This window comes from Streptomyces platensis, from assembly GCF_008704855.1.
GTDB classification, from domain to species: Bacteria; Actinomycetota; Actinomycetes; order Streptomycetales; family Streptomycetaceae; genus Streptomyces; species Streptomyces platensis.
The window spans coordinates 4,064,345-4,119,308 of the sequence record NZ_CP023691.1 but is presented as its reverse complement, the minus strand read 5'-3'; the positions used below and the strand labels follow the sequence as shown (position 1 = coordinate 4,119,308).

The following is a 54,964-nucleotide window of genomic DNA, read 5'->3' as shown; positions in this document are numbered from 1 at the left end:
CGCCGCGTACTCCCGCGCGGCCCGCACCGCCGCCGGTGAGCTGCCCCGTACGCCGCGCCCGCTGCCGTACCGCACCCTCGCCTCGGTCGCGGACATCACGGCCGGCCACGACGAGCAGACGCTCCGGATCCTGAGCGAACTGGACCCGGCCAACCCCGTCACGTCCCTGGACGAGACCCGGCCGCGGCTGGCCAAGGCGGAGTACTGGATCGCCACCCAGGTCCCGGCCGAGCAGCGCACCATCGTCCGCGACGAGCCCGACGCGGAGCTGCTTAGCACCCTCGACGAGCAGTCCCGTGGCTCGCTGCGGCTGCTGCTCGACGGCCTCGACGAGCACTGGTCGCTGGACGGTCTGACCACGCTGGTCTACGGCGTGCCGAAGGTCCAGGCGGGCCTGGAGCCGGACGCCAAGCCGACCCCGGAGCTGAAGACCGCCCAGCGGGCGTTCTTCGCCCTGCTCTACAACCTGCTGGTCGGCCGGGACACCGGGCCGCGGCTGCCCACCCTGCTGCTGGCCGTCGGCGCCGACCGGGTGCGCAAGCTGCTCGGCGGATGACGGCCGTCGGAGCGCCGCTGCCGTGGAGTCGTAGACACCCCGGCGCGCTCTCCGACTGAGGGAGGAGACGGGTTCGGCCCCGGGGACGAGGATTCCCGGGGCCGAACGCTGCACGCTGGAGCCATGAGAGGGTTAATCGGCTTCATCGTCATGATCCAGGGCGCGATGGGATTCATCGGCCAGGTCTTCTTCGACGGCGCCTGGGGACTGCTGCCCCACTGGTTCAGCCTGCCGTCCCCCGCCTACGTCGGCCTCTTCGCGGCCGGTGCGGCGCTGGCCGTATGGGGCGACACCGCCAGGAAGCGCAAGCAGCAGCAGGAGCGGTCGGGGGCGGCGTAGGGGCGGGCCCTACGGGATGTACTCCCCCCAGATGCGCGTTACGCGATGTGTTCGTCCATCAGCTCCGCGTTGAGGCGGTCGCTGAACTGGTCCATGTAGCGGTTCAGGTCCCGTGCCTGGAGGCGCATCCCGTACTGCGCTTGCAAATTCGCCGCGAACGCGCCCGGTGTCGGCATGCCTTCGCCCTCTATCGAGTGCCGGAACACCTGGTACAGGTCCTCGTCGGTCGGGGCCGCGGCCGGTGCCTGGGCAGTCTGCGGGTCCGCCTCGGGGGTGCCCTTGCCGAGCGGACGCGTGCCACCTGCACCGGTCGGCACCGGGACCTGCGGCTCGGACTCCGGAGCGCGTGGCGCCGGTACGGGGACCTGCTCGTGCGCCGGCACCTGCTGCTGCGGGTCGTACGAGAGCTGAGGATCCTGCTCCGGGACGTACGTCGGGTCGTAGTCACCCTGATACGTCACCTGCTGCTGCGCCGCGAACCACTGGCTCGGCATCTCCTCGGCCGGCTCCTGGGCCGTCGGCTCCAGAGCGGGCGTCACCGACTGCCGCGGCGCCGGCATCAACTGCGGTTCGATGCCCGCCGCGGCAAGCCCAGCGGGAGCGGTCTCCGCCAGCGGTACCCCGTACCGGGCGAGCCGCAGCGGCATCAGGGACTCCACGGGAGCCTTACGACGCCAGGCCCGCCCGAAGCGCGAACGCAGGCGTGCCTGGTACACGAGCCGTTCCTGCTCCAGTTTGATCACCGCGTCGTAGGACCGCAGTTCCCACAGCTTCATTCGCCGCCACAACAGGAACGTCGGGACCGGCGACAGCAGCCAGCGCGTGAGACGCACACCCTCCATGTGCTTGTCCGCCGTGATGTCGGCGATCCGCCCGACGGCGTGCCGGGCGGCCTCGACGGTGACGACGAACAGCACCGGGATGACGGCATGCATGCCCATGCCCAGGGGGTCGGACGCCACGGCGGCATTGAACGCCACCGTCGCGACCGTCAGCAGCCACGCTGCCTGGCGCAGCAGCGGGAAGGGCATGTGGATCCACGTCAGCAGCAGATCCAGCGCGAGCAGGACACAGATGCCCGCGTCGATGCCGATGGGGAAGAAGTAGGCGAAGTCGCCGAAGCCCTTCTTGACGGCCAGTTCCCGCACGGCCGCGTAGGAGCCGGCGAAGCCGATGCCGGCGATGACGACCGCGCCGGTGATGACCACCCCGATGAGTATCCGGTGTGTGCGTGTCAGCTTCAGTGGCGCGGCCACCCGAGAACCCCTCTTAGTCGGTCTGTTGCGAGCGACAGCCTGGCACATGAGTACGGGCGGGCGGGTGCCGGTACGGAGGGGGCCGGGTCACGATTGGGCTCTGGCCGGGGCGGGCCGGGGGCCGGCCGGGGGCCGGCCGGAGGCGCTTCACCTCGATGGTGCGGCTATGGACGCGCCCGTGCCCCACCGGGAGTGCCCCCGGCCGCGGGGCCGGGGGCACGGGCGGTGTCGCTTCGATCAGCCGTTGGCCTTGGCGGCGGCGGTGACCGCTTCCTTGGCGGCGGCCTGGGCCTTCTTCAGCAGGTCGGCGCCCTTGGGGGCGTCCGCGCCCGCCAGGCCGGCGCCGTTGTAGTTGAGCGTGACGACGATGTTGGAGGTGCGGGCTATGACGGTGGTGTTCTTGAAGTCATTGCCCTCCTTCTTCACGTCGTAGGTGATCGCGGTCGCCTCGTCGCCGGTGCCGGACGTCTTCACGGACGTCAGCTTCTTGGCGTCCTTGGTGTCCTTCGCGTCGATGACCTGCTTGGTGTAGAAGTCCGTGGCGCGCTTCTCGCCGGAGCCGATGCCCGGGTCGGAGTCGTAGCGCTGGTAGCCGACGTCCAGCCAGCGGAACTGGGTGCCGTCGACGCCGTTCTCGTCGGAGCTGCTCCAGGAGCAGGTGCCGTGCGCGGCGTTGTCCCTGGAGTTGCCGCGCTCCCCGGAGGCGTCCTTCGCCTTGGGCAGCATCTTCTTGACGGTGTCCTTGGAGAACGCCTCGCACGGGTTCGGCAGCTTCTTGAACTTCGCCGGCGCGACGGTCGGCGAGGGCTTGGCCGCGCCGCTGGACTTGGCGGAGGCGGAGGCGTCACCGGAGCTGTCGCTGTCCGAGCCGGAGCAGCCGGCGACGAGCAGCACCGGTACTGCTGCGCAGGTGAGAAGGCTGGCGAGTCGCTTGGCTGAACGGTGCATGGTTCCTTCGCTGTTCGTCGTCATCCGGCCGGCATGGCGCGCGGCCGTGGCGGTGGCCCGCCTTTCCTCGCGTACGGGCTGGGGCGTGTCTGCCCTAGGGGCACGGTACGCGGCGCGGCGAGGTGGGTGACCGATTCCTGTCGATGAGCGCGACGCCCAAAGCGGGCGCAAATCCTCGTACTTGTCGATTCAGGCAATGCGCTCGATACGGACTATTCGCTGAGGCTCTCCGACAGCTCGCCGGCCAGCGAACGGGCCTTGTCCTGCAATTCCTGGCTCTCCGGCAACATCGTCTTGTCCGTCGACCACTGGTCGTAGGTGAGCGTCACGATGACGTTCGACGTGCGAAAGACCACAGTGACGTCGCGGTGCACACCCGAGTCCGCTGTGACCAATTTGTCATTGAGGAAGGCCGCGTCCCCGAGGTCGTCCAGGACGCGCGGGGCGGTGGAGTCGCTCAGGCCCGCGCTGGGGTCCGCGCTGGGGTCCGTGGCGGGGGCGGACGACCCCGAGGGGCTCCCGGAGGGCGCCTTCTCCTTCTTGCCCGTCGAGCTGTTCGTGGTGGTGCCGGTGCCCGCGCCCTTGCCCGCGCCCTTGTCCTTGCCCGTGTCCTTGGTGGCGGACGGGCTCGGGTCGACGGGGGAGGGCGAGCCGTTGCCACCGGACGGGATCTTGGCGTCCAGCGCCTTGGTGTCGTAGATCCCCTGCGCCTTGCTGTCATCGCTGACGGCGGCGTCGTACGACACCACGCGCTGGATGTCGAGGCTCAGGTGGCGGGTGCCCGCGGTGGTCTCGCGGGTCCAGCGGCAGCCGACACGGCGGTCGGTGTCGTAGGTGATGTCGGGCTGACCGTCGTAGATCTTCTTGGCCTCGTCGCGCGACAGCTGCTGGCCGTCGCCGGGCAGCATGCCGCGGAGGCTGCTGCGCGCGGGCAGCCCGCATGCCTCGGGGAGGGTCTGATAGCGGCCCGGTTCGGCGGCCTGGCTCGACGTGGAGGTGCCGCCGCTCTTGGCGTCACCTACCTCGCCGTCGGAGCCGGAGCCGCCGGTGCAGGCGGTGAGGCCGGCGGCCAGGGCCGCGGCCACCACCAGTGCGGCACCGGGTACGAACGGCTTGCGTGGCATCGTTCGCGGCTCCTTTCCCTGCGAAATGCGGTTGCCGCCGGTCAGCGGCCGATGGACACAATGTCTACCGCACGTCTTGCCGCGCACGCCGGTTCACCGTCCATGATCGGATAACTTGTCCGGCTTTTGCGTTTTTCATAAATTCGGGGGAATGAGGGAGTTATGTCGTACGTCGAGGTGCCGGGTGCCCAGGTACCGATACGGATGTGGACGGACCCGTCCACGGTCGAGGACGTCGCGATGCAGCAGCTGCGCAATGTCGCCACCCTGCCGTGGATCAAGGGCCTGGCCGTGATGCCGGATGTCCACTACGGGAAGGGCGCCACGGTCGGCTCGGTGATCGCCATGCGCGGCGCCGTCTGCCCGGCGGCGGTCGGCGTCGACATCGGCTGCGGGATGAGCGCGGTACGGACCTCGCTCACCGCCAATGACCTGCCCGGCGACCTGTCCCGGCTGCGCTCGAAGATCGAGCAGGCGATTCCGGTGGGCCGGGGGATGCATGACGACCCGGTCGACCCGGGCCGGCTCCACGGCTTCCCGACGGCCCGGTGGGACGACTTCTGGGCGCGGTTCGACGGGGTCGCCGAAGCGGTCAAGTTCCGTCAGGAGCGGGCCACGAAGCAGATGGGGTCGCTCGGCTCGGGCAACCACTTCATCGAGTTCTGCCTCGACGACGACGGTGTGGTGTGGCTGATGCTGCACTCCGGCTCCCGCAACATCGGCAAGGAGCTCGCCGAGTTCCACATGGGCCAGGCGCAGAAGCTGCCGCACAACCAGGGCCTGGTCGACCGTGACCTCGCCGTCTTCATCGCGGACACCCCGCCGATGGCGGCGTACCGCAACGACCTGTTCTGGGCGCAGGAGTACGCGCGGCACAACCGGGACGTGATGATGGCGCTCTTCCAGGACGTCGTCCGCAAGGAGTTCAAGAAGGCGAAGGTGACCTTCGACGACGTGATCTCCTGCCACCACAACTATGTGGCGGAGGAGCAGTACGACGGCATGGACCTGCTGGTGACCCGTAAGGGCGCGATCCGGGCGGGCAGCGGCGAGTACGGGATCATCCCGGGCTCGATGGGCACCGGCTCCTACATCGTCAAGGGTCTGGGGAACGCCGCGTCCTTCAACTCCGCCTCCCACGGCGCCGGCCGCAAGATGAGCCGGAACCAAGCGAAGAAGCGGTTCTCCACGCGGGATCTGGAGGAGCAGACCCGGGGCGTGGAGTGCCGTAAGGACTCGGGTGTCGTCGACGAGATCCCGGGCGCCTACAAGCCGATCGAGAAGGTCATCGACCAGCAGCGCGACCTGGTCGAGGTCGTCGCCAAGCTCAAGCAGGTCATCTGCGTGAAGGGCTGAGCGCGGCACTCCGCGTGATCGAGCGCCCCGGACCGCATGTGGTCCGGGGCTCCCGGTTTCTGACCGTCGGTCAACGCCTGGAGCGTCCGCCGCCGGCCGGCACGTGTCCTTGCGGGAGCTGTGGTGGCATCCGCTCCCGGCCGTGATTGGACAGAGCCGAGCCGAAACCAGAAGGATCGTCGGGCAGCAGTGCCGCAGGCATCGTCGGGGGCGGGCCGGTGAAACCTGTTTTACCTCCGAGTCACGCCGCGTCGTCCCTGACACCTCGGAGGAGAACCACAGATGAGCTTCGGCAACCCGGACAACCCCTACGGCCAGCAGCCGCCGCCGGCCCCGCACCGAGCTCCGCAGCAGCCGGCCCCGTACGGCTACCCGCAACAGGCCGCGCCGGGCTACGGCTACCCGCAGCAGCCCGCGCCCGGCCACGGCTTCCCGCAGCAGCCCGTCATGCCCGCCGGGCCCGGGGCGTACGCGAGCTGGGGCAGCCGGTTCGGTGCCTTCCTGATCGACTTCCTGGTCGCCGGTCTGGTGCCGGTCCTTGCGGTCATCGCCGCGCTCGTCATGGAGAAGACGTTGTATTCGGGCTGCCTCATGGAGCATGAGTGCTACGTGGCCAGGGAGAAGGTCAGAGTCCCGATCATCATCGGCCTGCTGGTGATCGCCCTCCTGTGGGCCGTCATCGCCAACATCGTCATCCTCGTCAAGGAGGGCAAGGGCGCGTCGCCGGGCAAGAAGGCCATGAAGATCCGGCTCATACGCGAGGAGAACGGTCAGCCGCTCGGCTTCGGCCGGGCCCTGCTGCGCCGTATCTGCCACGCGCTGGACAGCGCCCCGTGCAGCATCGGCTACCTGTGGCCGGCGTGGGACGCGAAGGGCCAGACCTTCGCGGACAAGGTCATGCGCACGGTGGTCGTCAGCACCGAGTGAGCCCGGCGCCCTGACGGGTCAGCTGCGTCAAGGGGTGACCCAGCCCGCGGAGCGGCCGCCGGCCCGGGCGACCCGGCCGGCCATCGCTCCGCCGCCGGTGGCGACGCCGCCGCGGGGAATGGGGGCGGCGAAGGGCGGTATGTCCTGGCGGCATACCGCGCCGGGGGGCGGGAGGGTGCCGTCGATGAGGTAGCGGCTCTCGTAGGCGTGGACGCAGGTGCTGGGGTTGGTCAGTTCGGTGTGGCCGTAGCCATGGTGGGTGAGCAGGCGGCCATGGGCCAGTTCCTTGGCCAGGGCCTGCGCGCCCGAGTAGGGAGTGGCGGGATCGTAGGTGGTGCCGATCACCAGGACGGGGTGCGCCGTCGGCTTGTTCCACGGGCCGCGGTAGCCGTTGGCGGCGACCGCCGGCCAGGTGGCACACGGCTCCCCCGCCCAGGCCCAGAAGCGTCCGGCGTCGCCCGCGCGGCGGGCGGAGGCCTCCGCCAGTGCGTGATAGGCCCCGGGATCACGCGGATTGGGGCTTTCGCCGCAGAACACCGCGGCGGCCTGTTCCTCGCCGGTGTACGGATTCGGGTTCGGGACCGGCGGCGCGGGGGGTGGCGGGGTCGGGTCCGGGGCGCGGCCCTGCCAGAGGATCTGGAGCCGGGCGGCGAGGTAGCTCCATCCGGGGGCGGCGTTGTAGAGGCTGTTCACCACGTCACCGACCGTCCGGCCGTAGGTCCACGCGCCCACCGGATGCTCCCGGAGCCGCCGCATCAGCCGGTCGAACTTGTCCCGGGTCGCCTTCGGGCTGCCCGCGGAGAAGGCGCAGCGGGCCGTGGTGGTGGCGCCGCAGTGGCTGAGGAACTGGTCCAGGGTCGCGGCCGCGCCGAGGTCCGAGCCCATCCGCAGGAACGTCGGGAGCCGGGGGGCCTCGTGTGAGCCGTGGTTCGTCCAGGCCTGGGGGTTGATGGTGCTGTCGAGGACCATGGCGCGGACCCTGCCGGGGAAGAGGTTGGCGTAGGTGGCGCCCAGGAACGTGCCGTAGGAGACCCCCAGGTAGCTGAGCTGCGGTTCGCCCACCGCCTGGCGGAGCCCGTCGAGGTCGCGCGCGGTGTCGGCGGTCGACACATGGCGCAGGAGCTGGGGGTCGCGCTGCTGACAGCGCCGGCCCAGCTCCCGGTAAGCGGCGATCCAGGCCGCCCGCTGCGCCGCGCCCACCGGGAAGCCGGCCGGTCTGCTCGCATTCCACGCGCGGGCCTCCGCGGGGCTCGCGAAGCAGTTCACCGCGGTGCTGCTGCCGATCCCGCGGGGATCCCAGCTGACGATGTCGAACCGCTCCCGCACCTCGCGCGGGAAGAACGGGTAGGTCTGCGGCATCTGGATGGTGCCCGGCCCGCCGGGGCCGCCGGGGTTGAAGAACAGGGTGCCGAGTCGGCGCCGGGGGTCGGTCGCCGTCCGCTTGACGACGGCCAGTTCGATGGTGCGGCCGCCGGGGTTGCGGTAGTCCAGGGGCACCTTCGCGGTCGCGCAGTCGAACTGGCCGCCCTGGACGCAGGGGTGCCACGCCAGCCGCGGGACAGGCCCCGTGGGCGACGGCGGACCGCCGGCCGCGGCGAGGCCCGGCCCGGCCAGGACCGTCGAGCAGGTCATGGCCGCGGTGACGACCGCGGCGTACCACCTACGGCCCGCCCGGGCCCCGGCTATGTGCATGCCTTGTCCTTCCACGGCTGAGCGCCCGACGCCTCCCATACGCGGATGCCGGCACGCTTCCGTGTCCACGACACCGTGGTCCGGCACGGTGCGCGAGCCCATCGCGGCCGAATGGCCGAGCTCCGGATCCACGGCTCGACGAGCGTGCTCCACCTGGCGGTGCGCCGGGGACCGGAGCGTAAGAAGGGCGCGTTCGGCCTGGGGTGCTTCGAGCCGGCGGTCGCGATCTGTGCGCTGGTGTGGACGCTCGTCGCGCGGGCCTGCGCGACGCCTCTGGCAGAGCCGGGTGCCGGCCCAGCGGGCCAGCCTGTTCGTGCTGGTGGCGTCCCGGGAGGCGCTGGTCTCCGTGGTGCTCGTGGTCGGCCTGTCTCCGTGGTGCTCGTGGTCGGCCTGCTGCTCGTGGGCGGGGTGTGCTTCCTCCTCATGCTGACGTTCGTCCGCAAGGCGCTGGAGACCGGGCCGGGGGGCGCGTGGGCGCCTTCAAGCACTGACGTCAGGGGTGACCGGGGCGGGGGCGGAAGGCGGGGTCCGGCGCGGGGGTGCCGTGCGCGTCGCCCGTCGGCGGGCGGCCTGTCCGGCACGGCGCCCCAGCACGTATTCGGCCGCGATCAGCTGGAGGACCAGGGCCGTCCAGGCCGTGGCGCCGGCGATGTCGTGTCCGGCGGCCAGGGCGTCGCCGGCGTAGGAGACGGGGTCGGTGAGCTGGGCGGCCACGAGGTGCTCGAACAGCGGCTGGATCAGGCGGGAGGTGATGGCGACGAGGGTGAGGGCGTAGTTGCGGATCATCCACACCCGGTGGTCGGCGTAGCGGCGCTGCCGGGCGGCGCGGTAGCCGGCGATGCCGGTGAACAGCCAGAGGGCGTCGAGCACCGCCAGGGCCGCCTGGTTGCTGAGGCCCAGAGGGGTGAGGCCGATGACGGGGATGCCTACCAGGGCCGAGGGGAAGACCCCGGCGAAGAAGTAGGCGCGGCCCGTCCAGCGGTGTGCGGCCGGACTCCGGCGGCGCAGCCAGGGCCAGGACTGGGCGAGGCCGGTGAGCACGGCGACGGTGGCGGTGGCGATGTGCGCCACCAGCAGGGCGTAGTGGAGCTCGCCGCGGAGCGGGACCCGGCTGGTGTGCAGGTCGGGCGGGACGTAGGCGGTCAGCGCCCGCGCGGTGACGAGGACGGTCACGACGGCGAGCGGGAGCAGCCAGGCGGCGGTCCCGAGGCGGCCGCGAAGGCGTCGCCGGGCGGCGGAGGGGGGTCTGGTGGCGGGGCGGGCGTCGGCTTCCGTAGTGGTGGGCCGGTCCCCGTCGGCGGTGGCTCGGGCGGGGGGTTCTCCGTGTCCGGTGGCGGTCATGGGTCCACTGTCGCGAGCGGAACGCCCCGGGACACGGGGCCCGGACACCCGGTGGGGGTGTACCCAGACCCCGTATTCGGGGCGATCGTACGGCGGGCGGACCTTCCCGCCGGGTGGCTCAACCGGTGCGGTGGACCTTGGAGTTGGAGGCCTGGGCGCGGGGGCGGACCACCAGGAGGTCGACGTTGACGTGGGAGGGGCGGGTGATCGCCCAGGCGATGGTGTCGGCGACGTCCTCCGCGCTGAGCGGCTGGTCGACGCCCGCGTAGACCTTGGCGGCCTTGTCGGTGTCGCCACGGAAGCGGGTGGTGGCGAACTCGTCGGTCTTGACCATGCCCGGGGCCACCTCGATGACGCGCACGGGCTCGCCGCACAGCTCCAGGCGGAGGGTCTCGGCGATGACATGCGCGCCGTGCTTGGCGGCGACATAGCCGCCGCCGCCCTCATACGTGCCGTGGCCCGCGGTGGAGGAGAGCACGACGACGGTGCCGTCGCCGGAGGCGGTGAGCGCGGGCAGCAGCGCCTGGGTCATATGGAGCACGCCCAGCACATTGACCTCGTACATGGTCCGCCAGTCGGCGGGGTCACCGGTGGCCACCGGCTCCGCGCCGAGGGCACCGCCGGCGTTGTTGACCAGGACGTCGACGGAGGGGTGGCGGCCGAGGTCGGCGGCGAAGGCGTCGACGGCGGCGCGGTCGGTGACATCGAGGGCATAGGCCTCGGCGTTCGGCAGCTCGGCGGCGAGCGCTTCGATGCGGTCCTTGCGGCGGGCGGTGAGCACCACGTGGTAGCCGGCCGCGGCCAGCGCTCGCGCGGTGGCGGCGCCGATGCCGCTGCTCGCTCCGGTGACGACGGCGGTACGGGCCTCGGCGGTCATGCACTCTCCTCGGGCGATGGGGCCCCTGCTCCTCATGAGCCGGGTGAGATGGTCCGCGGCCAGCATATGCAGGCTGGTCAACGGCCCCTGGGGGCGTACATGATCACTGCCATACCGGCCAGACAGACCAGCGCGCCGATCACGTCCCAGCGGTCGGGGCGGTAGCCGTCGGCGACCATGCCCCAGGCCAGCGATCCGGCGACGAAGAGACCGCCGTACGCGGCCAGGATCCGGCCGAATTCGGCGTCCGGCTGGAGCGTGGCGACAAAGCCGTACACCCCGAGCGCGAGCACTCCGGCGCCGATCCAGGCCCAGCCCCGGTGCTCCCGGACGCCCTGCCAGACCAGCCAGGCGCCGCCGATCTCGAAAAGGGCGGCGACGACGAACAGGGCGGCGGAGCGGGCGATGAGCATGGGGAAAGCGTACGGAGGGGAAGCCCGGCTCCGGTGGGGAGGAGGTGGCGCGGGGCGCGGGGGGACTGTCAGTGGGGTGTGGCAGCTTCGGAGGCATGCTGATCGAACGGGCTTACGTGGACGTGCCGGAGGGGACGGGGACGGCGGAGGACGGCTGGCCCTGGACGGTGCCATGTGTGCGCCAGCTGGCCGAAGAGGGGCTGGCCTTCCGCGCCCCGGTCACCTTCCTGGTGGGGGAGAACGGTTCGGGCAAATCCACCCTGGCCGAGGCGCTGGCGGAGGGTTTCGGGCTGGATTCCTACGGAGGTTCGGCCGGATACAAGTACGCCAGCTCTCGGGAGGCATCGCTGCTCGGCGGACTGATGCGGTTCGATCCGACGCGTGAGGGGCGGGGGATGGTCCGCGGGCCGCGGGTCCGCCGGCGGGGGTTCTTCCTCCGGGCCGAGACAGCGATGGAGGCGCTGAACCGGGAGCGGGATGCGCTGAAGCTGTCGCGGTCCCCGGACGACATGAGCCATGGGGAGGGCTTTCTGATGGCCTTCCGGGAACGGTTCGCGCAGCGCGGCCTGTATGTGATGGACGAGCCGGAGGCGGCCCTGTCCTTCTCCTCCTGCCTTGAACTGGTGGGGCTGATGGACGAGTTGGGGAGCGGCGGTGCACAGATCATCTGCGCCACCCACTCCCCGCTGCTGACCGCGCTGCCCGGCGCCGAGATCGTGGAGGTCGGCGAGCACGGGATGCGTCGCGTGGAGTGGGCGGAGCTGGGGCTGGTCGACCACTGGCGGCGCTATCTCACCGACCCGCGGGCGTATCTGCGGCATGTGCTGGAGCGGTGAGGGCCCTGGCTATGGAGGCGCCGTCCTCGGTGCCGGTCCAGTGAGCGACGGCGCCCCGTAGGGCCGCGGTGCGTGCGGCGGGGGCGGTGGCGTCGGTGGCCCAGGCGATATAGCCGTCGGGGCGTACGAGCAGGGCCGTGCGGCGCTCGCTCCGCCAGGAGGCGGTCACCACACGGTCATCGGCGGGCCGGGGCGAGTCCCCGCCGCTCGCCGGGGCCTGGGGCACGCCGGGCTCACCGGTGGGGGTCACGCCGGGCTCACCGGCAGGGGCGATGAGGACGAACCGGCCCTGGCGGAGGAGCTCATAGAGGCGGCTGCCGCCCGCCAGCCGGAAGTCGGGGGCGCGGTGGCCCGCGAGAGGGTGGGCGCCGGGCCCGGCCGGATAGGCGATGCCGAGGCCGGAGATGGTGCGCACCGCCCGGCGGGACAGCGGCCGCACCCGGTTGACGAGCTGGGCGGCGAGCGCGCGGACGGCGCGCCCGGGGCCGGTGGGCAGCAGGGCGATCCGGATGAGGGCGCCGCTGCTGCGCAGCGCTTGCTTGCCCACCGGATGGCGCTCGGTCTGATAGCTGTCCAGCAGGCCGTCGGGGGCCCGGCCCCGCAGCACCGCGGCCAGCTTCCAGCTGAGGTTGGCGGCGTCCTGGAGGCCGGTGTTCATCCCCAGGGCGCCGGCGGGGGAGTGCACATGCGCGGCGTCGCCGGCGAGGAAGACACGGCCGACGCGGTAGGAGGGGACCTGGCGCTCGTCGCTGTGGAAGCGGGAGACCCAGCGGGCGTCATGCATGCCGTAATCGCTGCCGAGGGCGAGCCGGGTCAGCTCGCGGACCTCGTCGAGATCGGCGGGCGCGTCATCGGCGGCCTGGCGGCGGCGGTTCCAGCCGATGACGCGGTACCACCCGCCGCCGAACGAGGCGATCAGCGCGAACGCCTCGCCGGTGGCATTGAAGGTGAGGGGGGAGTCGGGCTCCTGGGCCAGCCGGACATCGGCGAGCACCAGCGAGCGGATCACGGACTTGCCGGGGAAGGGCAGGCCGACGGCCTCCCGGATGGTGCTGCGGACGCCGTCGGTGCCGACCACATAGGCGGCGCGCACGGAGCCGAGGCCCTCGGCGGTCCGGAAGCGCACCGTCACACCCTCGGTGTCCTGGTCGAGGCCGAGCACCTCGGAGTCATGGCGGAAGGTGACACCGGCCCGGCGGGCCCGGCGCTCCAGGACCCGCTCGACCTCGAACTGCGGCGTGACCAGCACGAAGGGGAAGCGGGAGCGGAGCTGGGTCGGGTCGATGGTGGCCCGGCCGAAGAGGCGGAGGCCGGTGAGCGGATGGCCGCCGGCGATCAGCTCGTCGGCGAGGCCGCGGGCATCGAGCTGCTCCAGGGTGCGGGCGTGCACGACGAGGGCGCGGGTGAGGTTGCTGATCTCGGCGGTGCGGCGCTCCAGGAGCGTGACCCCCTGCCCCGCCTCGGCGAGGTCTCCGGCGAGCAGCAGGCCGGTCGGCCCGGCGCCCACGACGATGACGTCCGTGTCGCGCGCCCCGCGGGGGTCGGCCCCCGTGCCGTCGCTCCGGTCGGTCCTGCGGTTCATGGCGTGCATGGCTTCCGCCTCCCGTGGCTGTGCCAACGCATGTTGGTCAACGCTTGTTGGCAAGCGTAGGACTCCCGGACCTGGCGTGTCAACAGGTGTTGGCCTACTGTTGTTGGCATGGCCGAACACGCCCCCTCCATGGACGCCGCGCCGGGTGCCGCCCCCACCACGGCACCCGTCGCGCCGTCCGACGCCCCCGCGGACACCGCCGAGCCCGCCACCGCCCCCGCCACCGACGGCCTCGCGCCGGACGAAGCCGCCGACGCCGCCCGCCCCCGCCGCTCCGACGCCACCCGGGCCGCGATCCTCGCCGCCGCCCGGGACCGCTTCGCCGCGGACGGCTACGAGCGCGCCACCATCCGCGCCATCGCCAGGGACGCGGCGATCGACCCGTCGATGGTGATGCGCTATTACGGCAACAAGGCCGGCCTCTTCGCAGCCGCCTCCGAGATCGAGGTGCACGCCCCGGACCTCTCCCACCACTCGCGCGACGAGGCCGGCGCCCGGCTCGTGCGCCATTTCGTGGAGCGCTGGGAGTGCGACGAGACGCTGACGGCGATGATGCGGGTCGGCGTCACCAACGAGGCGGGCGCGGAGCGGATGCGGGGCGTGTTCGCCGAGCAGATCAAGCCGGTCCTCGCCGCGGTCTGCCCGGTGCCCGAGGAGGCGCCCACCCGCGCCGCGCTGATCGCCTCCCAGATACTCGGCATGGCGCTGTGCCGCTATGTGCTGCATATTCCGCCGGCCGTCGACCTCGGCCGCGACGAGCTCATCGCCTGGCTGGCGCCCACCGTCCAGCGCTATCTGACGGCCGAACACCCCTGAGCTCCACCCGCACCGGGCCGCCTCCGGGGGCCGCTCACCGCACGTAGGCGGTCGGCGGGACCCCGACGGTGGCGGTGACATCGCGGACCAGATGTGCCTGGTCGCTGTAGCCCAGCTCGGCGGCGAGCGCGGCCCAGTCCACCGCCGCCTCGGAGGCGGCGCGCTCCAGGGCCTCGTGCACCCGGTAGCGCAGCAGCACCCACTTGGGGCTGACCCCCACATACCCGGCGAACAGCCGTTGGAGAGCCCGTACGGACAGGCCCTCGGCCCGCGCGAAGTCCGCGACCCGGCGGATCGTACGGTCCGTGCGGATCCGGTCGGCCAGCCCCATGGCGAGCTCGGCCTGCGCGAGAACCCGCGGCCCGGCCCGCAGCAGCGGGGTAAGAAAGGCGTCGAGCGCGGCGACCCGGGCGTCCTCATCGGCCGGCTCCAGTACGGCGGCCGCGGCATCGGTGGGCCCGAAGGCGGCGGCCAGCGGAAGCCGGCGGTCCGTCCAGTCCGTGGCCGGCCGTTCCGGAGTGAACGGACGGAACCCGCCGGGCCGGAACTGTACCCCGCACACCCGCCCGCGCCCCGCCAGCTTCTGCGCGAACAGCTCCAGCCCGACGCCCGCGACCTCGCCGAACCCGGGGCGGTCGGCGTACCGCTGGAAGACCAGGTTCACGCACGGATGCGGGACGACATGCGTGGCGTACGGCTCGGACAGGTCCCAGTCGATCAGCCAGTAGTGCTCGACATACGGGCGCAGCGGTTCGGCGGGGGCGCGGCGGCGGAAGCGCACCCGCGTGAAGAGCCCGGGTGCGTCCACGATGCCCCGGGTATCGCGCCGTGGAGCGGCCATGCCTCGGATCCTAGGACGGACGCGGCCCTCGTGAGCCGGCCTGTCGCGTTTTTTCAAGCCGCCGTCGGCAGCGGCCCGTAGCGTCCTCGGCATGAACGACACACACGACATTCCGGATGAAACGCACCACGGCGCACCGGCACACACGGACCGAACGGCCGACGCGCCCCACCCGGCCCAGGCACCCCACCCGGCCGACGCACCCCCACCCATCAGCGCTCTCCTCGACGCCGCGGCCCAGGCGGCGCTCCCGGTACTCCGCGCGGTACGCGACGACCAGCTGAGGCGGCCCACACCCTGCTCCGAGTACGACGTACGCGCACTGCTCAACCACCTCTTCCAGGTCGTCGTCGCCTTTCAGACACTGGCCGCCAAGAAGGACGTGGACTTCAGCCACACCCCTGACCGGCTCGGTGAATACGGGGCGCAGTGGCCCGACCGGTTCGCGGACGAGACCGTGCGGCTGGTCGAGGCGTGGGCGGCGCCGGGCGCGGAGGACGGGCTGACCGGCGGGATGCAGCTGCCCGCCCGGACCGTCGGCGCCATGGTGCTGCTGGACCTGACCGTGCACGCCTGGGACGTGGCCCGGGCGATCGGTCGGCCGTACGCGCCCGCCGCGGGCTGTGTGACCGAGCTGCGGGCGCTGGCCGCCCGGATGGCTCCGACGGCCCGCACGATGAACGTCTTCGCCGACCCGGTCCCCGTACCTCCCGGCGCCTGCGACCTGGACGTGCTGCTGGCAGAAACGGGCCGCGACCCGCACTGGACGGCCGGCTGACGGGGCGTCGGCCGGGGGCGCCGGACATGGCCCGATTGCGCCTGCGCCCAGCGGACTTCGTGCCTAGGGTGGAGCGACCGGCAGTCGCGGACGAGGCGGAGGCAGCCCGCAGATGGATGAGCACCGCACCCCCCGCGACCCCCTTCCCCAGGCACTGATCGACTTCTACGGGCTGACGCCGCTGCCCCGTGAAGGCGGGCGCTACCGGAGTACGTGGGCGGGCCCCGAGCGCCCCGACGGACGGCCCGAGGGAACCGCGATCGTGATGCTGCTGACCGCCGAGCCGGGCGACTTCTCCGCCCTGCACCGGCTGCCGTCCGACGAGATCTGGCACTTCTACCGGGGCGACCCGCTCACCCTGTTCCTCCTCCAGGAGGACCACGGCGGGGGCACGGCCCGTACGGTCGCGCTCGGGCCGGACGTCCTGGGCGGGCAGCACGTCCAGTTCACGGTGCCCGCCGGCACGTGGATGGCTGCCGAGGTCGCCGACGGCGGCGCCTGGACGCTCTTCGGCTGCACGATGGCGCCCGGTTTCACCTTCGAGGACTACGAGCACGGGGACGCCGCCGTACTGGCCGCGCGCTTCCCCGGGGAGGCGGCGCGGATCACCGCGCTGAGCCGGCCATGACCGCCACCCCGTCCGACCCCACCCGTCGCCCCGCTCCCACCGGTCTCCCCGACCTCCGGGGCCAGGTCGCCCTCGTCACCGGCGCCGCCGGCGTCCTCGGCCGCGGCATCGCGCTGCGGTTCGCCGCCGCCGGAGCCGCCGTTGTGGCGCACTACCGTACGGGCGCCGAGGCGGCGCGGGAGCTGGTCGCGGAGATCGCGGCGGACGGCGGGAGCGCGCTGGCCCTGCGCGCCGATCTGTCCGTCGAGGAGGAGTGCCACCGACTGGTGGCGGAGGCGGCCGGCTGGCGCGGCCGGCTGACCGCGCTGGTCAACAACGCGGGGGTGCAGCCGACCCAGGAGCTGGCGGCGATGTCGCTCGCCGACTGGCGGGCGGTGACCGACCCGAATGTGCACAGCGTCTTCGCCTGCACCCAGGCCGCGGCGGCCGTCATGCGCGCGGCCGGCGGCGGCTCGGTGACCCATATCGCCTCGATCGAGGCGGACCGCCCGGCGCCGCGGCATGCCCACTACTGCGCGTCGAAGGCGGCGGTGGTGATGCACGCCCGCGCGGCGGCGCTCGAATACGGGCCGGACGGCATCCGCGTCAACAGCGTCTCGCCGGGCCTGATCGGCCGGCCCGGCCTGGCCGAGGACTGGCCGGAGGGGGTGCGCCGCTGGCAAGCGGCGGCCCCCGCCGGGAGGTTGGGCACCCCGCAGGACGTGGGCGACGCCTGTGTCTTCCTCGCCTCGCCGATGGCGTCCTGGATCACCGGTCACGACCTGGTCGTGGACGGCGGTGTCTCGGCCCGCCCGACGTGGTGACCGCCGGGGCCCGGCGCCGCCCGCGCTGAACCGTTACGGCCAGACCAGGCAGTACGCCTGGTGCCCCGCCTCGTGCAGCCGGTGGCTGAAGTCCTGCCACTCGTGCAGGAGCTGGTAGACGGTGAAGGCGTCCCGCGGGCCGCCCCGGTCGGGGACGGTGGACCAGATGAAGGCCGCCGCGCCGACCGACTCCTCGCCGACCCCGCGCAGCGGGTCGACCACGGTCATCGGCAGCTTGACGACGGCGTAGTCGGGGTGCAGAACGACGAGTTCGAGCGGCGGAACCTTATGGAGCGGTATGCCCTCTATACCGGTGAGGACCATGGCGGCCATCGTCTCCGGCTTGATCTTGCTGAACATGCCGCCCATGCCGAGCTCGTCACCGCCGAGCTCCTCGGGACGCATGGAGACCGGGACCCGGGCCGCGGTGGCGCCGTTGGGCGCACCGAAGTACCTGTACGTCACCCCCATGCGGCCGCCTCTGATTTCCCCGCCTGTGGTCCTGTCGCCCGTGGTCTCCTCGCGCGTGGTCCGGTCGCCCGTCGATTCCTCGCGCCGGTGACGGCCGCGCTGGGCGCGGTCGGGACCCCGGTCATTGGTTCCCTCGCCCAGTTCGCCACCGCGATGCATATCTCCACCCGACCACTCGCAGCCCCAGCCGCGCAACCCGATCATCGTCTCAGAGACCTCCCCCGTCACCGGCGTGTGAAACGCCCGGCCGCACGCCCCCGTGCGCCTCTGAGACCATTGCTTGCGTGACTTACTCGTACGTCTCCACAGTTTCGCAGACGAGTGGGGGCTGACGCCCGGTCGAAAGCGAGAGGAATCAAAAAAGGATCGAGATTGAACCGAGCGGCGCCTGACGGCGTACCGCGAGGGGATTCCCGCACCGTTGTCAGCCGGGCCGTGCCCACGAGTCGCCGCCCTCCCTCCGTTTATGCAGGTCAGGATCGCCGTGTCTTTTCCGTATGAAGCCCCCGTTTCGCAGTCGCTCTTCGATCGCGCCTCCGCCGTGACGCCGGGCGGCGTCAACTCTCCGGTGCGGGCGTTCCGCGCCGTGGGCGGTACGCCCCGTTTCATGGTGTCCGGTACCGGTCCGTACCTCACCGACGCCGACGGCCGTGAGTATGTCGACCTCGTGTGCTCGTGGGGCCCGATGATTCTGGGCCACGCGCACCCCGAGGTGATCGCCGCCGTCCAGGAGGCCGTCGCCCGCGGTACGTCCTTCGGTACGCCCGGCGCGGGCGAGGTCGAGCTGGCCGAGGAGATCGTGGCCCGGATCGAGCCGGTCGAGCAGGTGCGGCTGGTCTCCAGCGGCACCGAGGCGACGATGTCGGCGATCCGGCTGGCGCGTGGGTTCACCGGCCGGCCGAAGGTGATCAAGTTCGCGGGCTGCTACCACGGGCACGTGGACGCCCTGCTGGCCGCTGCCGGATCCGGCGTGGCGACCCTCGGGCTGCCCGACACGCCGGGCGTGACGGGGGCGCAGGCCGGCGACACGATCGTGCTGCCGTACAACGACATCGAGGCGGTGCGGGCCGCTTTCGCCGCGCACCCGGGCGAGATCGCCTGTGTGATCACGGAGGCGGCGCCGGGCAACATGGGCGTGGTGCCGCCGCTGCCGGGCTTCAACCAGGGCCTGAAGGATCTGTGCACCGCCGACGGTGCGCTCTACATCTCCGACGAGGTGATGACCGGCTTCCGCGTCAGCAAGGCCGGCTGGTACGGCATTGACGGGGTTCGTCCGGATCTGATGACCTTCGGGAAGGTCATGGGCGGCGGCTTCCCGGCGGCGGCCTTCGGCGGCCGTGCGGACGTCATGGCGCATCTCGCCCCGGCCGGCCCGGTCTACCAGGCGGGCACCCTGTCCGGGAACCCGATCGCCACCGCCGCCGGTGTCGCGCAGCTGAGGCTGCTGGACGACGCCGCGTACGAGAAGGTCGATGCGGTCTCGGCGGAGGTGCGGAGCCTGGTCACCGCCGCGCTGGCCAAGGAGGGCGTGGCGCACCGGGTCCAGGCCGCGGGGAACATGTTCACGGTCTTCTTCACGGACGCCGAGGTGACCGACTACGAGGCGGCCAAGGCGCAGGAGTCGTTCCGCTTCACCGCCTTCTTCCACTCGATGCTGGAGCAGGGCGTCTACCTCCCGCCGTCCGCCTTCGAGTCGTGGTTCGTCTCGACCGCGCACGACACGGCGGCCGTCGAGCGGATCGCCGCCGCCCTCCCGGCCGCTGCCCGCGCCGCGGCCGGGGCGACGGCCTGACGGCTCCGGCGCACGGGCCGGCACCGCTTGAGACCACTGAATGAATGGGTGACATGAGCAGCGAAGAGATCACCGTCGTGCATCTGATGCGGCATGGCGAGGTGCACAACCCCGACGGCGTGCTCTACGGGCGCCGCCCCGGCTATCACCTCTCCGACCTGGGGCGGAAGATGGCCGACCGGGTGGCGGAGCATCTCGCGGAGCGGGACATCACCCATGTCGTCGCCTCGCCGCTGGAGCGTGCGCAGGAGACCGCGGTGCCGATCGCCGGTGTGCGGGGTCTGGATCTGGCCACCGACGAGCGGCTGATCGAGGCCGCCAATGTCTTCGAGGGGAAGACCTTCGGGGTCGGCGACGGTGCGCTGAAGAAGCCGGGGAACTGGAAGTACCTGACGAACCCGTTCCGGCCGTCGTGGGGCGAGCCGTACATCGAGCAGGTCGTACGGATGATGGCGGCGCTGGGCGCGGCGCGCGACGCCGCGCGGGGTCACGAGGCGGTGGCGGTCAGCCATCAGCTGCCGATCTGGATCGTGCGCAGCTTCGCGGAGCGGCGGCGGCTGTGGCACGACCCGCGGAAGCGGCAGTGCACGCTGGCCTCGCTGACGTCGTTCACCTTCCACGGCGACAAGATCGTTTCGGTGGGGTACAGCGAACCGGCGCGCGACCTGGTTCCCTCCCATCTTCTGGCGGGCGCCAAACCCGCCAAGGGAAAGAGCAAGGCCTTCGGGGCCTGACGGCGCATCACGTGGCGCAACGTCAAAAGCGCGCACCATCACATATCTGAGCGACCGACCCGGAATCCCCGCCGCTCAACATGCCCTCCCCTCAGTTGTCCGTTTATATGGATATTGAGTTCGGCGAGCATGAGGGGACGAGGGTATGCGCGCGATCAGTCGGCGAAACCTGCTGAGTATGGGAGTTGGGGCGGCCGTGGCGCCGGTCGTCGACGGCTGCTCCTCGCCGAACCCGGACGCGGGAGCCGACAAGCAGCGCGTAAAGAACGTCCAGGCCCGCCCCAAGCTCATCGGTGATGGTTCGACAGCGCATTCCGGAGCCCAGCCCCATCAGCCGAAATCCCCCGAACGGCTGGAGCCCGGTCAGACCCCGCCGCAGTTCGTGGTCTTCTCCTGGGACGGTGCGGGAGAGGTCGGAAACGGCCTCTTTCCCCGCTTTCTCCAACTCGCCCGGGACCACGGCGCGGCCATGACCTTCTTCCTCTCCGGGGTCTACCTCCTCCCCGAATCCCAAAAGCACCTCTACGAGCCGCCGAACAACCCGCAGGGCGCCTCCGACATCGGCTACCTCAGCGACGACCACATCAAGGAGACCCTCAGGTACCTACGGGAGGCCTGGCTGGACGGCCACGAGATCGGCACCCACTTCAACGGGCACTTCTGCTCCGGCCGGGGCGCCGTCCGGCACTGGAGCCCACAGGAGTGGCAATCCGAGATCGACCAGGTGATGGACTTCGTCACCAAGTGGCGCACCCACACCGGATTCACCGATCTGGAGCCACTGCCCTTCGATTACCGGCAGGAATTGGTCGGCAGCCGTACGCCCTGTCTCCTCGGGCAGCGAAACCTGCTGCCCACCGCCCGGGAACTCGGCTGGCGCTATGACGCCAGTTCACCCGGAGGAGTGCAGATGTGGCCGAAGAAGAAAATGGGGCTCTGGAACTTCCCGCTCCAGCAGATCCCCTTCCCGGGCCACTCTTTCGAGGTCCTCTCGATGGACTACAACATCCTCGCCAATCAGTCGAAGAACTCCACGAAGGCCCCGCCGGTCAACTACCCGGGCTGGCGGCAGCAGGCCACCGACGCCTATATCTCCGGATTCCGCCGGGCGTACGAAACCAACCGTGCGCCCTTCTTCGTCGGAAATCACTTCGAGCAGTGGAACGGCGGCATCTATATGGACGCCGTCGAGGATGCGATCAAGCACATCGCCAATGAGCAGAACCGGGATGTGCATCTGGTGTCGTTCCGGCAGTTCGCCGACTGGATCGACGCCCAGGACCCGGAGGTGCTGCGCAAGCTCCAGCGGATCCCCGTCGGACAGCGGCCCGCCGGTGGCTGGAAGTCGTACCTGACAGCGGCCTGACAAGCCGCTTCGTCGGGGGACGCGGCCGGCGAGGGGGGCGTGGAAGATCCGGAATGGGCCCATGCGAAACTTTTCACATGAGTGCCTGCCGCGCCCCACGCCGCCTCACGAGCCGCCGTCGCGTCGCCCTGCTCGCCGCGGGGACGGCGGTCGCCGCGCTGACGCTGAGCGCCTGCGGAGACGGCGCCTCCGGCGGTTCCGCCCAGACCCGCTTCGTCCAGGGAAAGAACGGCGTCGACACCGTCAAGAAGGATCAGCGGCAGCCGGCGCCCGAGCTCTCCGGTGAGTCCACCACCGGCAAGAAGCTGGACGTCGCCGACTACAAGGGCAAGGTCGTCATCCTCAACGTCTGGGGATCATGGTGCGGCCCCTGCATCGCCGAGGCGCCGAACTTCTCCAAGGTCGCGAACGAGACCAAGGACAAGGGCGTCCAGTTCCTCGGGATCAACACCCGCGACTCCGAGAAGTCGCAGGCCACCAGCTTCGAGGAAGAGCACAAGGTGCCCTACCCGAGCCTGTTCGACCCGACCGGCCGGCTGATGTTGCGCTTCCCCAAGGGCAGCCTCAACCCGCAGTCCATCCCCTCCACGATCGCCATCGACCGGCACGGCAAGATCGCCGCGCGCTCGATCGGCCCGCTCGCGGAGGACGATCTGCGCAAGATGGTCGAACCGCTGATCGCCGAGAAGTGATCACGTGACCCTGCTCGCCGCCGCCGCGGAGAACCAGACCGTCCTCAACGGCACCCTGCTCGCCGCCGCCCCCATCGCGCTGCTCGCCGGGCTCGTCTCGTTCTTCTCGCCCTGCGTCCTGCCGCTGGTCCCGGGCTATATGTCGTACGTCACCGGCGTCACCGGCACCGACCTCGGCGAGGCCAAGCGCGGCCGGATGCTGGCCGGCGCCGGCCTCTTCGTGCTCGGCTTCACTGCCGTCTTCGTCTCCGGCGGCGCGCTCTTCGGCTTCGTCGGCCGGGACCTCCAGGAGTACAAGGACGTCATCTCGCGCGTCCTCGGCGTGCTGATGATCCTGCTCGGGCTGGCCTTCGCCGGCGTCCTCAAGAACTTCGGGCAGCGCGAATTCCGCTTCCACAAGAAGCCCGCCATGGGCCTGGCCGGCGCGCCGGTGCTCGGGGTGCTCTTCGGCGTCGGCTGGACGCCCTGCCTGAGCCCCACCTTCGCCGCCGTCAGCACGCTCACGTTCTACGATGCCAGCGCCGTCCGCGGCGCCCTGCTCACCGTGGCGTACTGCCTGGGCCTGGGCCTGCCGTTCATCGCCGTCGCGCTGGCCTTCCGCCGGGTGCTCGGCGCCTTCGGCTGGGTCAAGCGGCACTACGTCGGGGTCATGCGGCTCGGCGGCGGCATGATGATCGCGCTCGGCATCCTCCTCGTCACCGGCGTCTGGGACAGTCTGATGTCCGAGGTGCAGGCCTGGACGCAAAGCTCCACCGTTGGGATCTGATTGATGTCCACCAAGACCGGCACCCCCCACGACCCGGGCCCCGCGGCCGACGGGGGCAGCGATCTCGGCGCGGCCGGGTCCCAGCTCTCGACCGCGCCCACCGAGGACGTCACCTTCCCCTCGCTCGGCCCCCTGGGCTGGGCGCGCTGGTTCTGGCGGCAGCTGACCTCGATGCGGATCGCGCTGCTGCTGCTCTTCCTGCTGTCGATCGGCGCCATCCCCGGCTCGCTGATCCCGCAGACCAGCATCGACCCGGTCAAGGTCGACCAGTTCAAGGCCGAGCACGGCACCCTCGCCGACATCTACGACAAGCTCGGGATGTTCCACGTCTACAGCTCGGTGTGGTTCTCGGCGATCTACCTGCTGCTGTTCATCTCGCTGATCGGCTGCATCGTGCCGCGCAGCTGGCAGTTCGTCGGACAGCTCCGCGGCCGCCCGCCGGGCGCCCCGCGCCGGCTGACCCGGCTGCCCGCCCACACCACCTGGCGCACCGACGCGGCGCCCGAGGAGGTCCTCGGGGCGGCGCAGCGGCTGCTGAAGAAGCGGCGGTTCCGCGCCCACCGGGACGGCACCGCGGTCGCCGCCGAGAAGGGCTATCTGCGGGAGGTCGGCAACCTCGTCTTCCACCTCGCGCTGATCGTGATGCTGGTGGCGTTCGCCGTCGGCAGCCTGTGGAAGTCCGAGGGCGGCAAGCTGATCACCGAGGGCGACGGCTTCGCCAACAGCCTCACCCAGTACGACGACTTCAAGTCCGGTGCCTTCTTCGACACCGACACCCTGGAGCCGTTCGGCTTCACCCTCAACAAGTTCGAGGCGACCTACGAGCGGACCGGCCCGCAGAAGGGCACCCCGCGGGTCTTCCGCGCCCACATCACGTACTTCTCCGGCGCGGACGGCAAGGAGCACAAGACCGCGATCGAGGTGAACACCCCCCTCGACATCGCCGGCTCCAAGGTCTACCTGCTCTCGCACGGCTACTCGCCGGAGGTCACGGTCAAGGACGGCCGCGGCAAGGTCGTCTACCAGGGCGCGGTGCCGTTCCTCCCGCAGGACCCCAAGAACTTCACCTCGACCGGTGTCGTCAAGGTCCCCGGAGCGCAGACCAAGGACGGCAAGCGCAATCAGCTCGGCTTCCAGGGCTTCTTCGTGCCGACGTTCGGCGGCAAGGGCTCCGGCTCGATGTTCTCCCAGTTCCCGGCGCTGGACTACCCGGTGCTGACGCTGACCGCCTACCACGGTGACCTGGGCGTCGGCTCCGGGCTGCCGCAGAACGTCTACCAGCTCGACAAGAAGCGCCTCAAGCAATACAAGGACAAGGGCGCCCCGGTCGCCAAGATGATGCTGCCCGGCGAGACGATGAAGCTGCCCAACGGTGACGGCAGTATCAAGTTCACCGGCATCAAGAGCTGGGCCAGCTTCAAGATCAGCCACCAGCCCGGCAACGGACTCGCGCTGACCGGCGCGGCGGCCGCCCTGATCGGCCTGGCCGGCTCGCTGTTCATCCAGCGGCGCCGGGTGTGGGTCCGCGCCGAGCCGGGCGCCGACGGCCGTACCGTCGTCGAGCTGGCCGGCCTCGGCCGCAGCGAGTCCGCCCGGCTGCCGGAGGAGCTCGCCGAGCTCGCGCTGGCACTGGAGCCCGACGCCCCCCTCGCCCCGGCCGACGACACCGGCCCGGCCTCCGACCCGAAGCCCGGACCGGCCGCGGACGCCGGCCCCGGCTCCGAAGACCCCGCGGAGCCCACCGACTCCGCCGGACCTGCTGACCCCTCTGAAGGAGCGCGCGCGTGAACCTCGCTGCCGCAGCCAACGAGACAATGGCGCACAACAGCAACCTGCTGGTCTACTCGGCGATGGCGGTCTACACGCTCGCCTTCCTCGCGCACATGGCCGAGTGGGTGTTCGGCAGCCGCAGCAAGGTCGGCCGCACCGCCGCCGCCCTCACCGTCCAGGCCAAGGCGCCCGCGACCGTGTCCGTCCGGGCCGGGGCGAGTGGCTCCACCGGGACCGCCGTACTGGAGCGCCCCAAGGTCGTCACCCGCTCCGTCGCCGGAAGCCGCGACGTCCCCGACGGGCCGGGCGCCGCGGGCGGCACCGAGAAGGGCGACCTCTACGGGCGGATCGCCATCTCGCTGACCGTGCTGGCCTGGGCGCTGCACGTGGGCGGCGTCATCACCCGCGCCCTGTCCGTGCAGCGTGCCCCCTGGGGCAACATGTACGAGTTCTCCACGACCTTCGCCGCGGTCGCGGTCGGCGTGTACCTGCTGCTGCTCGTGCTCAAGAAGAACGTCCGCTGGATCGGGCTCCCCCTGATCACCACCGTGCTGCTCGACCTCGGTCTGGCCGTCTCGGTGCTCTACACCGCCAGCGACCAGCTCGTGCCCGCGCTGCACTCGTACTGGCTGTGGATCCACGTCAGCTGCGCGATCATCTCCGGTGCGGTGCTCTACCTCGGCGCCGTCTCCACGCTGCTGTTCCTCTTCCGCGACCGCCACGAGGCCAAGCTCGCCGACCCGGCGGGCAAGCAGCCCGGCGCCTTCGCCACCTCCGTGCTGGAGCGGCTGCCCTCGGCCGCCTCGCTCGACAAGTTCGCCTACCGCATCAACGCCACCGTCTTCCCGCTGTGGACGTTCACCATCATCGCGGGCGCCATCTGGGCCGAGGCCGCCTGGGGCCGCTACTGGGGCTGGGACCCCAAGGAGGTCTGGTCCTTCATCACCTGGGTCGCCTACGCCGGCTACCTGCACGCCCGCGCCACCGCCGGCTGGAAGGGCCGCAAGGCCGCCTGGCTCGGCCTGATCGCCTTCGCCTGCTACCTGTTCAACTACTACGGCGTGAACATCTTCGTGACCGGTCTGCACTCGTACGCGGGAGTCTGACCGCAGGAGTCCGCGCGCTCCGCGGCGGTTCGCGCCGTCGCCCCCGGTGCCGTACGGGAAGCCTCGCCCTGAGGCCGCCCGTACGGCACTGCCGTTCCCGGGCGCGCCCGGCCCGCGTCCGCGGCGCCGCCCGCCCCGCAGCGTCTCCGCCCCTCAGCGCCGCCGGCGCCGACCGCGCTCCTGGCGCGGCGGCCGCTGCCCGCCGCCCGGCAGCGTCGGCTTCGGCAGATGGGCCACCTCCCACTGCGCCTCGGCCAGCTGCTCAGCGGTGTCGTCCGGCAGCCGCGGCGGCCGGTGCGCCCGGTGGCGGAAGCCGAACGCGGAGGTCAGATCGCCGAAGGCGGACCGCCGCCAGTCACTGATATTGGGCTCCGCGACCCCCGTCCAGCGCTCCAGAAACTGCAGCACCGACGTATGGTCGAAGGGATCCCCGGCCGCCCAGCCGCCCACCGTCCACGGTGACACGATCAGACACGGCACCCGGAAGCCGGCGCCGATCGGCAGGCCGCGCACGAACTCGTCCGGCGTCCCCGCGGGTGGCACCGGCGGCGGCACATGGTCGAAGAGCCCGTCGTTCTCGTCGTAATTGAGGATGAAGGCGGTCTTCGCCCACACCTTCCGGTTGGCCGCGATCGCCTCGATCTTCTTCGCGACATAGTCGGCGCCGGCCGCCGGCAGATAGTCCGGATGCTCGGACTGATGGCTGGTGGGGATCAGCCAGGACACCGCCGGCAGCCGGTCGGCGCGGGCATCGTCCTCGAAGGTGCCGGCCGGCTGCGCCCGCATCCCCCGCTCGTACAGCGGCTCCCCGGGCTTGGCGTCCCGGAACGTCTGGAACTGCTCCAGGAGGTTGCAGCCGTAGTCGTCCTCCTCCTGGTAGACCTTCCAGCTGATGCCGGCCGCCTCCAGCCGCTCCGCGTAGGTCGTCCAGCGGTACGGCCGCGGCGCGGTGTTGTTCAGCACCGGCCCGCCCCGGGTGCCGCCCGGGTCGAGGGTGCCGGTCATCCAGTAGAGCCGGTTGGGCCAGGTCGGGCCGAAGACCGAGCAGAAGTAGTTGTCGCAGAGCGTGAACGTCTCGGCGAGCGCGAACTGGAACGGGATGTCCTGACGGGTGTGATACCCCATCACATACGGCCCGTTGACGCCGTCGGCCTTGCGGTGCGCGGGCAGCCAGCGGTCCATCTTCCCGCCGTTCCAGGCCTCGTGCTGCACCGACCAGGCATGGCTGGTGGAGGGGATGGCCTGCGCGCTGGAGGTGTGGGTGTTCAGGCGGAACGGCAGCAGATAGCCGTCCGGGTTCTGCGCGTCCGGCTGGTGGAAGACCGACCGGCCGTCCGGCAGCGTCAGCGCGTCCGGGTCGGCGAAGCCACGCACGCCGCGCAGCGTGCCGAAGTAGTGGTCGAACGAGCGGTTCTCCTGCATCAGCAGCACGACGTGCTCGATGTCGTGCAGCGAGCCGTGACGTGCGGGTCCGGCGGCGACGGCCTTCTGGACGCTGGGCGGCAGCAGCGACAGCGCGGCGGCGCCGCCGACCGCGCCGGCCGCGGAGCCGAGGAGTCTGCGTCGGGTCATGTCAGGCATATGAGCCACTCTCCCTGAGTCGCGGGAGCCCTCCGTGGGCCGACTTGACTGTGGCGGCGGCTGAGTTTCCCGGGGAGGGGGAGGCAGCTGAACGGTGCATCAAATGGCTGTGAACGGCGCTCAGTTGGCCGGACCTCGCTACGTCCCGTACGCCACACGAAGCAGCACACGGCGGACCCCGCGGTGGCGGGATTTACGCGTTTGCGCAGCGAGGTCAGGACACGCGGCGCAGGCCCGGAGTTCCCTCGGGTGCCGGGTAGGTACGCTCCCCGGGCAGCAGCGCGGCGGCCGCCGCGGTCTCCCCGGCCCGCACCCGCGCATGGACCTCCCGGGCCAGCGGGGTGACATCCCTGATCGCCACCGTCCACTCATCCGCGTACCGCCGCGACGCCTCCCCCGACAGCCCCAGCTGAAGCGAACGGTACGGCAGCGCCCGCAACGCCAGATCGCGCTCCGGATCCCACTGCACCCGGGCCGGCGCCCCCTTCAACTCCCGCTGCCACGCGGCCCGGTCGGCATGCTCCCCGGCGTCGTAATGCGAAAGACAGGCATTCCGCAACGCCCAGTCGAACCCGTCCCGCTCGATCTCCACCGCGAGCACCGTCTCCTGGTCCGCCTTGGTCCCCCACCCGCAGCGGTACATCATCCACAGGAACGACGGCTTGATCCATGTCATCCGCTCCCGCTTCCAGGCCGCCGGAAACCGCCCGTCCCGCGCAGCCGGAAGGCCGAGCGCGGGGGAGTAGGCCTGGTACACGGTGACGGTCCGCTCCGTATACAGGGCACGGATACGGCGCTGGGGCTCGGCGAGGGGCGCGGGACCGTCCGCGGCGGCGTCCACGGGGGCGCGGGGAGCCGGGACAGGGCAGGCAGGGCCGTCGGGGCCGGCAGAACTGGTGGTCATGCCTGGTCATCCTGACGGAGGGCCGGGCGGCGGGCCAGCGCATTGTGGGGGCGGGGGCCGGGGCCGGAAGGGGGGTGACGCCCCCGCCGCTCACTCGTCCCCGATGTCCTCCCGCCACAGCTCCGGATGGGCCCCGATGAAGTCGCGCATCATCGACGCGCACCCGGGGTCGTCCAGCAGCACGATCCGGACGCCGTGCCGGGCCAGCCAGTCGTGGCCGCCGTGGAAGCTGCGGGCCTCGCCGATGATCACCCGGGAGATGCCGAACTGGCGGACCAGGCCGCTGCAATACCAACAGGGGGAGAGGGTGGTGACCATCGTCGTGCCGCGGTAGCCGCGCCGGCGGCCGGCCGCGCGGAAGGCCGCGGTCTCGGCGTGCAGGGTGGGGTCGCCGTCCTGGACGCGGCGGTTGTGGCCGCGGCCCAGCAGAGTGCCGTCCGGCCCGTAGAGCGCCGCGCCGATCGGGATGCCCCCTTCGGCCAGCCCGGCACGCGCCTCGGCGACCGCCGTCGCCAGCATGGCGCGGGCCTGCTCCTGGAGATGGTCCGGGTGCCCGGTCGGGTCGCTGTGCCCGTCGACGCGGCCGTGCAGCCGGAACTCGTCGCGGTCCTGCCCCCAGTCCTGCGTACGGTCCATGGACTCACCGTACGCCGCGCACCGTGCCTCAGCCCGTGGCCGGCGGGGTGTCCTCCGGGCCGTTCGCCTCGCCCGGCCCGGCCTCCTTGCGGCGCAGCTCCTCCTCGCGGCGGCGCAGATCGGCCTCCCAGTCCTTCAGCAGCGCCTCGTCCTTCTTGTTCTCGCTCTTGAGGGACTGGAGGAACTCGGGGTTGTCGTCCGGCGCGACGAACTTCGTACGGTGGTTGCGGTGCCACTGCGACGGCGTGCTGCCGCCGCCCGCCACCGGCCGCCGCTGCTTGCCCGCCACCAGCCAGGCGACCGGGCCGACCAGTACCTCGCCGAAGAGCAGGATGATCAGGACCCAGACCACCTTGGGCAGGCCGCGCACCTGTGATTCGGGGGTGTTGAGGCAGTCGATGAACGCGTAGATCCACAGCGCCAGCACCAGTAGGAACGGCAGATACCTGAGCATTGCGGAACGGTCCCCCTGCGCGCGACGGCGGGCCCTCGCCGGGGCCCGGTGACCCGTCCAGGGTAGTGCGTACCCGATACTGGAACGCATGGCTTATGACGATCTTCGCTCGTTCCTGCGCGCGCTCGAGCGGGAAGGCGACCTCAAGCGCATCAAGGCCGAGGTCGACCCGTATCTGGAAGTCGGCGAGATCGTGGACCGGGTGCAGAAGTCCGGCGGTCCGGCGCTGCTCTTCGAGAACGTCAAGGGCTCGGCGATGCCGCTCGCCATGAACGTCTACGGCACCGACCGCCGCCTGCTGAAGGCGCTGGACCTCAAGGCGTACGAGGACATCAGCGGCAAGATCGGCGGCCTGCTCAAGCCGGAGCTGCCGCACGGTTTCGTCGGTGTGCGCGAGGCGTTCGGCAAGCTCGCCGGCATGACGCACGTCCCGCCGAAGAAGGTCAAGGAAGCGCCCGTCCAGGAGGTCGTGCTCCGGGGCGACGACGTCGATCTGGACCAGCTCCCGGCGCTGTTCACCTGGCCCGAGGACGGCGGCTCCTTCTTCAACCTCGGGCTGACGCACACCAAGCACCCGGAGACCGGGGTGCGCAACCTGGGCCTCTACCGCCTCCAGCGCCACGACAAGCGCACCATCGGCATGCACTGGCAGATCCACAAGGACAGCCGCAACCACTACCAGGTCGCCGCCCAGCGCGGCGAGAAGCTGCCGGTGGCCATCGCCTTCGGCTGCCCCCCGGCCGTGACGTACGCATCCACCGCCCCGCTGCCCGGCGACATCGACGAGTACCTCTTCGCCGGCTTCCTCCAGGGCAAGCGGATCGAGATGGTCGACTGCAAGACCGTCCCGCTCCAGGTCCCGGCGAACGCCGAGGTCGTCATCGAGGGCTGGCTGGAGCCCGGCGAGATGCTGCCCGAGGGCCCGTTCGGCGACCACACCGGCTTCTACACGCCGCAGGAGCCGTTCCCGGCGCTGACCATCGACTGTGTGACGATGCGTAAGCGGCCGCTGCTCCAGTCGATCGTGGTAGGCCGCCCGCCGACGGAGGACGGGCCGCTGGGCCGGGCGACGGAGCGGTTCTTCCTCCCGCTCCTCAAGATCATCGTCCCGGACATCGTGGACTACCACCTCCCCGAGTCCGGCGGCTTCCACAACTGTGCGATCGTCTCGATCGACAAGAAGTACCCCAAGCACGCACAGAAGGTCATGCACGCCATCTGGGGCGCGCACATGATGTCGCTGACCAAGCTGATCGTGGTCGTGGACGCGGACTGCGATGTGCACAACCTCCACGAGGTGTCGTGGCGGGCGCTCGGCAACACCGACTACGCCCGTGACCTCACCGTCGTCGAAGGTCCCGTCGACCATCTCGACCACGCCTCCTACCAGCAGTTCTGGGGCGGCAAGGCGGGCATCGACGCGACGAAGAAGTGGCCCGAGGAGGGCTATACCAGGGACGGGGGCTGGCCCGAGATGGTCGAATCCGACCCGCGGACGGCGGCGCTGGTCGACCGCCGCTGGAAGGAGTACGGCCTCTCGTGAGCAGCGCATCCGCAGCCGTCCCGCAGCCGGGCCGCACCAAGGCCTTTCTGCGCCTGGTGATGATCGAGCACTCGGTCTTCGCGCTGCCCTTCGCCTACATCGCCTCGCTGACCGCGATGTACGAGGAGGACCGGCACATCCACTGGGGCCGCCTGCTCCTCGTCACCGTCGCCATGGTCGGCCTGCGGACCTTCGCGATGGCCGCGAACCGCATCATCGACCGCGAGATCGACGCCCGTAACCCGCGCACCGCGCAACGGGAACTGGTCACCGGCGCGGTATCGGTGAAGTCCGCCTGGACCGGCGCGCTGATCGCACTCGTCGTCTTCCTGGGCGCCGCCGCCCTGCTGAACCCCCTGTGCCTGGCGCTGGCACCGCTCGCCGTGGTGCCGATGGTGGTCTATCCGTACGGCAAGCGGTTCACCAACTTCCCGCAGGCGATCCTCGGCCTCGCCCAGGCGATGGGCCCGGTCGGCGCCTGGCTCGCGATCACCGGGGCCTGGTCCTGGGAGGCCGCGATCCTCGGCCTCGCGGTCGGCATCTGGATCGGCGGCTTCGACCTGATCTACGCCTGCCAGGACGTGGAGACGGACCGCGAGGTCGGCGTGAAGTCCGTCCCGGCCCGCTTCGGCATCCCGGCCGCGATCTGGGGCGCCCGCGGCTGCCACCTCGTCACGACGGGCCTCTTCGCCTGGTACGTCGTGGCCACCGGCGCGGGGGTGTTCCTCTGGCTCGGCCTGGTGATCGTGGCGGCGGCCTTCCTGTACGAGCACACGATCGTCAAGCCCCATGACCTGACCCGCCTGAACCGGGCGTTCTTCCAGGTCAATGGCTTCATCGGGATCGCGCTGTTCGTCTGTGCGCTGCTGGATCTGGTGGTGCGGGGGCTGACGGCCTGAGGGGTGGCGGCGGCCGAGTGACGGCCGATCAGCCCTTGCTCAGAGGCCAGGCGATCAGGCGGGGATAGGTCCACAGTTCGCCGCGGGTTGCCTTGACCGTGGCCATGACGGCGCAGATGACGCCGGACAGGGCGTAGGCGGCGAAGATGGCGATCACGGTGATCAGGGGGACCGCGAGGCCGGAGCTGTTGCGCTGTTCTTCCGTGGCGACCGCGGCGAAGGTGAGGGCGCTGGCGACGTACAGCACCAGGCCGAAGGCCGCCATGATGGCCTGCGTGATGCCGTAGTTCACGGCCTGGGTGGCGTGGTGGCGGATGTACGGGTCGTGCTGGTGGCGGTCGTTGCCGCGCAGGGACAGCGGGTAGATCCAGCCGAGGAAGGCGCCCAGGCCGCAGCACATCATCGTGCCCGCGGTGATGGTCAGCAGCGCGCCGAGGTGGGACCACATCGCGGGGCCCGACGAAGGGGCGGGCGGTCGGGGGCCGTAGCCGGGCTGCGGGGTGCCGGGGTAGCCGTAGCCTCCGGGCTGCGGCGCACCGGGCTGCGGCGCACCGGGTTGCGGGGCGCCGGGCCAGCCCTGCGGGGGTGTCCCGTACGGCTGCTGTGGTCCGCCGGCCGGTGGACCGTATCCGGGCTGGTGGTAGTCGGACATGCTGTGCTCCCCCGTGGTTACTGCGTGGCGCCTCAGGCGCCGTGTGGCACGCCCGCGGCCGGTTCGTCCGGCCCCGCGGCTCCCGTTCGGACTGAGGCTATGCGAGGGGTCGGACATCTGCGGCGGGCAGGGTGCCGGGAGCGCGTACCCGGAAGACGAAGGCCGCGAGCACCCCGCCTATCAGCCCGAACAGGTGCCCCTGCCAGCTGATGCCGCTGTCGGTCGGCAGCGCGCCCCACAGGATCGAGCCGTAGAGCACACCCACCACCAGGCCGATGCCGATGTCGAGGAGTTTGCGCTCGATGAAGCCGCGCACCAGGAGATAGCCGAAGAGCCCGAAGACGACTCCGGAGGCGCCCGCGGTGTTGCTGTCCGGCGCGGCCGTGAACCAGACGCCCAGTCCGCTGGTGAGGATGATCAGCGCGGCGACGGCGAGGAAGCGGCGCACCCCGCTGCGCAGCGCGGCGACCAGGCCGAGCAGCAGCAACGGCAGGGTGTTCGCCACGAGATGCCCGAAGCCGAAGTGCAGGAAGGCGGCGGGCACGACATCGGCCAGCTCGGCGGGCTCGCGCGGGGTGATCCCGAAGGTGTCCAGCGCGCCGCCGGTGGCGAAGTCGACGCCCTCCAGCAGCCAGAGCAGGGCCACCCAGCCCAGCATCAGACAGATCGCGGGCTTCGCGCGTGAGGTCATCTCCGGCCGTCCCTTCTCGTCCCCCGGTGGGGCGGCCCCCGGCGGAGGTCGGCGAGGGCGCACAGGTAGGAACGGCCGTGAGGGGGTCCGTGGTTCCGCCGGATAGGCTCGATGCGTGGAGCCGCCGCACAACGACACCAGTAAGCAGGGCCCCGGCCGCCGCCGTCCGTGGGTCGTGGGGATCTCCGGCGCGTCCGGGACGCCGTATGCCGCGTCCGTGCTGCGCGGGCTGCTCGCCGCCGGGGAGGCGGTGGATCTGATCGTCAGCCGGGCGTCGCGGCTGACCCTCCTGGACGAGACGGGGATCGCCTTCCGGGACGCTCACTGGCGCGCTGACCTGCGGGAATGGCTGGCGCGGGGAGCGGATGGCAAGCCGGGGACGTTTCCGGTGACGGAGGCGGACCTGGCGGAGGTGCGGTACTGGCCGGCCGGGGATCTGGCGGCCGGGCCCTCGTCGGGCTCGTATCCGGTGAAGGGGATGCTGATCGTCCCGGCGAGCACGGCGTGTGTGGCCGGGGTGGCGCTCGGGCTCTCGAAGGATCTGCTCCAGCGGGTGGCGAGCGTGACGCTCAAGGAGCGGCGGCGGCTGGTGGTCGCGGTGCGCGAGACCCCGTTGAACGGGCCGACGCTGAAGCATCTGGTGACGCTGGACGAGGCGGGCGCCGTGGTGCTGCCCGCCTCACCGGCGTTCTATGCGGGCGCGACGCACATCCAGGATCTGGTGGACTTCGTCGCGGGCCGGGTGCTCGATGCGGCCGAGGTGCCGCACGGGCTGTACCGGCGGTGGGAAGGGGAGCTGCGGGGCGGCTCCAGAGAAGTGGAGGAGGCCCCGGAGGCTCCTTAGCGCTTCTTCGCTGCGGCGCGGCCGAAGAGGCGCCGGGTCCGCGGTGCCGCGGAGCGGTGGGCACGTGAACGATTGGCCTGGTCCTGAAGCTCGCGCATGCGGGCGTAGGCCATCTCGATCGAGTACACGGTGACAACTCCTGTGAGATCGTCTCTGAAAGATTTACAGGGCTAAGGCCCTGCGCGCCTTAGATTCTACAGGCAGAACCCGAAAATGCGTAAAGATTGGAAGGCTTGAGGGCATGGACGCGGTGGATAGGCAGCTCATCCAGGCACTTCGCGAGAACGGCCGGGCCTCGTACGCGGAGCTCGGCCGGCTCGTCGGCCTCTCCGGGCCCAGCGTCACGGACCGGATCAACCGCCTGGAGTCGGCCGGCGTGATCACCGGCTACCGCGCGACGGTCGACGCCGCCTCGCTCGGCCTCGGCGTCACGGCGCTGGTGGGCATCTCGCTGTCGGACGCCACCGATCACGAGGACGTCGCCCAGCGGCTGCGCGACCTCGAAGAGATCGAGGACTGCTGGTTCATCGCCGGCGACGACTCGTACATGCTCAAGGTGCGGGTGGGCGACGTGGACGGCCTGGAGCGCACCATCCGGCGGCTGTCCGGCACCAAGGGCGTTTCCCGTACGCGCACCACGATCGTGCTCTCCACCAAGTGGGAGAACCGCGTCGGCCAACTGCCCGAAGAGGCCGAATAGGCCACCGGGCGCCACCGGTACCCACCGGGGCGGACGGGCGCGCCAGGGGGCTCCGTCCGCCTCTTTTACGGGGGAGTACGCTCGGTGAAGCCCGTTTCCGGCTCCGGAAGGGCTCCGGAACGGCACCGATACGGCAGAGACTGGGAGGCGACCGGATGGCTGCGTCGATGGATGTGGGCCTCAAGCGCGAGCTGGAGGCGAAGGTCCACGCCGGGGAGCGGCTGACCCGCGAGGACGGTATCGCCCTCTACGAGTCCGACGACCTGGCCTGGCTGGGCGGCCTCGCCCATGAGGTGCGTACCCGCAAGAACGGCGACGTCGTCCACTTCAACGTCAACCGTCACCTCAACATGACGAATGTGTGCACCGCGTCGTGCGCCTACTGCTCCTTCCAGCGCAAGCCGGGCGAGAAGGACGCGTACACGATGCGCATCGAGGAGGCCGTCCGCCTCGCCAAGGCGATGGAGAACGACAACCTCACCGAGCTGCACATCGTCAACGGGCTCCACCCCAACCTGCCGTGGCGCTACTACCCCCGCTCGCTCAGCGAGCTGAAGAAGGCCCTGCCGAACGTCTCCCTGAAGGCCTTCACCGCCACCGAGATCCACCACTTCGAGACCATCTCCGGGCTCTCCGCCTCCGAGATCCTCGACGAGCTGATCGACGCCGGCCTGGAGTCGCTGACCGGCGGCGGCGCCGAGATCTTCGACTGGGAGATCCGGCAGCACATCGTCGACCACCGCACCCACTGGGAAGACTGGTCGCGCATCCACCGCCTCGCCCACGAAAAGGGCCTCAAGACCCCCTCGACGATGCTCTACGGGCACATCGAGGAGCCCCGCCACCGCGTCGACCACGTGCTGCGGCTGCGTGAGCTCCAGGACGAGACCGGCGGCTTCCAGGTCTTCATCCCGCTGCGTTACCAGCACGACTTCGTCGACATGCAGGACGGCAAGGTCCGCAACAAGCTCCAGGCCCGGACGACGATGGCGACCGGCGCCGAGGCCCTGAAGACCTTCGCGGTCTCCCGCCTCCTCTTCGACAACGTCCCGCACGTCAAGTGCTTCTGGGTGATGCACGGTCTGCAGACCACCCAGCTCGCCCTTCAGCACGGCGCGGACGACATGGACGGCTCGGTCGTCGAATACAAGATCACGCACGACGCGGACAACTACGGCACGCCGAACAAGCTGACCCGTGAGGACCTGCTGGAGCTGATCCGCGACGCCGGCTTCCGCCCCGTCGAGCGCAACACCCGCTACGAGGCCATCCGCGAGTACCCGGGCCCGGACCCGGACCGCCGCGAATCCCCGCAGCCGATGCGCGTCTGACCTGCTCGGCAGCACCGCCGGCGGGGAACGTTAGGGTCCGGGTCATGAACGTGCGTTTCGACCTGGACCCTGCTGTCACCCCCGAACTCCATGACGGAATATGCGCGTTGTGGGCCGAGGTCTCCAACGCCGGCGGTGCGGTCGGGTTCGTCCCGCCGGTGACCCGCGAGGACGTCCGCCCGGAGCTGCGCAAGCATCTGACGGCCATGGCCGAGGGCCGCCAGCGCCTGGTGGCCGGGCGGGACGCGGACGGCCGGGTGCTGGCCACGGCGTTCCTCACCACCAACACCCACCGCCTGATGAAGCACTGGCTGTGGGTCTACACCGTCATGGTCCACCCCGCCCTCCAGGGGCAGGGCGCCGGCCGCCGGCTGATGACGGCGGTCGCCGACGCCGCCCGCTCCGTCGAGGGGATCACCGCGCTCCGCCTCACCTGCCGCGGCGGCTCCGGCGCCCGCCCCTTCTACGAGGCCTGCGGCTACCAGGAGGTCGGCCGGGTCCCCGGCGCGATCCGGGTCGCCGACGACGACTACCGCGACGACATCACCATGTGGCTGGATCTGGGCTGACGGAAGGGCCGGGGCGCCGCGAGGGGCGGGCCGCGCCGGTGACCGGCTGCGGCGGGGGCCGCGAAGATCGCCCGAAGCGCTGTGCTTGACTGGATGCAGACCCTTTAGGTTGCCGTTGAGGAGAAGGTCCCATCCGTGAGTAGCCACAAGTTCGCCACGCTCCGCTACACCGCCCTTCGCCTCGGCCTCTTCGTCGCCTCGTTCGCCGTGGTGTGGGTCCTGGCGTACGTCCACGTGATCCCGCTCGGGCTCGGCGCCTCCAACATCTTCTGGCTGCTGCTGCTCGCTGTCGTGATCTCCGCGCCGCTCAGCTTCGTGCTGCTGCGCAAGCAGCGGGATGCGATGGCCGAGCAGATCGCGCCCAGGGTCGATCGCCAGCGTGCGCGCTTCGCGGCCAGCGTCGGCCAGGAGGACGGCCTGAAGTAAGGCCGCCCCACCGGGGCCGCCGGCCCCGCCGTGTAACACGCCTCACAGCCGTTTCGTCGCGACAGGCGCCCGTCGCCGTGGACTTCGCTCCACGGCCGGGCGCCTGTCGCGTTTCTGACGGCGGGTCCGGTGCGCGGGCCGCCCCGGGAACCCAAAGATTTTCTTTGGGTTCCTCAAAGTTCAAGTGTTAACGTTCGTGGCATGAAGACAGCAGCCGCGCCCCCGTCCCCCATGAGCACTCCGCTCGTGGCGCGCCTGCATGTCGATCTCTGCCGCTGTATGTCCGCGGCCTGTTGCCGCCGCTGACCTCTCTCCTCCAGCGGCCGGAGATCCTTCTCCCCACCCCTCCGGGCGGGAGAGGCCCGCAACGCTTCTGCTCCGCAGCCGCTCGAGTTCCTGGCGCTTCTTTTCGCCGTCCCTGACGCCTGACCTGTCCCCGGAGTGTGTCCCTTGTCCCCGTCCGCCGAGACTTCCGAGTCCGCACCGGCGCCGCAGCGCCCCACGTCCTCCCGCATACCGAAGATCCCGTTCTGGGTGCAGATCCTGACCGGCCTCGCCCTGGGCGTGCTGCTCGGCTGGGTCGCCAAGAGCGGTGACGTCGGCTGGCTCACCACCACGCTCCAGCACATCGGCGACCTCTTCGTCCAGCTGCTGAAGCTGGCCGTGGCGCCCCTGGTCTTCTTCGCGATCCTGGTGTCGATCACCAACCTGCGGCAGGTCAACAACGCCGCCCGGCTCGCCTCCCGCACCCTGCTGTGGTTCATGGTCACCTCGCTGATCGCCGTCGCGATCGGCCTGGCGATCGGCCTGCTCAGCAACCCCGGCGCGGGCACCGGCCTGACCCCCAAGGACGGCAAGCTCCCCGATCACGCGGGCTCCTGGATCGACTTCCTGACCGGCATCGTTCCCACCGACATCATCACGCCGTTCACCGAGCTGAACGTCCTCCAGATCGTCTTCATGGCCGCCGTCGCCGGTATCGCGGCGCTCCAGCTCGGCGAGAAGGCCGAGCCGGTCCTCGCGATCAGCCGCTCGGTGCTGGAGCTGCTCCAGAAGGCCCTGTGGTGGGTCATCCGCCTCGCCCCGATCGGCACCGTCGGCCTCATCGGCAACGCCATCGCGACGTACGGCTGGAACCTCATCGGCAAGTACGCGACCTTCACCGTCGACATCTACGTCGGCTGCGCGATCGTCCTCTTCGGCGTCTACCCGCTGCTGCTGTCGACCGTCGCCAAGGTCAACCCGCTCCAGTTCTTCCGCGGCGCCTGGCCCGCCATCCAGCTGGCCTTCGTCTCCCGCTCCTCGGTCGGCACCATGCCGGTCACCCAGCAGGTCACCCAGCGCCTCGGCGTGCCGCGTGAGTACGCCTCCTTCGCGGTGCCGTTCGGCTCGACGACCAAGATGGACGGCTGCGCCTCGATCTACCCGGCGATCGCCGCGATCTTCATCGCCCAGATCTTCGACGTCCAGCTGAGCATCGGCGACTACCTCCTGATCGCCTTCGTCTCCGTCATCGGCTCCGCCGCCACCGCCGGCCTGACCGGCGCCACGGTCATGCTGACGCTGACCCTCTCCACCCTGGGCCTCCCCCTGGAGGGCGTCGGCCTGCTGATGGCCATCGACCCGATCCTGGACATGATGCGCACCGCCACCAACGTGGCCGGTCAAGCAGTCATCCCGATCCTGGTCTCCGCCCGGGAGAAGATCCTCGACCGTGAGGCCTACAACGGGGCGCGGAGCATCTCCCCGGACACGGCCGGTGTTGAGGAAGCAGAAGCACACGTCTCCGTACCGGCACCGGCTGCCGCCTGACGCTCCGAGCCGTCCCCACGAGTGCGCCCCGGCCTTTCCTTGAAGGCCGGGGCGCACTCGTGTGTCCCGCTCGCTGCCTGCGGACCGGCGGGCCCGGTTTCAGGCCACCGCCACCGCTCCCGTGTGGGTCAGGATCGCCGTGGCCAGTGGTGCGTGGACGGCGGGCGGGAGTGCGTGTCCCATGCCCGGGATCTCGACGAGTTCCGCGCCCCGGATGCACTGGGCCAGATGCTGGGGGTGCGGCGGCGGGAAGACCGGGTCGGCGGGGGCGCTGACCACCAGGGTCGGTACCTCGTTCCGGGCGAGCCGGTCCGTGCGGAGCATGCCGTCGTGCTCCGCACTGCCGTGTGCGGTGCCCACCCGGTGGTGTCCCGTGTGTGCGATGACGCGGTGCTCGAAGGCGCGGAAGTAGTCGTCATCGAAGGGGAGATGGCCACCGGCGAGTACGCGCCAGTGTTCGATCCGGCGCTCCACTTCGGCCGCCGGGCCGTGATCCTCGACCGGACGGGACCACAGCTCCAGGACCTCGGGCGAGATGCCCGGCAGCGCGTCGGCCGGAATCGTGCTGCCGTCGGGGCGGGTGCAGTGGGTGGTGCTGAGGGCCATGGTGCCGATGAGAGTGGCGCTGAGCAGTCGGTCGGGGTGGTCGGCGAGCACCATCTGGGCGAGCATGCCGCCCAATGACATGCCGACGATATGAGCCCGGTCGATGCCCAGCCCGTCCAGGACCGCGATCACGTCATCGGCGAGATCGGCGATCCGGTACGGCCGTTCCTCGAAGGACCAGGTGGAGCGGCCGGTGTCGCGGTGGTCGTAGCGGATGACCCGGTGCTGTGCGGCCAGCGCGTCGACCAGCGGCTCCGGCCAGCCGAGGCCGCTCGCCTGGGCACCCATGACCAGCAGCAGCGGGGCCGCGTCGGCGGCACCGCGCTGCTCGGTCCACAGGCGGACCCCGGGGGCGGCGTCGATGAACTGCTGCATGGGGCGGTCCTCCAGGTGATGTGGACAAGTGCGTCGCATCAGTCTCCGTAGCGCGACGAGACGTATCGTCTCGCTATGGCGGGAAGGTGTCAAGAGGTGAGGGGTGGGAAGCGGAGATCGTAAACTTACTTTGCAGTAAAGGGGCGGGATGGAGGGACATTTGGGGTGGGAGCTGTGAAGAGCAAGCGGGTGCCGCGCGCCGTCCGGGAGCAGCAGATGCTGGACGCGGCGGTACTGACCTTCGCGCGGCGCGGGTACCGGGCGGCCTCGATGGACGAGATCGCCGAACTGGCCGGAGTCTCCAAGCCGCTGGTCTATCTCTACCTGAATTCGAAGGAAGACCTGTTCAACACGGTGATCCGGCGGGAGTCGGCGGCGCTGGTGGCGGCCGTGAGGTCGGCCGTCGAACCGGGGGTGGCGGCCGACCGGCAGCTGTGCAGCGGTCTGAAGGGCTTCTTCGCGCACACCGCCGAGCATCCGTACGGCTGGGCCGTCCTCCACCAGCAGGCGCGGACACACGGTGAGCCGTTCGCGCGCGAAGTGGCCGCACTGCGGGCGGAAATCGTCGCATTCATCACGGAGTTGCTCGGTGCAGCCGCAAAGGAGGCGGGTTGCGTCGGCGAGCTGGCCGAACGGGAGGTCGCCGGCCTCGCGCACGCCCTGGTCGGCGCGGCCGAGTCACTCGCCGAGTGGGCCAATGTCCGTACGGACGAAGGGGCTTCGGGTGACCCCGAGCATCCCTCGGCCAAGGACACCACGGCCACGATGATGAACTTCGCCTGGATGGGCCTCAACCAGCTCATGGGCGGAGAGCGCTGGGTGCCGGGCGGTCTCGTCGACCACGAGAGCGGCTCCTGTGCCAGGCGCTGACACGGCCCACGCGCCGCCCGCCGCCCCGGTCCCGGTTCTCCGGGGCCGGGGCGGCTCCGTAATTGACGGAACGAAGGGCGTGCGGGGTATTGGCCAACTCCCGGACCTCGCATAAATTTACCTCGAAGTAAGGTTACTGCTGGGTCAGGAGCGAGGTCAGGAGCTGGGTCGAGGATGCGTGCCACGGGTTCCCCGACGGCGAGCGAGGAGTTCCCCGCCGCCCACCCTTGCCTTCGCCGTGCCGGCCCAACTCCTCCCGCGCCAGTCGGTGTTCGGGCCTGATGAGGCCGATGCCGCGATGGCCTGCGGTAGTTCGGCGCGGCTGGGGGCTTGGGCCTTGGGGGCTCGTGTGTGGCCGCGGGTGCGTTGCTGGGCGCGCAGTTCCCCGCGCCCCTGCGTGGCGCGGCCGATCCGTCATGTGCTTTCGGTGCGGGTGCGTTTGGGCTGGCGCCGTTGCGGGGTCTGTGGTTGCCGCGGGGGCCGGAGGGGACGCACCGGGACCCGTCCTCGGCGCGGGCGACGCGGCTACGTGGGATTGATTGCCCCGGTGTTTGCTCCGGTCCTGCGGGCGGGCCCCGGTACATCCCCTCCGACCGTCCCCCGTTGCCGACTGCCGGACGGTGGCACCGCGCCTTACGGCCCGCCTCGGCCCGCGCCCAGCCTGCGGGTGGCCGGACCAGGTGCCTGCCAAGAGGTGCCGCGCCCAAGCTGCCGGGACCAGGTGCCTGCCAAGAGGTGCCGCGCCCAAACTGCGGGGACCAGACACCTGCCAAGGGGCGCCATGCGTGACCGCCGTAACGGTCATCGGTATGGCGGGTCAGCCGCGTACGGACGGTGGTCGGAGGGGATGTCCGGTGCCCCGCCCGCAGGACCGGAGCGAACGCCGGGGCTCCCAACTTCTGGGACCCGCGTCGCCCGCGCCGAGGACGGGGTACCGGGCGTCCCCTCCGACCCGCCACCGACCCACCGTGGGCGAACCGGCGGACAGCCCACGGCAACCCGCACAGGAAAACGAGGAGCCGCTCGTGTCCCACCAGGAAAGTGCACCCACCGGATCACTCGCACCCGCTCCCAGCCTCACCGAGCCGCAGAAAACCCTGGTCGACGGCGCGGTCCGCGAGGTCTACGTACCCCCGCTGGCCCCGCCCGTGCGCAGTGGCTCGCTCGGGGACCTTCCGTTCGTCAACGCCCACGAGGCTCCCGGCGACGTCGTGCTCGCCCGTAAGCAGCCGAGCGGAATCTGGCGCGACATCAGCGCCGCGGAGTTCGCCGCAGAGGTGCGCGCCGTCGCCAAGGGGCTGCTCGCGTCCGGCCTCCGCCCCGGTGACCGGCTCGCGATCATGGCGCGTACGACCTACGAGTGGACCCTCGTCGACTTCGCCGCCTGGGCGGCCGGCCTGGTCACCGTCCCCCTCTACCCCACGTCCTCCGCCCACCAGGCGCAGTGGATCCTGCACGACAGCGGCGCGCGCGCCTGCGTCGTGGAGGGCGTCGACGAGGCCCGTCTGATCAGCGGCCTCCGCGCCGAGCTGCCCGTCCTGGACCACCTCTGGCAGTTCAACACCGGCGCCGTCTCCCAACTCGTCGCGGCGGGCCGCGACATACCGGACGAGTCGGTCGACCAGTGCCGCGCCGCCATCGGCCCGTACGCCCTCGCCACCCTCATCTACACCTCCGGCACCACCGGCCGCCCCAAGGGCTGCGCCCTCACCCACGCCAACTTCTTCGCCGAGGTCGACAACGCCGTCGAACTGCTGCACCCGGTCTTCAAGTCGGTCAGTGAGGAGCCCGCCGCCACCCTCCTCTTCCTCCCGCTCTCCCATGTCTTCGGCCGTATGGTCGCGGTCGGCTGTCTGCGCGCCCGGGTCCGCCTCGGGCACGCCCCCAGCATCCGGACCGACGATCTGCTCGCCGACCTGGCCGGCTTCCGGCCGACGTTCCTGCTGGCCATCCCGTACGTCCTGGAGAAGGTCTTCAACACCGGACGGGCCACTGCGGAGAAGATGGGCCGCGCGGCCTCCTTCGACCGCGCGGTCCGCGTCGCCCGCTCCTATGGCGAGGCCGTCGAGGCCAAGGAGCACGGGACGGGCCCGGGCCCCGGTGTGGCCCTCAAGGGCGCCCGCAAGCTCTACGACCCCCTCGTCTACCGCCGTATCCGCGCCGCCCTCGGCGGCAAGGTCCGCCACGTCCTCTGCGGCGGCTCACCCCTCGGCCGCCGCCTCGCCGCGTTCTACACCGGTGCCGGCATCGAGATCTTCGAGGGCTACGGCCTGACGGAGACCACCGCCGCCACCACCGTCACCCCGCCCCTCCGGCCCCGTATCGGCACGGTCGGCTGGCCGCTCCCCGGCACCGCCGTCCGCATCGCCGACGACGGCGAGATCCTGATCCACGGCGACCACGTCTTCTCCGGCTACTGGGACGCGGCCCTCGGCGCGGCCCGCCCGGTCACCGACCAGGGCTGGCTGGCGACCGGTGACCTCGGGGCCCTCGACCCGGACGGCTACCTCACGATCACCGGCCGCAAGAAGGAGCTCATCGTGACGACGGGCGGCAAGAACGTCGCCCCGGCCCCTCTGGAGGACCGCCTCCGCTCGCACCCTCTCGTAGGCCAGTGCCTGGTCATCGGCGACAACCGCCCCTACATCACCGCCCTGATCACCCTGGAGCCGGACGGGCTCGCGCACTGGCGCCAGATGAACAAGAAGCAGGACCTGCCGCCCGAGCGCCTGGTCCGCGACGAGCGCCTGCTGGCCGACATCCAGCGCGCCGTCGACGACGCCAACGCACTGGTCTCCCGCGCCGAATCCATCCGCCGCTTCGCGGTCCTCCCGGTGGACTTCACCGAGGAAACCGGGCACCTCACCCCGTCCCTGAAACTCCGCCGGGCCGCCGTGGTCCGCGATTTCGCCAAAGACATAGCGGCCCTTTACGAAAGCAGATGACCCCCGGTCTGGAGCAAAAGCCCTCGGCGCGTCAAACTGGAACCCCGTGTCACCTCTGTGGGGGAGGTGGCACGGGGTCTGACGTGCGATGCCGCGCCACGACATCTGGCTGACTTCCACCGGACGGACCTGTGGCCGTCGGCGCGTCGCAGCCCCGGGGGCCGGTCACGGGCGGCTGCTTCGGGGCGAGTTGTCCGGGTCTTCTCAGCGTGGCGGCAGGGCCACGGCCGTCTGCATATCGCAGGTGTTGCACCAGAACGCCCAGCCGTTGGCGTCGACGGACCGCGATCCGCAGGCCAGACACGGGTCGCCCACGAAGCTCGCGGCGACCCAGGATCCGGCCGTCGCCGCGCGCCGCCCGGCGATCGCGCATTCGTCGGCGTAGCAGGGGATGCACAACCCGCCCTGCTGGCCGGGCAGTTTCATCGACCGTATCCCGCAGGTCGAGCACGGGAGCTTGCCGACGTACTGCTCGTCCAGGCCGACCGGCTTACCGTTCCTACTGGAGGCCGCCATGTCGCCTCTGCCTCCTCTATGCCAGGACGGTTCCGGTGCCGCCACAACCGGAGCACTGTGTGGTGACGCGGTCGCCGGTCGGCGTCTCCCAGTCCACGGTGCCTCTGCCGGCGCAGTCGGGGCAGGGCTTCTGCGGGGGCAAGTGCTCGCTCATTCTGCCCACGGTATGCCGGGTCATGTTCCGATGTGACCACTTTCGGTGATCGCTTCGGTACGGAGTTGTGCCGGCGCCGGGGGAGGTGCGCCCTCGTGTACGCGGTGGGCCGGGCGGGCGAGTGTGAGGCGCTGCGGGGGTGTGTGGGGGCGAGCAGGATGCTCGGCAGCGGTAATCCGGGTATTCCTTCCCCTGCGGTTCGTCCGGCCGGGGGCGGGGTGGCCTGCGAATCCGCGGTCATTGACGGAAGAATTCCCTAATGCGTGTGGCATTCGGGTGTGTCATGCGCCGGACGGCCGGAATTCATGCGTCCGCCATTCGTGGCAGTGCGCGTGTCGGTGGCGAAAAGGCAGGAGCCCCGCTCGCCACCGAAGTGGCGGAGCAGGGCTCCTTGGGTACTGCTTAGGGGCGACCTGGAAGAAATTCCGGGCCGGGCAACTTAGACCGGCGTGACGTTCTCCGCCTGCGGACCCTTCGGGCCCTGCGTGACGTCGAAGTTCACCTGCTGGTTCTCCTCCAGGGAGCGGAAGCCAGAGGCGTTGATCGCCGAGTAGTGGACGAAGACATCCGGGCCGCCGCCGTCCTGGGCGATGAAGCCGAAGCCCTTTTCAGCGTTGAACCACTTGACGGTTCCGGTAGCCATAAGCCCTCCTTGGGCCAAAGGGTTGCCCTGCTCCAGAACCTGCAAAGAAGTCTGAAACTACAAGAGCCTGCGGGGTCACATGCTCCGCAGGCTCTGTACTGCAAGGGAAACCAAACTGCAACTTGCGCTGAGCGTAGCATGTGCTGCTCCTGAGGCGGAAGAGCCAAAGATCACGTTTAACCGACCGCACTAACGTCCATACGGCGACCCGCCGCGCTGCCCCTGGGGAGACAGGTCTAGCCTCCGCATGTGGACAATTCAACCTTCGGAGACGCACCCGCAGGAGACGGCGCCGGCCGCCGTCGCAGCCGGCCGCGAGTGGGCCACATCCAGTTCCTGAACTGCCTGCCCCTTTACTGGGGCCTGGCCCGTACGGGCACCCTGCTCGATCTGGATCTCACCAAGGACACGCCGGAGAAGCTCAGCGAGCAGCTGGTCCGCGGGGATCTCGATATCGCGCCGATCACGCTCGTCGAATTCCTGCGGGCCGCCGACGACCTCGTCGCCTTCCCCGACCTCGCCGTCGGCTGTGACGGCCCGGTGATGTCCTGCGTGATCGTCTCGCAGAAGCCGCTGGACCAGCTGGACGGTGCCCGGGTCGCGCTCGGTTCGACCTCGCGGACGTCCGTACGGCTGGCCCAGCTGCTGCTCGCCGAGAAGATCGGCGTGCGGCCCGACTACTACACCTGCCCGCCGGACCTCGGTCTGATGATGCAGGAGGCGGACGCGGCGGTGCTGATCGGCGATGCCGCGCTGCGCGCCAATCTGCACGACGGGCCCCGGCTGGGCCTGGAGGTGCACGACCTCGGCCAGATGTGGAAGGACTGGACGGGCCTGCCGTTCGTCTTCGCCGTCTGGGCGACCCGGCGCGAGTACCTGGAGCGCGAACCGGCCGTGGTGCAGAAGGTGCACGAGGCGTTTCTCGCCTCGCGTGATCTGTCGCTGGAGGAGGTCACCAAGGTCGCCGAGCAGGCGGCCCGCTGGGAAACCTTCGACGAACCGGTCCTGGAGCGCTACTTCACCACGCTGGACTTCCGCTTCGGGCCCGCGCAGCTCCAGGGCGTCGCGGAATTCGCCCGGCGGGTCGGGCCGACGACCGGGTTCCCGGCGGATGTGACGGTGGAGCTGCTGGAGTCGGCGGCCGCCCGGTAGCGAGCGGCGGCGCGGCCCGGTTCGCCGGGGGCGCGGTGGTGGGCAGCGCACGGGTGGCGCGTTCGGGCAGGATGGGGGCGATCTTGCGAGCGCGCAATGATCGTGGATACGTGCAACAGGGGGATCCATGAGACCACGTACGCGTGCCCTTGCCGTCCTGGCCGGTGCCGTCGCGGTGCTTGCCTCGATGCCGGCCGGGCCGGCCGGTGCGGCGGGCGTCAACACCGTCGATTGCCGCACCCCGGGCGGCGGTGCGGGCGGCACCCTGAACTGGGGCTACACCGGCAAGACCAAGCTGGGCCTGGTGGGGCTCAGCGCGCACGATCTGGCGGCGGACGGCGCCTGGGCACGGGTGCGCCTCGATATCGTCACCGGTTCCGGGAAGCGGGTCACCTACTCCTGGCGTGCGAACCACGACGGAGCCGGCACGACCAAGCGGTGGAAGTCGTACGCCTCGGAGAGTTCGGGCATCGTCAGCGCCCGGGTCGAGGCCCAGAAGGTCAAGGGCAGCAGCCCGGTCTCCTCGTGTTACAGCAGGAAGGCCTACAACCCGTACTACTGATGACGCGGTGAAGGGGTACGGACCGTACTTCTGACGCCGTCCGGCGATGGCCTCCCGCCTCAGGTCGCCGGGGGGAGGCCGCCGCCCGGGCCTGGGTCCGGCCGCGAGCGAGGCTGTCACACCCCTGACGTACGCTGGTTCAGTTCGTGATGCCCGCCTGCGAAAGGGACGCCCCGGTGACCGAGAACGCCGACCTCCAGTCCGTACTCGACCGCGCCGCGCAGGGCGGCCGCATCACGCCGGAGGAAGCGCTCGACCTGTACCGCTCCGCTCCGCTGCACGCGCTGGGCAAGGCCGCCGACGCCGTCCGCCGCCGCCGCTACGCCGGCACCGAGCACATCGCGACGTACATCATCGAACGCAACATCAACTACACCAATGTGTGCGTGACGGCCTGCAAGTTCTGCGCCTTCTACGCCGCGCCCAAGGACACCGCCAAGGGCTGGACCCGCGACCTCGACGACATCCTGCGGCGCTGCGCGGAGACCGTCGAGCTGGGCGGCACCCAGATCATGTTCCAGGGCGGCCACCACCCGGACTACGGCGTCGAGTACTACGAAGAGCACTTCTCCGCCATCAAGAAGGCCTTCCCGCAGCTGGTCATCCACTCCCTCGGCGCCTCCGAGGTCGAGCACATGGCCCGGATCTCCAAGGTGTCCGTCGAGGAGGCCATCCAGCGCATCCACGCCGCCGGCCTGGACTCCTTCGCGGGTGCCGGTGCCGAGCTGCTGCCGGCGCGCCCCCGTAAGGCCATCGCTCCGCTGAAGGAGTCCGGCGAGCGCTGGCTGGAGATCATGGAGACGGCCCATGGGCTGGGCGTGGAGTCGACCTCCACGATGCTGATGGGCACCGGCGAGACCAACGCCGAGCGGATCGAGCATCTGCGGATGATCCGTGACGTCCAGGACCGTACGGGCGGCTTCCGCGCCTTCATCCCGTACACCTACCAGCCGGACAACAACCACCTGAAGGGCCGGACGCAGGCCACCCTCTTCGAGTACCTGCGCATGATCGCCATCGGCCGGCTCTTCTTCGACAACGTCGCGCACATCCAGGGCTCGTGGCTGACCACCGGCAAGGAGATCGGCCAGCTGTCGCTGCACTACGGCGCGGACGACCTCGGCTCGATCATGCTGGAGGAGAACGTGGTCTCCTCGGCCGGTGCCAAGCACCGCTCCAACCGCACGGAGATCATCGACCTGATCCGCAAGGCGGGCCGGGTCCCGGCGCAGCGCGCGACGACGTACGAGCACCTGCTCGTGCACGACGACCCGGCCAACGACCCGGTCGACGACAAGGTCGTCTCGCATCTGTCGTCGACGGCGATCGAGGGCGGCACGGCCCATCCGGAACTGAAGCTGATCGACGCCAACTGAGCCGCGGATGCTGACACTTCACCGGGTCCGGGGTGTCCGGCCCGGTCACGACGGGGAGCCGATCGCCGGGTACGCGGTCCTCGTCGACGGCGCCTGTCTCGCCGCCATCGGCCCGTACGAGGAGCTGTGGGCGGCCTACGGAGACCGCGCGCGGGTCCGGCCGTGGGACGGCGTACTGACTCCCGGCCGGTACGAGCCCGCGGGCGCCGCGCTGCTGGAGTCCGCCTACCACCCCGACCCGCGCGAGGCCGACGAGCTCGGCAGCGAGCCGCTCACCGGCGAGGCGCTCGCCGCCCTCGGGATGACCGAGACCCGCTGGGGCGCCAGCGCCCGCCGTGGTCTCCAGCGTCTGCTGGCCGCCGGGACGACGTCGCTGACCGGGCCGTTCACCCGGCCCGCGGTCCGTACGGCCGTCCAGCGGTCCGGGCTCGCCGAGCCGCCCGGCGGCCGCCCCCGTGCGCTGACCGTGGGCGGCGCGGCCGATTTCGCGGTCTTCGCCGAGGACGGCAGCGCTCTGGCCACCGTCCTCGCCGGCCGTCTGGTCTACCGCCGCCGCTGACGGGCGGGCGTGCCGCGCCGTGCCCGGTGCGTTCCCCGGCCCCGGCACGGTGGACAATGGCCGGGTGACCCGAGCATCCCTGGACAAGCAGCCGCACGAAGTCGCCGCGATGTTCGACGGCGTGGCGGCCCGGTACGACCTCACCAACGACGTGCTCTCCATGGGGCAGGCGCGGCTGTGGCGCAAGGAGGTGGAGCGTACGGTGGCCGCACGGCCCGCCGAGCGGGTGCTCGACCTCGCGGCCGGTACCGGCACCTCGTCGCTGCCGTTCGCCCGGACCGGTGCGTATGTGGTGCCGTGCGACTTCTCCGTCGGCATGCTGGGGGAGGGCAAGAAGCGGCACCCGTGGCTGCCGTTCACGGCCGGTGACGGTACCCGGCTGCCGTTCGCGGACGCGGTGTTCGACGCCGTCACCATCTCCTTCGGGCTGCGCAACATCCAGGACACCGATGCCGCGCTGGCGGAGCTGTACCGGGTCACCAAGCCGGGTGGCCGGGTCGTGATCTGCGAGTTCAGCGAGCCGACCTGGGCGCCGTTCCGGACCGTCTACACCGAGTACCTGATGCGGGCGCTGCCGCCGGTCGCCCGCGCGGTCAGCAGCAACCCGGACGCCTACGTCTATCTCGCCGAGTCCATCCGCACCTGGCCCAACCAGCCCGAACTCGCCGCCCGGCTCCAGGGCGTGGGCTGGACCGAGGTGGCCTGGCGCAATCTGACCGGCGGCGTCGTGGCGCTGCACCGGGGGACCAGGCCGGCCGGCTGAGCAGGGCTGGACGAGGAGGCCCGATGTCCCGTCGCCTTCCAGGGGCGGGACTTCGGGCTCACAGGTCCCGGCAAGGTCCCGCCGTCACGGCTTCAGTTTGTCGGCCTCCCGGACTTCGCTGAGGTGGATGAGGACGTCGAAGTCCTTGGCGAGCGCGACGTCGCGCGGCTTCACGGGGAACTGCGTGCCGATGTTGAGCGTGGGCCGGGCGGTGTTCAGCCAGTCGCGCGCGGCGGCCGGGGCGGTGCGGAGGTCGAGGCAGAAGTCCCGGTAGCGGACCTGGTCGAGGGTGTGCTCGTTGCTGCCGGGCGCGGCGGCGTCGACGGTGAACTTCTTCCAGTCGCCGCCGAGGGCGGTGTCCTTCGACAGGAAGGAGCCCTGGTGGAAGGTGAAGCCGATGGGGAGGTAGTTCTTGCCCATCGTGTCGCGCAGGAACGACCCCTGCGTCTTGGGATAGAGCTCGGGATAGCTGGCGGCGTAGCCGACGTGGTCGTTGTGCGCCGACAGCAGGATCTTCTGGCCGGTGCGCTGCTGCCACCAGGTGACGTTCTGGGCCATGACCTCGTCGCGGAAGCGCTGGAAGGTGGGCAGCGAGTCCGGGTCGTCGGGGTTCATGGTGAGGAACTTGGCGGTCTGGGCGATGGAGCGGGCGTTCTGCTCGGCCCATTCGAACGCCTCCCCGCGGCCCTTCTGGCTGCTGACCAGTTCCAGGGCCTCCTGTGCCTTGGTGGCGAGCTGCTGCCGTTCCGCGAGCGGCTTGCGCAGGTAGGCGAAGACGTCGTCGATCGGGCGCAGGCCGGTGTAGCGCTCGTTGAGCTTCGGCAGCGCCTCCGGGTGGTTCTGCTGCACGTAGCCGGTCACCCGGCCGAAGAACGCCTCGCTTATTGAGGGGGCACCGAGGTCGTCGCCCATGAAGTGAACGGTGCGGCCCGGGTGGCGGCTGTTGTAGTCACGCATCCACTCGATGAGGCTGACGAACTCCTCGCGTTCCCAGGGGGAGTGGGTGAGCGTCTCCTTGGCGATCTTGCGGGCGTCGCCCTTGCCGGTCTGGAGGTAGTCGTCGATCCGGAGCCCGGCGGACCAGCTCAGTTCGAGGGCGAAGGTGGTGAAGCCCTTCTCCTCGACCAGGTAGCGGAAGACCCGCTCCTTCATGGCGAAGAACTCGTGGGAGCCGTGGGTGGCCTCGCCGAGGCCGACCACCTCGGCGTCTCCGATCATCGAGCCCAGGGCTCGCAGGTCGGCCGTGTTCCTCCCGGGCTCGGCCGAGCGCAGGGGGTGGGCCGCCTGCTCCAGTGCGCGGACCGGGCTCTGCTTCGCGTCGGCGGCGTCGGCCGGGGCGGCCTGGACCGCCAACGGAACGAGGACGGCTCCCATCGCGGCCGCCGTCGTGACCAGCAGCCCCCGGCGGCCGATGCGCTTCCGGTGTCTCACCATGTTCTTGACCTCTCTTGCGTACGGCGACTTGAGAGGAAGCATCGCCAGTGATGCCCTTGCCGCGCAGTGGAGGCAGCTACCGAACTCTTCGGGGGGCATACCCCCCTCGGAAGGCAGCCGGCACGTGGACTCGTCAGTGACGTGGACGTGGACTGGTCCGAAAACCGACGGCTGGTGCCCTCATGCCGCGGATGAGGGCACCACGCACGGCTCACATATGCAAACGGTGGCAGTACGCCGTACGCCCCTTCGGCGTGATCACCGTCTCCGCGCGGCGCATCCCCAGCCGCCGGGTCACCGCGAGCGAGCGCTCGTTGCGTGCGTCCACCATCGCGACGACGTGCCGGACTCCGGACGCCCGTACGGACTCCAGCGCTGCCTGCGCGGCAGTGGTGGCGTAGCCCTTGCCCCAGTACGCGCGGCCGAGCCGCCAGCCGATCTCGATCTCGCCCGCCGGTCCCCAGTCGTGCGGCCAGGGCTGGGCGCCGGTGAAGCCGATGACCCCGCCGTCCGCCGGGTCCACCAGGGTGAACAGGCAGAAGCCCAGCTCCGCGTGGTGCCGGCGCTGACGGGCGGTGAGCTCGTCGTACTCCGAGAGTTCGGCGGGGGCGCCGCCGTGGAACTCCATCACATCCGGGTCGTTGAAGGCCCGGTGCCAGTGCCGCGCGTCGTCGTCGGTGGGCACCCGCAGTTCGACCGAGGGGAGTGGTGTGTGCACAGACTTCATGGGGACAACCCTTCAGGTTCTGATCACCAAGGCCCCCATAGACTGCACATGCCCAGTGCCGGTCGGCACCCAGATATCCAGATATCGACTTCCGGGAGACAGCGCCGTGACCGATTCCGCGTCCGTGACCGATTCCGTGACCACCGCCCGATCGGAGCACAGCGCGGATGTGATCGTCGTCGGTGCCGGGCCGGCCGGCTCGGCCACCGCCTACCACCTCGCCAAGTCCGGTCTGGACGTGCTCCTTCTGGAGAAGACCGCGTTCCCGCGCGAGAAGGTCTGCGGCGACGGGCTGACCCCGCGCGCCACCAAGCAGCTGGTCGCGATGGGGATCGACATCTCCGAAGAGGCGGGCTGGCTGCGCAACAAGGGGCTGCGGATCATCGGCGGCGGCTCCCGGCTCCAGCTCGACTGGCCGGAGCTGGCCTCGTACCCGGACTACGGCCTGGTCCGTAAGCGCGACGACTTCGACGAGCAGCTGGCCCGGCAGGCGCAGAAGGCCGGGGCGCGGCTGTACGAGCGCTGCAATGTGGGCGCGCCGATCGTCCACGAGCTGACCGGTCACATCACCGGCGTGCACGCCAAGCTCGGCGAGGAGAAGACCCCGGTCACCTTCCACGCCCCGCTCGTCGTCGCCGCCGACGGCAACTCCACCCGGCTCTCGCTGGCCATGGGCCTGCACCGGCGCGAGGACCGCCCCATGGGCGTGGCCGTCCGTACGTACTTCACCTCGCCCCGGCACGACGATGACTACCTGGAGTCCTGGCTGGAGCTGTGGGACCGCCGCGGCGCCCAGGACCGGCTGCTGCCGGGCTACGGCTGGATCTTCGGCATGGGCGACGGGACGAGCAATGTCGGCCTCGGCATCCTCAACTCCAGCTCCGCGTTCAAGGAGCTGGACTGGCGCGAGATCCTCAAGGCGTGGTGCGCCTCGATGCCCGCCGACTGGGGCTACACGCCGGAGAACATGACCGGCCCGATCCGCGGCGCCGCGCTCCCCATGGCCTTCAACCGGCAGCCGCACTACACCAAGGGCCTGCTGCTGGTCGGTGACGCGGGCGGGCTGGTCAACCCGTTCAACGGCGAGGGCATCGCCTACGCGATGGAGTCCGGGGCGATCGCCGCCGAGGTCATCGTGCAGGCGCACGCCCGTGCCACGTACGCGCAGCGCGAACTGGCCCTGGCGCGCTACCCGAAGATCCTCAAGGACACCTACGGCGGCTACTACTCGCTGGGCCGCGCCTTCGTGAAGCTCATCGGCAACCCCAAGGTCATGAAGATCGCCACCCAGCGCGGTCTGACCCACCCGCTGCTGATGCGCTTCACCCTCAAGATGCTCGCCAACCTCACCGACCCCACGGGCGGCGACGCGATGGACCGCATCATCAACGGGCTGAGCAAGGTCGCCCCGAAGGCCTGACACCGGGGCCGGTCACCGGACGGGAGGTCCGGGACCGGCCCTGACCATGCTTCTGCGGCGCCGGGAAAGATTTTCCGGCGCCGCGGTCACACTCTCCGGCCGGGATCCGTCAGTGCGGTGACGACGGATTCTTTCAAGGAGAGCAGCGATGGAAGCACGGATGAAGAACCCCGCGGTGGTCCTGCCCGAGGCGATGCAGCCGCTCCTCGACGTGGTCCGGGCGACCCGCGGGGGCGGGGTGCCGGAGGCGACGCTGGAGCTGGTCCATCTGCGCGCGAGCCAGATCAACGGATGCAGCTTCTGCGTCGACGGGGGAGTGAAGAGCGCCCGGAAGTCGGGCGTCAGCGACGATCAGCTGTTCGCGGTCGCGGCCTGGCGGGAGGCGCCGTACTTCTCGGACGCCGAGCGCGCCGCCCTGGCGCTCACCGAGGCGGCCACCCGGCTCGCGGACAGCTCCGACCCGGTGCCGGACCCGATCTGGGACGCCGCCGCGGACCACTTCGACGAGCGTCAGCTCTCGGCGATCATCCTGACGATCGGCATCACCAACCTCTTCAACCGGCTCAACGCGACCACCAGGCAGCCGGCCGGCGCGGGCTGGTAACTCCCGTCCGGCGGCGGCCGTGACGGCCGCCGCCGCACGCCCCTGGCGGCCCGCCGGTGCATCCGGCGGGCCGTCACTGCTGAGCCCGCACGCCCGGGGCCCGGTGACCGGTCCGTCAGCCGGCGGGGGCGGGGGCCGGTGCGGGAAGCCGGCGTGCCGGGTCCGGGGACAGCCGGCGGGCCGGGGCGGTCAGCCGCCCGGCGCCCGGCGGTACCGGTACCGCCGCGAAGATCGCGTTCTGCTGCTCCTGGAGCTCCCGCACCCGCGCGGGCGGAGTGCCCGGCAGCCGCTGCTCCTCGTACAGCTTGTGCGTCTCCAGCTGGGCCGCCTTGCTCTCGGGGGTGTGGAACTGGACCTCGAAGAGCTGGCCGGACCGGGGCGCGCGCCAGACGGAGTTGACCGCCTTGTAGCCGGCGGGCCGGTTCCAGGTGTTGGTCCAGCGGGCGGAGTCGTTGCCCCAGGTGGACAGCAGCCCGGCCGCGGTGTGGACGCCCTGGCTGTAGGTGCCGGCCGGCCACTGGAGGGTGAAGCGGACCGCGTCATTGATCGTGCGGAGCGCCGCGTCCACGGTCTGCCCCGGTGTCTCCCGCAGCCGGGTGGCGACCTTGCGCTTGAGCGAGTCCGGCGACTTCAGCCGCTGGTCGAAGCCGACCAGTTCGGCATGGCTGATCCTGGCGGCCGCCCGGACCGCGGGGCTGATGGTGCGCTCGGCCCGCCGGGCGCGGGCGGCGAAGCCGTCCACCTTCTTGTTCTCGGCGGCCGTCAGATGCAGCCCGTCGTGGTGCCAGCCGCCGTCGAGGCCGGTGGGCCGGGCGGTGAGCGGTGCGGCGGACGGCGCGGCGGTCGCGGTGGGGACGGCGCCCAGACCGAGCGCGGTGGCCAGGGCGGCGGCCGTCGCGGCCCGGCTGACGAGGCGGTGGGGGGTGCGATGCGTGTTCATCGAAGCGCGGTTCCCTCTCTCTGCGGAGGCCGGAGAACGCATAAGCGGCATCTACGGCATATGGCGAGAGGTGCAACGGCGCGCACCGCGCATCGGTGGCTCCGCGGGGCGGCGTTCGGCCCGTACCTGGCTTGATCGTGGCGCCGGGCGGCGCGAATCATCCGTCGGACGACGGCGCGACGGGACGGCCCGGCCCACACCAAAGGACCGTCTCTCCCGAGCGGCGGAAGAGACGGTCCTTGTGCGGTGTTCGTGTGCGCGGCGGTCCTAGAGGACGCGCACCGCGCCGGTGGGCATGTCGTAGTCGAGCGGGCGCTCGACGATGCCGGTGCTCGGGTTCTGGGCACCGATGAACTTGCCGCCGCCGACGTAGACGCCGACGTGGTAGGCGCTGCCCGCGCTGCCCCAGTACAGGATGTCGCCGACCTGGAGGTTGTCCAGGCCGACCTGGGTGCCG

Annotated in this window: 58 protein-coding genes (2 of these 58 cut by a window edge); 33 read left to right on the top strand and 25 right to left on the bottom strand. The window is 71.0% G+C overall.

What is annotated here, in order from left to right; all coding sequences use genetic code 11:
- A protein-coding gene (gene lysS / locus CP981_RS18135; RefSeq protein WP_085924348.1) for a lysine--tRNA ligase crosses the window boundary here: on the top strand, positions 1–556 show its final stretch. The gene continues 1,169 nt to the left of window position 1, outside the view; 556 of the gene's 1,725 nt are visible here — the last part of the coding sequence; the start codon falls outside the window, past its left edge; its stop codon occupies positions 554–556.
- A 123-nt stretch (positions 557–679) separates the two neighbouring features.
- Positions 680–895: a hypothetical protein gene (locus CP981_RS18130; RefSeq protein WP_085924349.1), complete on the top strand. Its 216-nt coding sequence runs from the start codon at positions 680–682 to the stop codon at positions 893–895.
- Between the two features lie 38 nt (positions 896–933).
- Here CP981_RS18130 and CP981_RS18125 read toward each other — a convergent pair whose 3' ends face one another.
- The 3 genes from CP981_RS18125 to CP981_RS18115 all read right to left on the bottom strand — a co-directional run bounded on the left by CP981_RS18125 (position 934) and on the right by CP981_RS18115 (position 4,223).
- Positions 934–2,151 (bottom strand): DUF2637 domain-containing protein, encoded by a 1,218-nt coding sequence (locus CP981_RS18125; protein ID WP_208852947.1) that lies wholly within the window; start codon positions 2,149–2,151, stop codon positions 934–936.
- Between the two features lie 237 nt (positions 2,152–2,388).
- Positions 2,389–3,099 (bottom strand): DUF3558 domain-containing protein, encoded by a 711-nt coding sequence (locus tag CP981_RS18120; RefSeq protein WP_085924350.1) that lies wholly within the window; start codon positions 3,097–3,099, stop codon positions 2,389–2,391.
- 212 nt (positions 3,100–3,311) lie between these two features.
- The gene (locus tag CP981_RS18115; protein WP_085924351.1) at positions 3,312–4,223 is read right to left on the bottom strand and encodes a hypothetical protein; all 912 of its coding nucleotides are present in this window, start codon (positions 4,221–4,223) and stop codon (positions 3,312–3,314) included.
- 162 nt (positions 4,224–4,385) lie between these two features.
- Between CP981_RS18115 and CP981_RS18110 the strand changes: the two genes are divergently transcribed.
- Positions 4,386–5,579, top strand: coding sequence for an RtcB family protein (locus CP981_RS18110; RefSeq protein ID WP_085924352.1), 1,194 nt, complete (start codon positions 4,386–4,388; stop codon positions 5,577–5,579).
- Positions 5,580–5,861: 282 nt separating this feature from the next.
- On the top strand, positions 5,862–6,506 hold the full coding sequence (locus CP981_RS18105; RefSeq protein WP_085924353.1) for an RDD family protein: 645 nt from the start codon (positions 5,862–5,864) through the stop codon (positions 6,504–6,506).
- A 27-nt stretch (positions 6,507–6,533) separates the two neighbouring features.
- Here CP981_RS18105 and CP981_RS18100 read toward each other — a convergent pair whose 3' ends face one another.
- The 4 genes from CP981_RS18100 to CP981_RS18085 form a co-directional block, all read right to left on the bottom strand.
- On the bottom strand, positions 6,534–8,198 hold the full coding sequence (locus tag CP981_RS18100; RefSeq protein ID WP_085924354.1) for an alpha/beta hydrolase: 1,665 nt from the start codon (positions 8,196–8,198) through the stop codon (positions 6,534–6,536).
- 480 nt (positions 8,199–8,678) lie between these two features.
- A complete protein-coding gene (locus tag CP981_RS18095; protein ID WP_085924355.1) occupies positions 8,679–9,539 on the bottom strand; it encodes a DUF2306 domain-containing protein in 861 nt (286 codons plus the stop codon).
- 118 nt (positions 9,540–9,657) lie between these two features.
- A complete protein-coding gene (locus tag CP981_RS18090; RefSeq protein WP_085924356.1) occupies positions 9,658–10,416 on the bottom strand; it encodes an SDR family oxidoreductase in 759 nt (252 codons plus the stop codon).
- A 77-nt stretch (positions 10,417–10,493) separates the two neighbouring features.
- Positions 10,494–10,829 carry a YnfA family protein gene (locus CP981_RS18085; protein WP_085924357.1) on the bottom strand — a complete coding sequence of 112 codons (336 nt, stop codon included), beginning with the start codon at positions 10,827–10,829 and terminating at the stop codon, positions 10,494–10,496.
- A 95-nt stretch (positions 10,830–10,924) separates the two neighbouring features.
- On the opposite strand from CP981_RS18085, the gene CP981_RS18080 reads away from it, so the two are divergent.
- Positions 10,925–11,665, top strand: a complete 741-nt coding sequence (locus CP981_RS18080) for an AAA family ATPase (RefSeq protein ID WP_085924358.1) — start codon at positions 10,925–10,927, stop codon at positions 11,663–11,665.
- On the opposite strand, the gene CP981_RS18075 is transcribed toward CP981_RS18080, so the two are convergent.
- A complete protein-coding gene (locus CP981_RS18075; RefSeq protein ID WP_085924359.1) occupies positions 11,622–13,256 on the bottom strand; it encodes an FAD-dependent monooxygenase in 1,635 nt (544 codons plus the stop codon). The genes CP981_RS18080 and CP981_RS18075 overlap by 44 nt on opposite strands.
- Before the next feature lie 108 nt (positions 13,257–13,364).
- Here CP981_RS18075 and CP981_RS18070 point away from each other — a divergent pair, with 108 nt between their 5' ends.
- Positions 13,365–14,072 carry a TetR/AcrR family transcriptional regulator gene (locus CP981_RS18070; protein ID WP_085924360.1) on the top strand — a complete coding sequence of 236 codons (708 nt, stop codon included), beginning with the start codon at positions 13,365–13,367 and terminating at the stop codon, positions 14,070–14,072.
- A gap of 34 nt (positions 14,073–14,106) precedes the next feature.
- Here CP981_RS18070 and CP981_RS18065 read toward each other — a convergent pair whose 3' ends face one another.
- The gene (locus CP981_RS18065; RefSeq protein WP_085924361.1) at positions 14,107–14,913 is read right to left on the bottom strand and encodes a helix-turn-helix domain-containing protein; all 807 of its coding nucleotides are present in this window, start codon (positions 14,911–14,913) and stop codon (positions 14,107–14,109) included.
- Positions 14,914–15,004: 91 nt separating this feature from the next.
- On the opposite strand from CP981_RS18065, the gene CP981_RS18060 reads away from it, so the two are divergent.
- The 3 genes from CP981_RS18060 to CP981_RS18050 all read left to right on the top strand — a co-directional run bounded on the left by CP981_RS18060 (position 15,005) and on the right by CP981_RS18050 (position 17,122).
- Entirely contained in the window at positions 15,005–15,691 is a 687-nt protein-coding gene (locus CP981_RS18060) for a TIGR03086 family metal-binding protein (RefSeq protein WP_085924362.1), read from the top strand.
- A 112-nt stretch (positions 15,692–15,803) separates the two neighbouring features.
- Positions 15,804–16,319 (top strand): cupin domain-containing protein, encoded by a 516-nt coding sequence (locus CP981_RS18055; protein WP_085924363.1) that lies wholly within the window; start codon positions 15,804–15,806, stop codon positions 16,317–16,319.
- Positions 16,316–17,122, top strand: a complete 807-nt coding sequence (locus tag CP981_RS18050; protein ID WP_085924364.1) for an SDR family NAD(P)-dependent oxidoreductase — start codon at positions 16,316–16,318, stop codon at positions 17,120–17,122. The genes CP981_RS18055 and CP981_RS18050 overlap by 4 nt, the downstream gene beginning before the upstream one ends.
- 33 nt (positions 17,123–17,155) lie before the next feature.
- Here CP981_RS18050 and CP981_RS18045 read toward each other — a convergent pair whose 3' ends face one another.
- Positions 17,156–17,752 (bottom strand): hypothetical protein, encoded by a 597-nt coding sequence (locus CP981_RS18045; RefSeq protein WP_018091013.1) that lies wholly within the window; start codon positions 17,750–17,752, stop codon positions 17,156–17,158.
- Between the two features lie 325 nt (positions 17,753–18,077).
- On the opposite strand from CP981_RS18045, the gene hemL reads away from it, so the two are divergent.
- The 7 genes from hemL to ccsB all read left to right on the top strand — a co-directional run bounded on the left by hemL (position 18,078) and on the right by ccsB (position 25,819).
- A complete protein-coding gene (gene hemL, locus CP981_RS18040; RefSeq protein WP_085924447.1) occupies positions 18,078–19,385 on the top strand; it encodes a glutamate-1-semialdehyde 2,1-aminomutase in 1,308 nt (435 codons plus the stop codon).
- Positions 19,386–19,438: 53 nt separating this feature from the next.
- Positions 19,439–20,119, top strand: a complete 681-nt coding sequence (locus tag CP981_RS18035) for a histidine phosphatase family protein (RefSeq protein WP_085924365.1) — start codon at positions 19,439–19,441, stop codon at positions 20,117–20,119.
- A 145-nt stretch (positions 20,120–20,264) separates the two neighbouring features.
- On the top strand, positions 20,265–21,485 hold the full coding sequence (locus tag CP981_RS18030) for a polysaccharide deacetylase family protein (protein WP_085924366.1): 1,221 nt from the start codon (positions 20,265–20,267) through the stop codon (positions 21,483–21,485).
- A gap of 77 nt (positions 21,486–21,562) precedes the next feature.
- Positions 21,563–22,177 carry a TlpA family protein disulfide reductase gene (locus tag CP981_RS18025; protein ID WP_085924367.1) on the top strand — a complete coding sequence of 205 codons (615 nt, stop codon included), beginning with the start codon at positions 21,563–21,565 and terminating at the stop codon, positions 22,175–22,177.
- A 4-nt stretch (positions 22,178–22,181) separates the two neighbouring features.
- Complete coding sequence (locus CP981_RS18020) at positions 22,182–22,943, top strand: cytochrome c biogenesis CcdA family protein (RefSeq protein WP_085924368.1); 762 nt, start codon at positions 22,182–22,184, stop codon at positions 22,941–22,943.
- Between the two features lie 3 nt (positions 22,944–22,946).
- Positions 22,947–24,731, top strand: a complete 1,785-nt coding sequence (gene resB / locus CP981_RS18015) for a cytochrome c biogenesis protein ResB (protein WP_085924369.1) — start codon at positions 22,947–22,949, stop codon at positions 24,729–24,731.
- Positions 24,728–25,819 (top strand): c-type cytochrome biogenesis protein CcsB, encoded by a 1,092-nt coding sequence (ccsB, locus tag CP981_RS18010; RefSeq protein ID WP_085924370.1) that lies wholly within the window; start codon positions 24,728–24,730, stop codon positions 25,817–25,819. The genes resB and ccsB overlap by 4 nt, the downstream gene beginning before the upstream one ends.
- Before the next feature lie 153 nt (positions 25,820–25,972).
- On the opposite strand, the gene CP981_RS18005 is transcribed toward ccsB, so the two are convergent.
- The 4 genes from CP981_RS18005 to CP981_RS17990 all read right to left on the bottom strand — a co-directional run bounded on the left by CP981_RS18005 (position 25,973) and on the right by CP981_RS17990 (position 29,394).
- The gene (locus CP981_RS18005; RefSeq protein ID WP_085924371.1) at positions 25,973–27,400 is read right to left on the bottom strand and encodes an alkaline phosphatase family protein; all 1,428 of its coding nucleotides are present in this window, start codon (positions 27,398–27,400) and stop codon (positions 25,973–25,975) included.
- A 214-nt stretch (positions 27,401–27,614) separates the two neighbouring features.
- Entirely contained in the window at positions 27,615–28,304 is a 690-nt protein-coding gene (locus CP981_RS18000) for a DUF4291 domain-containing protein (protein WP_085924372.1), read from the bottom strand.
- A gap of 90 nt (positions 28,305–28,394) precedes the next feature.
- Entirely contained in the window at positions 28,395–28,940 is a 546-nt protein-coding gene (locus CP981_RS17995; protein WP_341873681.1) for a nucleoside deaminase, read from the bottom strand.
- Between the two features lie 28 nt (positions 28,941–28,968).
- Complete coding sequence (locus CP981_RS17990) at positions 28,969–29,394, bottom strand: PLD nuclease N-terminal domain-containing protein (RefSeq protein ID WP_085924373.1); 426 nt, start codon at positions 29,392–29,394, stop codon at positions 28,969–28,971.
- A gap of 88 nt (positions 29,395–29,482) precedes the next feature.
- Here CP981_RS17990 and CP981_RS17985 point away from each other — a divergent pair, with 88 nt between their 5' ends.
- Both CP981_RS17985 and mqnP read left to right on the top strand, forming a co-directional pair.
- Positions 29,483–30,937, top strand: coding sequence for a menaquinone biosynthesis decarboxylase (locus tag CP981_RS17985; protein ID WP_085924374.1), 1,455 nt, complete (start codon positions 29,483–29,485; stop codon positions 30,935–30,937).
- On the top strand, positions 30,934–31,836 hold the full coding sequence (gene mqnP / locus CP981_RS17980) for a menaquinone biosynthesis prenyltransferase MqnP (RefSeq protein ID WP_085924375.1): 903 nt from the start codon (positions 30,934–30,936) through the stop codon (positions 31,834–31,836). Before CP981_RS17985 ends, mqnP begins: the two co-directional genes overlap by 4 nt.
- A gap of 28 nt (positions 31,837–31,864) precedes the next feature.
- Here the strand turns inward: mqnP and CP981_RS39175 are convergent, their stop codons facing one another.
- Both CP981_RS39175 and CP981_RS17970 read right to left on the bottom strand, forming a co-directional pair.
- Positions 31,865–32,488 (bottom strand): magnetosome magnetite crystal formation protein family, encoded by a 624-nt coding sequence (locus CP981_RS39175; protein ID WP_085924376.1) that lies wholly within the window; start codon positions 32,486–32,488, stop codon positions 31,865–31,867.
- Between the two features lie 97 nt (positions 32,489–32,585).
- Positions 32,586–33,179, bottom strand: coding sequence for a rhomboid family intramembrane serine protease (locus CP981_RS17970; RefSeq protein WP_085924377.1), 594 nt, complete (start codon positions 33,177–33,179; stop codon positions 32,586–32,588).
- A gap of 115 nt (positions 33,180–33,294) precedes the next feature.
- Between CP981_RS17970 and CP981_RS17965 the strand changes: the two genes are divergently transcribed.
- Positions 33,295–34,023, top strand: a complete 729-nt coding sequence (locus CP981_RS17965) for a UbiX family flavin prenyltransferase (protein ID WP_085924378.1) — start codon at positions 33,295–33,297, stop codon at positions 34,021–34,023.
- On the opposite strand, the gene CP981_RS39170 is transcribed toward CP981_RS17965, so the two are convergent.
- A complete protein-coding gene (locus CP981_RS39170) occupies positions 34,020–34,151 on the bottom strand; it encodes a hypothetical protein (protein WP_259670458.1) in 132 nt (43 codons plus the stop codon). The genes CP981_RS17965 and CP981_RS39170 overlap by 4 nt on opposite strands.
- Before the next feature lie 113 nt (positions 34,152–34,264).
- Between CP981_RS39170 and CP981_RS17960 the strand changes: the two genes are divergently transcribed.
- From CP981_RS17960 to CP981_RS17940, 5 genes are all read left to right on the top strand, one after another.
- Positions 34,265–34,723, top strand: coding sequence for an Lrp/AsnC family transcriptional regulator (locus CP981_RS17960; RefSeq protein WP_085924379.1), 459 nt, complete (start codon positions 34,265–34,267; stop codon positions 34,721–34,723).
- Between the two features lie 167 nt (positions 34,724–34,890).
- A complete protein-coding gene (gene mqnE / locus CP981_RS17955; RefSeq protein WP_085924380.1) occupies positions 34,891–36,054 on the top strand; it encodes an aminofutalosine synthase MqnE in 1,164 nt (387 codons plus the stop codon).
- Positions 36,055–36,098: 44 nt separating this feature from the next.
- On the top strand, positions 36,099–36,623 hold the full coding sequence (locus CP981_RS17950) for a GNAT family N-acetyltransferase (protein ID WP_085924381.1): 525 nt from the start codon (positions 36,099–36,101) through the stop codon (positions 36,621–36,623).
- 135 nt (positions 36,624–36,758) lie between these two features.
- Positions 36,759–37,049: a DUF4229 domain-containing protein gene (locus tag CP981_RS17945; protein WP_085924382.1), complete on the top strand. Its 291-nt coding sequence runs from the start codon at positions 36,759–36,761 to the stop codon at positions 37,047–37,049.
- A gap of 450 nt (positions 37,050–37,499) precedes the next feature.
- Complete coding sequence (locus tag CP981_RS17940) at positions 37,500–38,861, top strand: dicarboxylate/amino acid:cation symporter (RefSeq protein ID WP_085924383.1); 1,362 nt, start codon at positions 37,500–37,502, stop codon at positions 38,859–38,861.
- A gap of 99 nt (positions 38,862–38,960) precedes the next feature.
- Here CP981_RS17940 and CP981_RS17935 read toward each other — a convergent pair whose 3' ends face one another.
- Positions 38,961–39,842: an alpha/beta fold hydrolase gene (locus CP981_RS17935; protein ID WP_085924384.1), complete on the bottom strand. Its 882-nt coding sequence runs from the start codon at positions 39,840–39,842 to the stop codon at positions 38,961–38,963.
- Positions 39,843–40,007: 165 nt separating this feature from the next.
- On the opposite strand from CP981_RS17935, the gene CP981_RS17930 reads away from it, so the two are divergent.
- A complete protein-coding gene (locus tag CP981_RS17930) occupies positions 40,008–40,712 on the top strand; it encodes a TetR/AcrR family transcriptional regulator (RefSeq protein WP_167536109.1) in 705 nt (234 codons plus the stop codon).
- A gap of 1,025 nt (positions 40,713–41,737) precedes the next feature.
- Positions 41,738–43,657: an AMP-dependent synthetase/ligase gene (locus tag CP981_RS17925; RefSeq protein WP_085924386.1), complete on the top strand. Its 1,920-nt coding sequence runs from the start codon at positions 41,738–41,740 to the stop codon at positions 43,655–43,657.
- Between the two features lie 204 nt (positions 43,658–43,861).
- Here the strand turns inward: CP981_RS17925 and CP981_RS17920 are convergent, their stop codons facing one another.
- From CP981_RS17920 to CP981_RS17915, 3 genes are all read right to left on the bottom strand, one after another.
- On the bottom strand, positions 43,862–44,173 hold the full coding sequence (locus tag CP981_RS17920; RefSeq protein WP_085924387.1) for a hypothetical protein: 312 nt from the start codon (positions 44,171–44,173) through the stop codon (positions 43,862–43,864).
- Positions 44,174–44,189: 16 nt separating this feature from the next.
- Positions 44,190–44,327 carry a hypothetical protein gene (locus CP981_RS37755; protein ID WP_158092640.1) on the bottom strand — a complete coding sequence of 46 codons (138 nt, stop codon included), beginning with the start codon at positions 44,325–44,327 and terminating at the stop codon, positions 44,190–44,192.
- 439 nt (positions 44,328–44,766) lie between these two features.
- Positions 44,767–44,970 carry a cold-shock protein gene (locus CP981_RS17915; protein ID WP_003984261.1) on the bottom strand — a complete coding sequence of 68 codons (204 nt, stop codon included), beginning with the start codon at positions 44,968–44,970 and terminating at the stop codon, positions 44,767–44,769.
- Positions 44,971–45,219: 249 nt separating this feature from the next.
- Here CP981_RS17915 and CP981_RS17910 point away from each other — a divergent pair, with 249 nt between their 5' ends.
- The 5 genes from CP981_RS17910 to CP981_RS17890 all read left to right on the top strand — a co-directional run bounded on the left by CP981_RS17910 (position 45,220) and on the right by CP981_RS17890 (position 49,382).
- Positions 45,220–46,122, top strand: a complete 903-nt coding sequence (locus CP981_RS17910) for a menaquinone biosynthetic enzyme MqnA/MqnD family protein (protein ID WP_085924388.1) — start codon at positions 45,220–45,222, stop codon at positions 46,120–46,122.
- A gap of 127 nt (positions 46,123–46,249) precedes the next feature.
- On the top strand, positions 46,250–46,684 hold the full coding sequence (locus tag CP981_RS17905) for a hypothetical protein (RefSeq protein WP_143658863.1): 435 nt from the start codon (positions 46,250–46,252) through the stop codon (positions 46,682–46,684).
- 176 nt (positions 46,685–46,860) lie between these two features.
- A complete protein-coding gene (gene mqnC, locus CP981_RS17900) occupies positions 46,861–48,060 on the top strand; it encodes a cyclic dehypoxanthinyl futalosine synthase (protein WP_085924390.1) in 1,200 nt (399 codons plus the stop codon).
- A 7-nt stretch (positions 48,061–48,067) separates the two neighbouring features.
- Positions 48,068–48,619 (top strand): hypothetical protein, encoded by a 552-nt coding sequence (locus tag CP981_RS17895; RefSeq protein ID WP_085924391.1) that lies wholly within the window; start codon positions 48,068–48,070, stop codon positions 48,617–48,619.
- 64 nt (positions 48,620–48,683) lie between these two features.
- Entirely contained in the window at positions 48,684–49,382 is a 699-nt protein-coding gene (locus CP981_RS17890) for a demethylmenaquinone methyltransferase (protein WP_085924449.1), read from the top strand.
- Positions 49,383–49,466: 84 nt separating this feature from the next.
- Here the strand turns inward: CP981_RS17890 and CP981_RS17885 are convergent, their stop codons facing one another.
- Both CP981_RS17885 and CP981_RS17880 read right to left on the bottom strand, forming a co-directional pair.
- Positions 49,467–50,816 carry an erythromycin esterase family protein gene (locus CP981_RS17885; RefSeq protein ID WP_085924392.1) on the bottom strand — a complete coding sequence of 450 codons (1,350 nt, stop codon included), beginning with the start codon at positions 50,814–50,816 and terminating at the stop codon, positions 49,467–49,469.
- A 211-nt stretch (positions 50,817–51,027) separates the two neighbouring features.
- Entirely contained in the window at positions 51,028–51,543 is a 516-nt protein-coding gene (locus CP981_RS17880; protein WP_085924393.1) for a GNAT family N-acetyltransferase, read from the bottom strand.
- A 73-nt stretch (positions 51,544–51,616) separates the two neighbouring features.
- On the opposite strand from CP981_RS17880, the gene CP981_RS17875 reads away from it, so the two are divergent.
- Positions 51,617–52,963: a geranylgeranyl reductase family protein gene (locus CP981_RS17875; RefSeq protein WP_425282213.1), complete on the top strand. Its 1,347-nt coding sequence runs from the start codon at positions 51,617–51,619 to the stop codon at positions 52,961–52,963.
- A 148-nt stretch (positions 52,964–53,111) separates the two neighbouring features.
- Entirely contained in the window at positions 53,112–53,567 is a 456-nt protein-coding gene (locus tag CP981_RS17870; RefSeq protein ID WP_085924394.1) for a carboxymuconolactone decarboxylase family protein, read from the top strand.
- 115 nt (positions 53,568–53,682) lie between these two features.
- Here the strand turns inward: CP981_RS17870 and CP981_RS17865 are convergent, their stop codons facing one another.
- Together CP981_RS17865 and CP981_RS17860 are read right to left on the bottom strand one after the other, a co-directional pair.
- A complete protein-coding gene (locus tag CP981_RS17865) occupies positions 53,683–54,507 on the bottom strand; it encodes an ATP nucleotide 3'-pyrophosphokinase (protein WP_085924395.1) in 825 nt (274 codons plus the stop codon).
- Positions 54,508–54,774: 267 nt separating this feature from the next.
- Positions 54,775–54,964: the final stretch of a C40 family peptidase gene (locus CP981_RS17860; RefSeq protein WP_085924396.1), read on the bottom strand. 608 nt of this gene lie beyond the right edge of the window; the window shows 190 of its 798 coding nt (coding positions 609–798); its start codon lies beyond the right edge, outside the window; its stop codon occupies positions 54,775–54,777.

Excerpts from the sequence above, each read along its gene's own strand:
- CP981_RS18100 (WP_085924354.1), bottom strand. The coding sequence starts at position 8,198 with ATGCACATAGCCGGGGCCCGGGCGGGCCGTAGGTGGTACGCCGCGGTC.
- CP981_RS18075 (WP_085924359.1), bottom strand. The coding sequence starts at position 13,256 with ATGCACGCCATGAACCGCAGGACCGACCGGAGCGACGGCACGGGGGCC.
- CP981_RS17995 (WP_341873681.1), bottom strand. The coding sequence starts at position 28,940 with ATGGACCGTACGCAGGACTGGGGGCAGGACCGCGACGAGTTCCGGCTG.
- CP981_RS17870 (WP_085924394.1), top strand. The coding sequence starts at position 53,112 with ATGGAAGCACGGATGAAGAACCCCGCGGTGGTCCTGCCCGAGGCGATG.
- CP981_RS18060 (WP_085924362.1), top strand. The coding sequence starts at position 15,005 with ATGAACGACACACACGACATTCCGGATGAAACGCACCACGGCGCACCG.
- CP981_RS18000 (WP_085924372.1), bottom strand. The coding sequence starts at position 28,304 with ATGACCACCAGTTCTGCCGGCCCCGACGGCCCTGCCTGCCCTGTCCCG.
- CP981_RS18115 (WP_085924351.1), bottom strand. The coding sequence starts at position 4,223 with ATGCCACGCAAGCCGTTCGTACCCGGTGCCGCACTGGTGGTGGCCGCG.
- resB (WP_085924369.1), top strand. The coding sequence starts at position 22,947 with ATGTCCACCAAGACCGGCACCCCCCACGACCCGGGCCCCGCGGCCGAC.
- CP981_RS17990 (WP_085924373.1), bottom strand. The coding sequence starts at position 29,394 with ATGCTCAGGTATCTGCCGTTCCTACTGGTGCTGGCGCTGTGGATCTAC.
- CP981_RS18130 (WP_085924349.1), top strand. The coding sequence starts at position 680 with ATGAGAGGGTTAATCGGCTTCATCGTCATGATCCAGGGCGCGATGGGA.
- CP981_RS17895 (WP_085924391.1), top strand. The coding sequence starts at position 48,068 with ATGCTGACACTTCACCGGGTCCGGGGTGTCCGGCCCGGTCACGACGGG.
- CP981_RS18105 (WP_085924353.1), top strand. The coding sequence starts at position 5,862 with ATGAGCTTCGGCAACCCGGACAACCCCTACGGCCAGCAGCCGCCGCCG.
- CP981_RS17985 (WP_085924374.1), top strand. The coding sequence starts at position 29,483 with ATGGCTTATGACGATCTTCGCTCGTTCCTGCGCGCGCTCGAGCGGGAA.
- CP981_RS17935 (WP_085924384.1), bottom strand. The coding sequence starts at position 39,842 with ATGCAGCAGTTCATCGACGCCGCCCCCGGGGTCCGCCTGTGGACCGAG.
- CP981_RS17865 (WP_085924395.1), bottom strand. The coding sequence starts at position 54,507 with ATGAACACGCATCGCACCCCCCACCGCCTCGTCAGCCGGGCCGCGACG.
- CP981_RS18035 (WP_085924365.1), top strand. The coding sequence starts at position 19,439 with ATGAGCAGCGAAGAGATCACCGTCGTGCATCTGATGCGGCATGGCGAG.
- CP981_RS37755 (WP_158092640.1), bottom strand. The coding sequence starts at position 44,327 with ATGAGCGAGCACTTGCCCCCGCAGAAGCCCTGCCCCGACTGCGCCGGC.
- CP981_RS17880 (WP_085924393.1), bottom strand. The coding sequence starts at position 51,543 with ATGAAGTCTGTGCACACACCACTCCCCTCGGTCGAACTGCGGGTGCCC.
- CP981_RS18025 (WP_085924367.1), top strand. The coding sequence starts at position 21,563 with ATGAGTGCCTGCCGCGCCCCACGCCGCCTCACGAGCCGCCGTCGCGTC.
- CP981_RS17950 (WP_085924381.1), top strand. The coding sequence starts at position 36,099 with ATGAACGTGCGTTTCGACCTGGACCCTGCTGTCACCCCCGAACTCCAT.
- CP981_RS18030 (WP_085924366.1), top strand. The coding sequence starts at position 20,265 with ATGCGCGCGATCAGTCGGCGAAACCTGCTGAGTATGGGAGTTGGGGCG.
- CP981_RS18045 (WP_018091013.1), bottom strand. The coding sequence starts at position 17,752 with ATGCATCGCGGTGGCGAACTGGGCGAGGGAACCAATGACCGGGGTCCC.
- CP981_RS18110 (WP_085924352.1), top strand. The coding sequence starts at position 4,386 with ATGTCGTACGTCGAGGTGCCGGGTGCCCAGGTACCGATACGGATGTGG.
- CP981_RS18080 (WP_085924358.1), top strand. The coding sequence starts at position 10,925 with ATGCTGATCGAACGGGCTTACGTGGACGTGCCGGAGGGGACGGGGACG.
- CP981_RS18055 (WP_085924363.1), top strand. The coding sequence starts at position 15,804 with ATGGATGAGCACCGCACCCCCCGCGACCCCCTTCCCCAGGCACTGATC.
- CP981_RS18095 (WP_085924355.1), bottom strand. The coding sequence starts at position 9,539 with ATGACCGCCACCGGACACGGAGAACCCCCCGCCCGAGCCACCGCCGAC.
- CP981_RS17905 (WP_143658863.1), top strand. The coding sequence starts at position 46,250 with ATGAGACCACGTACGCGTGCCCTTGCCGTCCTGGCCGGTGCCGTCGCG.
- CP981_RS18090 (WP_085924356.1), bottom strand. The coding sequence starts at position 10,416 with ATGACCGCCGAGGCCCGTACCGCCGTCGTCACCGGAGCGAGCAGCGGC.
- mqnE (WP_085924380.1), top strand. The coding sequence starts at position 34,891 with ATGGATGTGGGCCTCAAGCGCGAGCTGGAGGCGAAGGTCCACGCCGGG.
- CP981_RS18070 (WP_085924360.1), top strand. The coding sequence starts at position 13,365 with ATGGCCGAACACGCCCCCTCCATGGACGCCGCGCCGGGTGCCGCCCCC.
- CP981_RS17920 (WP_085924387.1), bottom strand. The coding sequence starts at position 44,173 with ATGGCGGCCTCCAGTAGGAACGGTAAGCCGGTCGGCCTGGACGAGCAG.
- CP981_RS18005 (WP_085924371.1), bottom strand. The coding sequence starts at position 27,400 with ATGCCTGACATGACCCGACGCAGACTCCTCGGCTCCGCGGCCGGCGCG.
- CP981_RS39175 (WP_085924376.1), bottom strand. The coding sequence starts at position 32,488 with ATGTCCGACTACCACCAGCCCGGATACGGTCCACCGGCCGGCGGACCA.
- CP981_RS18050 (WP_085924364.1), top strand. The coding sequence starts at position 16,316 with ATGACCGCCACCCCGTCCGACCCCACCCGTCGCCCCGCTCCCACCGGT.
- CP981_RS17885 (WP_085924392.1), bottom strand. The coding sequence starts at position 50,816 with ATGGTGAGACACCGGAAGCGCATCGGCCGCCGGGGGCTGCTGGTCACG.
- CP981_RS18065 (WP_085924361.1), bottom strand. The coding sequence starts at position 14,913 with ATGGCCGCTCCACGGCGCGATACCCGGGGCATCGTGGACGCACCCGGG.
- CP981_RS18085 (WP_085924357.1), bottom strand. The coding sequence starts at position 10,829 with ATGCTCATCGCCCGCTCCGCCGCCCTGTTCGTCGTCGCCGCCCTTTTC.
- CP981_RS18120 (WP_085924350.1), bottom strand. The coding sequence starts at position 3,099 with ATGCACCGTTCAGCCAAGCGACTCGCCAGCCTTCTCACCTGCGCAGCA.
- CP981_RS17970 (WP_085924377.1), bottom strand. The coding sequence starts at position 33,179 with ATGACCTCACGCGCGAAGCCCGCGATCTGTCTGATGCTGGGCTGGGTG.
- CP981_RS17960 (WP_085924379.1), top strand. The coding sequence starts at position 34,265 with ATGGACGCGGTGGATAGGCAGCTCATCCAGGCACTTCGCGAGAACGGC.
- CP981_RS17915 (WP_003984261.1), bottom strand. The coding sequence starts at position 44,970 with ATGGCTACCGGAACCGTCAAGTGGTTCAACGCTGAAAAGGGCTTCGGC.